The sequence below is a fragment of the Cohnella xylanilytica genome (assembly GCF_014212175.1).
Classification (GTDB): domain Bacteria; phylum Bacillota; class Bacilli; order Paenibacillales; family Paenibacillaceae; genus Cohnella; species Cohnella xylanilytica.
Window position 1 is genome coordinate 1 of sequence record NZ_JACJVR010000039.1, and the last position, 46624, is coordinate 46624.

The 46624-nt window shown below is 62.8% G+C and carries 38 protein-coding genes, 1 pseudogene, 1 riboswitch and 1 other annotated feature; of the genes and pseudogenes, 25 read left to right on the forward strand and 14 right to left on the reverse strand.

Annotated elements, in window-relative coordinates; all coding sequences use genetic code 11:
* The first annotated feature begins 166 nt into the window (after positions 1 to 166).
* Together H7B90_RS10350 and H7B90_RS10355 are read left to right on the forward strand one after the other, a co-directional pair.
* Positions 167 to 721: a TetR/AcrR family transcriptional regulator gene (locus tag H7B90_RS10350; protein WP_260410927.1), complete on the forward strand. Its 555-nt coding sequence runs from the start codon at positions 167 to 169 to the stop codon at positions 719 to 721.
* 162 nt (positions 722 to 883) lie between these two features.
* Complete coding sequence (locus tag H7B90_RS10355; protein ID WP_185135793.1) at positions 884 to 2098, forward strand: MFS transporter; 1215 nt, start codon at positions 884 to 886, stop codon at positions 2096 to 2098.
* A gap of 94 nt (positions 2099 to 2192) precedes the next feature.
* Here H7B90_RS10355 and H7B90_RS10360 read toward each other — a convergent pair whose 3' ends face one another.
* Positions 2193 to 3821, reverse strand: a complete 1629-nt coding sequence (locus H7B90_RS10360; protein ID WP_185135794.1) for an alpha/beta fold hydrolase — start codon at positions 3819 to 3821, stop codon at positions 2193 to 2195.
* Positions 3822 to 4040: 219 nt separating this feature from the next.
* Here H7B90_RS10360 and H7B90_RS10365 point away from each other — a divergent pair, with 219 nt between their 5' ends.
* Both H7B90_RS10365 and gdhA read left to right on the forward strand, forming a co-directional pair.
* Positions 4041 to 5027 (forward strand): diaminopimelate dehydrogenase, encoded by a 987-nt coding sequence (locus H7B90_RS10365; RefSeq protein WP_185135795.1) that lies wholly within the window; start codon positions 4041 to 4043, stop codon positions 5025 to 5027.
* Between the two features lie 208 nt (positions 5028 to 5235).
* Entirely contained in the window at positions 5236 to 6612 is a 1377-nt protein-coding gene (gene gdhA / locus H7B90_RS10370) for an NADP-specific glutamate dehydrogenase (protein ID WP_185135796.1), read from the forward strand.
* 24 nt (positions 6613 to 6636) lie between these two features.
* Here the strand turns inward: gdhA and H7B90_RS10375 are convergent, their stop codons facing one another.
* From H7B90_RS10375 to H7B90_RS10395, 5 genes are all read right to left on the reverse strand, one after another.
* The gene (locus tag H7B90_RS10375; RefSeq protein ID WP_185135797.1) at positions 6637 to 7968 is read right to left on the reverse strand and encodes an EAL domain-containing protein; all 1332 of its coding nucleotides are present in this window, start codon (positions 7966 to 7968) and stop codon (positions 6637 to 6639) included.
* A 142-nt stretch (positions 7969 to 8110) separates the two neighbouring features.
* Positions 8111 to 8551: a hypothetical protein gene (locus H7B90_RS10380; protein ID WP_185135798.1), complete on the reverse strand. Its 441-nt coding sequence runs from the start codon at positions 8549 to 8551 to the stop codon at positions 8111 to 8113.
* A gap of 121 nt (positions 8552 to 8672) precedes the next feature.
* Entirely contained in the window at positions 8673 to 9635 is a 963-nt protein-coding gene (locus H7B90_RS10385; protein WP_185135799.1) for a 2,3-diaminopropionate biosynthesis protein SbnB, read from the reverse strand.
* The gene (gene sbnA, locus H7B90_RS10390; RefSeq protein WP_185135800.1) at positions 9632 to 10609 is read right to left on the reverse strand and encodes a 2,3-diaminopropionate biosynthesis protein SbnA; all 978 of its coding nucleotides are present in this window, start codon (positions 10607 to 10609) and stop codon (positions 9632 to 9634) included. Before sbnA ends, H7B90_RS10385 begins: the two co-directional genes overlap by 4 nt.
* 10 nt (positions 10610 to 10619) lie before the next feature.
* Positions 10620 to 11846: an AMP-binding protein gene (locus H7B90_RS10395; protein WP_260410921.1), complete on the reverse strand. Its 1227-nt coding sequence runs from the start codon at positions 11844 to 11846 to the stop codon at positions 10620 to 10622.
* A gap of 195 nt (positions 11847 to 12041) precedes the next feature.
* Between H7B90_RS10395 and H7B90_RS10400 the strand changes: the two genes are divergently transcribed.
* Both H7B90_RS10400 and H7B90_RS10405 read left to right on the forward strand, forming a co-directional pair.
* On the forward strand, positions 12042 to 12797 hold the full coding sequence (locus tag H7B90_RS10400) for a YheC/YheD family protein (protein ID WP_246578736.1): 756 nt from the start codon (positions 12042 to 12044) through the stop codon (positions 12795 to 12797).
* Between the two features lie 153 nt (positions 12798 to 12950).
* Positions 12951 to 13163 (forward strand): hypothetical protein, encoded by a 213-nt coding sequence (locus H7B90_RS10405; protein WP_185135802.1) that lies wholly within the window; start codon positions 12951 to 12953, stop codon positions 13161 to 13163.
* A gap of 135 nt (positions 13164 to 13298) precedes the next feature.
* Here H7B90_RS10405 and H7B90_RS10410 read toward each other — a convergent pair whose 3' ends face one another.
* A complete protein-coding gene (locus H7B90_RS10410) occupies positions 13299 to 13634 on the reverse strand; it encodes a hypothetical protein (protein ID WP_260410923.1) in 336 nt (111 codons plus the stop codon).
* Positions 13635 to 13821: 187 nt separating this feature from the next.
* Between H7B90_RS10410 and H7B90_RS10415 the strand changes: the two genes are divergently transcribed.
* From H7B90_RS10415 to H7B90_RS32865, 5 genes are all read left to right on the forward strand, one after another.
* On the forward strand, positions 13822 to 14691 hold the full coding sequence (locus H7B90_RS10415) for an ABC transporter ATP-binding protein (protein WP_185135804.1): 870 nt from the start codon (positions 13822 to 13824) through the stop codon (positions 14689 to 14691).
* A 239-nt stretch (positions 14692 to 14930) separates the two neighbouring features.
* On the forward strand, positions 14931 to 15899 hold the full coding sequence (locus H7B90_RS10420) for an AAA family ATPase (RefSeq protein WP_185135827.1): 969 nt from the start codon (positions 14931 to 14933) through the stop codon (positions 15897 to 15899).
* A gap of 4 nt (positions 15900 to 15903) precedes the next feature.
* Positions 15904 to 16998 carry a DUF58 domain-containing protein gene (locus H7B90_RS10425; protein WP_185135805.1) on the forward strand — a complete coding sequence of 365 codons (1095 nt, stop codon included), beginning with the start codon at positions 15904 to 15906 and terminating at the stop codon, positions 16996 to 16998.
* Positions 16995 to 18320, forward strand: coding sequence for a hypothetical protein (locus H7B90_RS10430; protein WP_185135806.1), 1326 nt, complete (start codon positions 16995 to 16997; stop codon positions 18318 to 18320). Before H7B90_RS10425 ends, H7B90_RS10430 begins: the two co-directional genes overlap by 4 nt.
* 214 nt (positions 18321 to 18534) lie before the next feature.
* Positions 18535 to 18660 carry a hypothetical protein gene (locus H7B90_RS32865; protein WP_260410926.1) on the forward strand — a complete coding sequence of 42 codons (126 nt, stop codon included), beginning with the start codon at positions 18535 to 18537 and terminating at the stop codon, positions 18658 to 18660.
* Between the two features lie 52 nt (positions 18661 to 18712).
* Here the strand turns inward: H7B90_RS32865 and H7B90_RS10435 are convergent, their stop codons facing one another.
* The gene (locus H7B90_RS10435) at positions 18713 to 19561 is read right to left on the reverse strand and encodes an AraC family transcriptional regulator (protein WP_185135807.1); all 849 of its coding nucleotides are present in this window, start codon (positions 19559 to 19561) and stop codon (positions 18713 to 18715) included.
* 127 nt (positions 19562 to 19688) lie between these two features.
* On the opposite strand from H7B90_RS10435, the gene H7B90_RS10440 reads away from it, so the two are divergent.
* Both H7B90_RS10440 and uxaC read left to right on the forward strand, forming a co-directional pair.
* Positions 19689 to 20978, forward strand: a complete 1290-nt coding sequence (locus H7B90_RS10440; protein ID WP_185135808.1) for a Gfo/Idh/MocA family oxidoreductase — start codon at positions 19689 to 19691, stop codon at positions 20976 to 20978.
* 144 nt (positions 20979 to 21122) lie between these two features.
* Complete coding sequence (gene uxaC / locus H7B90_RS10445; RefSeq protein WP_185135809.1) at positions 21123 to 22541, forward strand: glucuronate isomerase; 1419 nt, start codon at positions 21123 to 21125, stop codon at positions 22539 to 22541.
* 197 nt (positions 22542 to 22738) lie between these two features.
* On the opposite strand, the gene H7B90_RS10450 is transcribed toward uxaC, so the two are convergent.
* The 4 genes from H7B90_RS10450 to H7B90_RS10465 all read right to left on the reverse strand — a co-directional run bounded on the left by H7B90_RS10450 (position 22739) and on the right by H7B90_RS10465 (position 27198).
* Positions 22739 to 23074: a hypothetical protein gene (locus H7B90_RS10450; protein ID WP_185135810.1), complete on the reverse strand. Its 336-nt coding sequence runs from the start codon at positions 23072 to 23074 to the stop codon at positions 22739 to 22741.
* 472 nt (positions 23075 to 23546) lie between these two features.
* A complete protein-coding gene (locus H7B90_RS10455) occupies positions 23547 to 24026 on the reverse strand; it encodes a C40 family peptidase (protein ID WP_185135811.1) in 480 nt (159 codons plus the stop codon).
* A 4-nt stretch (positions 24027 to 24030) separates the two neighbouring features.
* A riboswitch (cyclic di-AMP (ydaO/yuaA leader) is annotated at positions 24031 to 24174 on the reverse strand.
* Between the two features lie 200 nt (positions 24175 to 24374).
* The gene (locus tag H7B90_RS10460) at positions 24375 to 25139 is read right to left on the reverse strand and encodes a hypothetical protein (RefSeq protein WP_185135812.1); all 765 of its coding nucleotides are present in this window, start codon (positions 25137 to 25139) and stop codon (positions 24375 to 24377) included.
* Positions 25140 to 25203: 64 nt separating this feature from the next.
* Positions 25204 to 27198, reverse strand: coding sequence for a M1 family metallopeptidase (locus tag H7B90_RS10465; RefSeq protein ID WP_185135813.1), 1995 nt, complete (start codon positions 27196 to 27198; stop codon positions 25204 to 25206).
* A 188-nt stretch (positions 27199 to 27386) separates the two neighbouring features.
* On the opposite strand from H7B90_RS10465, the gene H7B90_RS10470 reads away from it, so the two are divergent.
* A complete protein-coding gene (locus H7B90_RS10470; RefSeq protein WP_185135814.1) occupies positions 27387 to 27896 on the forward strand; it encodes a YwhD family protein in 510 nt (169 codons plus the stop codon).
* 89 nt (positions 27897 to 27985) lie between these two features.
* On the opposite strand, the gene H7B90_RS10475 is transcribed toward H7B90_RS10470, so the two are convergent.
* Entirely contained in the window at positions 27986 to 30034 is a 2049-nt protein-coding gene (locus tag H7B90_RS10475) for a transglycosylase domain-containing protein (protein WP_376701725.1), read from the reverse strand.
* Positions 30035 to 30610: 576 nt separating this feature from the next.
* Here H7B90_RS10475 and speE point away from each other — a divergent pair.
* From speE to argS, 5 genes are all read left to right on the forward strand, one after another.
* A complete protein-coding gene (speE, locus tag H7B90_RS10480) occupies positions 30611 to 31438 on the forward strand; it encodes a polyamine aminopropyltransferase (RefSeq protein WP_185135828.1) in 828 nt (275 codons plus the stop codon).
* A gap of 127 nt (positions 31439 to 31565) precedes the next feature.
* Positions 31566 to 32435, forward strand: coding sequence for an agmatinase (gene speB, locus H7B90_RS10485; protein WP_185135816.1), 870 nt, complete (start codon positions 31566 to 31568; stop codon positions 32433 to 32435).
* Positions 32436 to 32715: 280 nt separating this feature from the next.
* Complete coding sequence (locus H7B90_RS10490; RefSeq protein WP_185135817.1) at positions 32716 to 34941, forward strand: methyl-accepting chemotaxis protein; 2226 nt, start codon at positions 32716 to 32718, stop codon at positions 34939 to 34941.
* Between the two features lie 320 nt (positions 34942 to 35261).
* Positions 35262 to 35499 (forward strand) — a binding site (T-box leader).
* Between the two features lie 69 nt (positions 35500 to 35568).
* The gene (locus tag H7B90_RS10495; protein WP_185135818.1) at positions 35569 to 36003 is read left to right on the forward strand and encodes a YwiB family protein; all 435 of its coding nucleotides are present in this window, start codon (positions 35569 to 35571) and stop codon (positions 36001 to 36003) included.
* Positions 36000 to 37679 (forward strand): arginine--tRNA ligase, encoded by a 1680-nt coding sequence (gene argS / locus H7B90_RS10500; protein WP_185135819.1) that lies wholly within the window; start codon positions 36000 to 36002, stop codon positions 37677 to 37679. Before H7B90_RS10495 ends, argS begins: the two co-directional genes overlap by 4 nt.
* Positions 37680 to 37709: 30 nt before the next feature.
* On the opposite strand, the gene H7B90_RS10505 is transcribed toward argS, so the two are convergent.
* Complete coding sequence (locus H7B90_RS10505; RefSeq protein ID WP_185135820.1) at positions 37710 to 38855, reverse strand: S8 family peptidase; 1146 nt, start codon at positions 38853 to 38855, stop codon at positions 37710 to 37712.
* 410 nt (positions 38856 to 39265) lie between these two features.
* Between H7B90_RS10505 and rpoE the strand changes: the two genes are divergently transcribed.
* The 6 genes and pseudogenes from rpoE to rho form a co-directional block, all read left to right on the forward strand.
* Positions 39266 to 39853 (forward strand): DNA-directed RNA polymerase subunit delta, encoded by a 588-nt coding sequence (gene rpoE / locus H7B90_RS10510; protein ID WP_185135821.1) that lies wholly within the window; start codon positions 39266 to 39268, stop codon positions 39851 to 39853.
* Positions 39854 to 40135: 282 nt separating this feature from the next.
* Positions 40136 to 41749 (forward strand): CTP synthase, encoded by a 1614-nt coding sequence (pyrG, locus tag H7B90_RS10515; protein ID WP_185135822.1) that lies wholly within the window; start codon positions 40136 to 40138, stop codon positions 41747 to 41749.
* Positions 41750 to 41880: 131 nt separating this feature from the next.
* The gene (locus H7B90_RS10520) at positions 41881 to 42279 is read left to right on the forward strand and encodes a response regulator (RefSeq protein ID WP_185135823.1); all 399 of its coding nucleotides are present in this window, start codon (positions 41881 to 41883) and stop codon (positions 42277 to 42279) included.
* A 131-nt stretch (positions 42280 to 42410) separates the two neighbouring features.
* The gene (fba, locus tag H7B90_RS10525; protein ID WP_185135824.1) at positions 42411 to 43265 is read left to right on the forward strand and encodes a class II fructose-1,6-bisphosphate aldolase; all 855 of its coding nucleotides are present in this window, start codon (positions 42411 to 42413) and stop codon (positions 43263 to 43265) included.
* 177 nt (positions 43266 to 43442) lie between these two features.
* Positions 43443 to 44693, forward strand: coding sequence for a UDP-N-acetylglucosamine 1-carboxyvinyltransferase (murA, locus tag H7B90_RS10530; protein ID WP_185135825.1), 1251 nt, complete (start codon positions 43443 to 43445; stop codon positions 44691 to 44693).
* A 61-nt stretch (positions 44694 to 44754) separates the two neighbouring features.
* A pseudogene (gene rho / locus H7B90_RS10535) lies at positions 44755 to 46077 on the forward strand (transcription termination factor Rho); the annotation flags it as partial.
* Positions 46078 to 46624 lie beyond the last annotated feature (547 nt).

Genomic DNA, 46624 nt, shown 5'->3' on the forward strand with positions numbered 1-46624 from the left:
CATTATCACAGCACAACGACAACTCAGCCGGAAGAACGTTGCCATCCCCGCGGCTATCGGCTATACTGCATTTATAGACCGGATAGTCGGTTTATAAACGGAGGAAGGAGGGAGACCCCTGGCCCGACCTGCAGGACAAGGCGAGCACACCAAGAAGCGGATCGCGCTGCGGGCAAAGGCGCTCTTCGAGCAGAAGGGCTATTCCGCCGCCACAATGGACGAGATCCGCGAGGCTGCTGGCGCCAGCAAAGGCAGTATCTATTATCATTTCAAGAGCAAGGAAGAGCTCTTCCTGTACATCCTGGAGCTGACAATGCTGGAGTGGATGAACAAGTGGGCCGCGATCTCCGCTCCTCTGCGCACGGCGACCGACAAGCTGTACGCGCTTGCCGAGCACTTTGCCTCCGACTTCCAGAACCCGCTTATGAAGGCGGCAGAGGAGTTCAGCGGCAGCGAGACCGCCGATCCGGCCGTGCTAGCGCGCTTAATGGAGATTACCCGCGCCCATTATCCGATCTTCCGGCAGCTGCTCGAGGACGGGATGGAGAGCGGCGAGTTCGAGCGCATGGACGTTGACGAGCTCCTGTACGTCGTGCTCGGTCTGATGGGCGGCCTCGGCGTCGCTTATTACGAGCTCGGAGCCGAGCGCATCGGGCCGCTCTACCGCAGGTCCATCGATATTTTGCTTCGCGGCATCCGCAGCTCCGGCGCAGACGGCTGACATAGGTTTTCCGGTTTGTCCGACGAGCTCCGGGGCGGCGGTTGGGATGTGAGCCGCTCCGGACGATTCGTCGGCGCCGTATGCGATTTGGACAATTGCCGTTTTTTTTGCCCCATTAATGGACTGACTGGTCGGATTATTAATGACGGAGGCGTTGGAGCTATGAAGGATTTATGGAAAAACAAAGTGTTCGTACTGGTGGCTTCGGCCGATCTGATCCAGCAAATCGGAATCTGGGTGCGGAACATGGCCTTGCTGTTCTATGTGATCGAGCAGACGAACAACGACCCCGTGGCGGTATCGCTGCTGACCGTGTTCGAATACGCGCCGATCTTCGTCTTCTCTCTTGTCGGGGGCACGCTTGCGGACAGGTGGAATCCGAAGCGGACGATGATCGCCGGCGACGCTCTCAGCGCCGTCTCCATCGGGGCGATCCTCGTGTTGGTCATGGCCGGCTGGTGGCAAGCCGTCTTCGCGGCGACGGCCGTGTCGGCCATCGTCACCCAATTCTCCCAGCCTTCGTCCGCCGTCATGTTCAAGCGTCACGTGCCCGAAGAGCTGATTCCGGCAGCGACCGGCGTCACCCAAAGCCTAATGGCCCTCTTCACCATCGCCGGCCCGGTGCTCGGCACCGTCGTCTATTCGTGGGCCGGCGTCGAGAGCTCCCTCGCGATGCTGGTCGCCCTGTTCGCCTTGTCCGCGTCGCTGCAGCTGGCACTGCCGACCTACAAGAGAGAGCCCCGGATCGCCGGAGGCTCCGTCTGGAGAGAGATGCTGTCCGGGTGGGCCTACATGCGCAGCCAGCGGAACCTGATGCTAATCACGCTCTCCTTCGCCCTGATCGGACTCGGAGCCGGCCTCATCCAACCGCTCGACGTGTTCCTCGTCACGGAACGGCTTCACCTGGACAAAGAGGATCTGCAATGGTTCTACTCGCTGGGGGGAATCGGGATGCTGATCGGCGGGGCCGCGGCGGCGACGCTCGGCCGCAAGGCGAATCCGCGGCTCGTCGTCACGGTCGGCTTCGCCATCCTGGCGCTGTCGGTCGCGGTCGAGGCGTTGTCGGTCTGGACGGGGCTGACCGCCTCCATGCGGTTCCTGGTCGGCGCGACGATGGCCTTCCTGCAGGTCGTCCTGGGCGCGGCGCTCGTCTCGATGGTCGAGGAAGCTTACATTGGCCGAGTCAACGGCACCGCGACTCCCATCATGATGGCCGCCATGCTCATCGGAACCGCCGCATCCGGCTTCCTGATGAAGACGATCACGCTCGTGCCAACCTATCTGCTCGCCGCGGCGATCGTCTTCCTGTCGGTGCCGCTCGCCCTGCGGCTCCGCTTCCCCGCCCGGAAGGGGGAGGCAACGGACTCGGCCGGCTGATTAGCCGCAACAAGAAGCGGTAAGAGAGGGGAGGGGCGGTATGCGAAAAAAGGCCGCTCGAGAGAGCGGCCCTGCCCGATTGATCCATTTATCCTTAAGGAAGCTTCTTCACCCAAGCCGCGATGTCGTTCACGATGGCTTCGGCGACGTTGGCCGGCTGGCCGTACTCGGAGCCGGTGGAGACGCCGTCGTACTCGGCGAGCAGATGGGTGACCTTCGGGTACGACTTGTACTCTACGTCGGTCCGGTCTTTCAGCCCGCTTTTCCAACCGTCGAACTGATCGACCGGCACCTGCCAATCGTTCTCCCCTTGCAGCACCAGCATCGGGCCGCTCTGCTTCTTCGCCAGCTCGACCGGCACGTAGTCGCGCTGCTCGTACCACCAGTAAGGCGAGCCGAGCGGGAAGTTCTCCGGCAGCCGGTCGACCGAATACCGGGGATCGTTCACCATGTCGGCGACGGCCTTCACCTGGGCGGCGTTCTGCTCGTACGGCGCGGTGTCCGCTCCGAGGCCCTTCAGGCGCTTGATCAGCTCCTGCTGCTGCTCGACGAGAATGTCCGCGAACTTGCCGCTCGGGCCGGACAGCAGAATCGTGCCCTTGATGGCGCGTTCCTTGTCCGCGTCCACGATCAGAGGCATCGCGAAGCCGCCTTGGCTGTGGCCGGCGACGAAGATGCGGGAAGCGTCGACGTCCTTCCGTCCCTTCAGGAAGCGAACGGCGGCCAGCGCGTCGTCGACGGTCTCTCTCTTCAGCGTGAGCTTCGGATCGGCCGCGATCTTGAACGTGTGCTCGTACGTCACCTTGTCGTAGCGCAGCACGGCGATGCCTTGGGCGGCGAGGCCGACGGCCAGGTCGCGGAACGACTTCGAGCCGCCGATCGCTTCGTCGCGGTTGTTCGTTCCCGAACCGTGAACGAGCACGACGACGGGGAACGGGCCTTCGCCAGCCGCCGTCGGCACGGTCAAGGCGCCCGGCAGAGCGAAGGTTCCCTCGCCGATCGTCACCTCTTCCTCCTTGTAGGCGGAGGGATTGTCGTATTTCGGAGCTTGGTAAGCCGAAGGAGCGGCCGATTCGATGTAGAAGTCGTCGACTTCGCCCTTCTTGTTCAGCCTTACCGTGTAAGCGAGTGCGGCCTTGTCCGTCTGGTACGTAAACGTGACGTTATCGTGCACCGAGTTGGCCGACTCCGTCTTCGCGAGCTGCTTCGCGACCGCCCCGTAGATTTGCGCGTAGGCTGCCCACAGACCGCCCAGCTGAGCCTCCGTCACGGCCTGCTTGAACTCGGGGCTCGCGTATCGAAGCGCCTCGGCTCCGTTCCCTTGGCTCAGCGCCCGAATGAACAGCTCCGCGGGATCCGTCGTCTCCTCCGGCGTCAAGACCTCCGAACCCAACAGCTTGTTCAATAGCTCGGCCGAGAAAAGCGCCCGGTTCTGGACGATCCGAAGCGGCTCTTCCAGCGGGACCGCAAGGCCGTTCAGCGTCGCCGTCGGCTCGCCGATCTTGAACACGAGCGCGATGCCGTTCTTGGTAACGGACACGGTCCGGCCGGCCGGATCCCAGCGGACTTCCGCGCCCAGCTTGGCGGCCGTCTCCCGGATCGGGGCGAGATCGCCGGATCCGGACGCCGACGTGCCGGCTGCGCCGGCGATTCCGGGCAGCGCCAGAGTCAAGGCGAGCGCCGCGGCGGCCGCCTTCGGAAGGATTCTATCTCGTGGATTCATAGAGAGAATAAGGCACCTCTTTTCTAGGGGGAATAAGATTACTATAACAGGTTCTTCCTATCGGACCAACCAAATGGAGGAAGATTTGGCGCTTGCAAGGAGGTTGTTTATAGCATTTAGACAAAAATTTAGACTATTCGCGGGCATTCTATGTCGAATATCGATATACTTGAGGTTGCGAGTCTTCATGCTAGCGATAGTCCAAAGGAGGAACCTTCAGTGAGTCAAACGATTAAAGTAGGCATCGTCGGATACGGCAACCTGGGCAGAGGGGTCGAGCTGGCCATTCGCCAGAATCCCGATCTGGAGCTTGTCGCCATCTTCACCCGCCGGGAGCCCGGGAATCTGAACTCCGCCCAAGGCGGCGCGAAGTTCGAGCATATCTCGGCCGCCGAGCAGTACAAAGGCAAGATCGACGTCATGATCCTGTGCGGGGGCTCGGCGACCGACCTTCCGGAGCAGACGCCGGCCATCGCCAGCATGTTCAATACGGTGGACAGCTTCGACACCCATGCGAAGATTCCGGAGTTCTACGAAGCCGTCGACGCCGCCGCCAAGCGGAGCGGCACGCTCAGCGTCATCTCCACCGGCTGGGATCCGGGCCTGTTCTCCCTGAACCGTCTTCTCGCGGAAGCGATCCTGCCGGAAGGCAAGGATTATACGTTCTGGGGCAAAGGGGTCAGCCAAGGCCATTCCGACGCCATCCGCCGGGTGCCGGGCGTGAAGGCCGGCGTCCAGTACACGGTGCCGGTCCAATCCGTCATCGATCGCATCCGGTCGGGCGAGACGCCGGAGCTCGCGACGCGCGAGAAGCATCTGCGCCAGTGCTTCGTCGTGGCCGAGGAAGGCGCCGACCAAGAGCGCATTCGCGCGGAGATCGTCGGCATGCCGAACTACTTCGCCGATTACGACACGACGGTGACGTTCATCACCGAAGAGGAGCTTCGGGCCGAGCATGCGGGCATGCCTCACGGCGGCTTCGTCATCCGCAGCGGCGTAACGGGCGCGGGCACGAAGCAGATCGTCGAGTTCGGCCTGAAGCTGGAGAGCAATCCCGAGTTCACGGCCAGCGTCCTGGTCGCCTACGCCCGCGCGGCTCACCGCTTGAGCGAGCAAGGCCAGTCGGGCGCCCGCACGGTATTCGACATCCCGCTCGGGCTTCTCTCCCCGAAGTCGGCGGACGAGCTTCGCCGCGATTTGCTGTAATAATCGGCTCGGCGCCCCAAGACCATCCTTCGGGATGGTCTTTTTGCCATTCTTGGAAGCGCTTCTTCGCCCCGCGAATGCCGCGTTATCGGATGCGAAAAAAATTTTTATTGGCATGTTACCCTAGTTTTCGGTAGTATTTAGGGATATAAGTGCAAGGAATCATCCGATTAGTGCAAATATTTTTGTCGAGGAGTGTTAAAAAGCAGTGAAAACCGTCACGCTTGAGCAACAACGGGTAACGGGCCGCCAATACGTACAATCCGTGTACGAGACCGTTATCCGCCGCAACCCCCACGAGAGCGAGTTCCATCAAGCCGTCAAAGAGATTCTGGATTCCCTCTCCCCCGTCTTCGACCAACACCCCGAATACATCGAACAGGGCATCCTGGAGCGGCTCGTGGAGCCGGAGAGAATCGTCACCTTCCGCGTTCCGTGGGTCGACGACCAAGACCGCGTGCACGTCAACCGCGGCTTCCGGGTCCAGTTCAACAGCGCGCTCGGGCCGTATAAGGGCGGTCTTCGCTTCCATCCGTCCGTGAACGCCAGCATTATCAAGTTCCTCGGCTTCGAGCAGATTCTGAAGAACGCCTTGACCGGACAGCCGATCGGCGGCGGCAAGGGCGGCTCGGACTTCGATCCGAAGGGCAAGTCGGACCGCGAGATCATGAACTTCACCCAGAGCTTCATGACGGAGCTGTACCGGCACATCGGCCCGGATATCGACGTTCCGGCCGGAGACATCGGCGTCGGAGCGCGGGAGATCGGCTACATGTTCGGGCAGTACAAGAGGATTCGCGGCGCGAACGAGACCGGCGTGCTGACCGGGAAGGGAATCGGCTACGGGGGAAGCCTCGGGCGCAAGGAGGCGACCGGCTACGGCTGCGTCTACTTCGTCGAGGAGATGCTTAAATCCAAGGGCTGGGCGTTCAAGGACGCGACCGTGGTCGTATCCGGTTCGGGCAACGTCGCGATCTACGCGATCGAGAAGGCCCAGCAGCTAGGGGCGAAGGTCGTCGCCTGCAGCGACTCGAACGGCTATATTTTCGATCCGGAAGGCATCAAGCTGGAGACGGTCAAGCAGTTGAAGGAGAAGGAACGGAAAAGAATCAGCGAATACGCGTCGCTTCACCCGAGCGCGCAATACGTGGAAGGCTGCGACGGCATCTGGTCGATTCCTTGCGACATCGCGCTTCCGTGCGCCACGCAGAACGAGATCGACGAGGCGTCGGCGAAGCTGCTCATCGCGAACGGAGTGAAGGCGATCGGCGAAGGAGCCAACATGCCTTCGACGCTGGAGGCGATCGAGGCGTTCCTCGGCGCCGGCGTCCTGTTCGGGCCGGCGAAGGCCGCCAACGCGGGCGGCGTGGCCGTATCCGCGCTGGAGATGGCCCAGAACAACATGAGGCTGTCCTGGAGCTTCGAGGAAGTGGACGCCAAGCTGCACGCGATCATGCGCGACATCTACGAGAGCAGCGTCCGCGCCGCGAAGACGTACGGCGAGGAAGGCAACCTGGTGACGGGCGCCAACATCGCGGGCTTCCTGCGGGTCGCCGAAGCGATGATGGCGCAGGGCGTCGTCTAAGGATCGGTCGGCCCAAGGCCGGGCTCACCCCTCGTTATCCACGATGTCGAGGAACAGGACGAGCTCGCTGCCGACGGGGATGGACACCGTCCGAATCCAGGCGTGCGAGTCCAAGTCCTTGTACTTGGGCGAGATCTGCGACTCGGCGCGGTCGGCCCGCAGCAGGTGGGGGATGAAGTAAGGGCGCCAGCTCCAGTCGGAGCCGCGGTATTCCTTCTCCGTTCGCCAGCCGCCATCGGCATCCCGCACGTGATTCGAAGACAGCTGGATGCCGTTCTCCCGACACAGGAAGACGCGCCGGCATTCGGCGTCCAAGGACGGAAGCCAGCCGGCGAGAATCCCGTCCGCCCGTTCCGCGAGTCCGGCGAGACCGGCAGGATCGCGCTCGCCGCTATTGTCGGCTGCTGCTCCTCCGGCCGCCGCCATTCCGGCGGCTTCACCGAGAGAACGCTCTCCGGCGGCGGCCGCTCTCAGCTTGTCCTCGATTCCGCTCGCCTTCGTCGATTCGACGAGGCGGCGGCTTCTCTCGCGCCAATGCCGTTCCGCGGCTTCGAGCCGCCGGCGGTGCTCGGCGAGCGCTTCTTCGATCAGGGGCGAGAAGTCGTCCTCCGGGCGGAACTCCGGTTCCGCGGGCGCGAACAGATAGCCCTGCACGTACCGCGCGCCGATCTGGATCGCGCGGAGCAGATCCTCCCGCGTCTCGACGCCCTCCACGAGCAGCGAGGCGCCGATCTGCTCGGCCAGCGTCGAGAAGGAGCGCAGAACGCCGAGATACCCGCTGTGGCTCGCGCTTCGCTTCATCAGATGAATATCGACCTTGAGCAGGTTCGGCTGAAGCTGGGCGATCCGGTCGAAGTTGCTGAACCCCGAGCCGACGTCGTCGATGGCGATGCGGCAGCCTTGGGCTCGGTAGACGTCGATCACCTCGCTCAGCTCCGCCGTCGGACCCCGGAATTCCTCCTCCGTGATCTCGATGCAGATCCGGCTCGGGTCGAGCCCATATCGATTCAACAGCCGGAGAGTGTGCAGCTCTCCGGTCTCTTTGTGATGCCGATAGATCCAGGAAGGCTTCAGGTTGAGGAACAGCCCGGGCGGGTCGGCCATGGCCGACGTCTTGGCCAGCGCCTTCTCCCGCAGCAGGCGGTCGACGCGAAGCTGCTCCTCGGCCGGAACGCGGGGATCCGCGAAGAACGGGCCGAGGCTGCGGACGGAGGACCCTTCCCGCCGGCGGCCCAGCACTTCGTAGCCGACGATGCGGCGCGTGTCCAGCGCGAGAATCGGTTGATAGAAGGCCGCGAGCCGCTCGTCCGGATGCAGGGAGGGCAGGGCCTGGAGCTCGGTAAGGTCGTTCTTCATCGCCGTCCTCCTAGCGTTACGGAGGTGTTATGAAACTTCACACCGCCGAGTTTGATTTGATTGTATAGGAAGACGAACGGAAAGAATAGACTTTTTTCGACAACTTCTACGCGGTTCACGGGGGACGCTCAGGTCCGCGGCCTTACGACGCCGTCGGCGGCGCGGGCACCGGAACGCCGGCGCCCGGGGCGGGCTCGGAAGAAGCCGCCGGCCGTTCCCGTTCCCGCTCGTCTTCGGCCCCGCCTTCCGCCGCCTCGTTCGAAGCCCCGGGCCGGGAGAGATCGGAGTAGACGCTGCTCAGCCCTTGCGAGACGAATAAGGCGATCGCGAGATAGACGCCGTATGTAAGCAAATCGACCGTGCCGGCAATGAGCCACAGCGTCGTGCCCGCTCCTTCATCGATGCTGCGCCGAACGGCGCCGTTCAGGGCCCTGGACGCCAGAACGCCGACGAAGAGCGGAACGACGAGCAGGCGGATCCGCCGTCCCTGCGTTCTCGCGGAGACGGAATCGTTGGAGAAGCTTCCCGCGATAAGGCTGTATGTCGAAGGGATGCCGTACAAGTTGTACAAGGGCACGATCATTCGTATTTTCGCCATTAATCCGCGCGAGAACGAGAACGAGAACGACCCCGGCCTCGGGAAGGCCGGGGTCGTTCGGCTTCGCTTCAACGAGGATATGACCCGCCGCCAAGCCGGTCCGTCCTTACAGGTGAATCCCGATGCCCATGGCCAGCGCCTTGTTCCGATAATAAGACGCCGCCGCGATGTCGAAGGCCGCCATGCCCATCGGATTGAAGAAGACCGGTTCGTCCGGGGGGAGGCGATCCAGCCCGTTCGACGCGAGAACCTCCTTCAGCGAGACGGAGCGCTCCCGCGTCCATCCGTGATGGAGATGGAGGCGCTCGATGACAGTGTTCTCGCGGCACACCTCCGTCCAGTCGTCCACGACGGCCGCGGTCAGATGCTTGACGCAATCCTCGACGTAATCGCGGAGAGAGACGTTCAGCAGCAGCGTGCCGGGCCGCGGCGGCAGGTCGATATACCCGTCGCCGACGGTCGTGCAGGTGAGGAAGACGTCGGACTCGGCATACGCCTCCCGCCAGCCGGAGACGATCTTCGTTCTATCGCGGAGGCCGTCTTCTATCGCGCTCTCCTCCACGCCGCGAAGGTCGCAGAGCCGGACTTGGTCCAGCCGGTCGCCGAACAAGGAGGCCAGCATCGACAAGTGCGTCCGGCCGATCGGGCCGAATCCGACGATCCCGGCGGAGAACGAAGCCGCGCCGCGCCGCTTCAGCCAGGCGTCCAGCATGACCGCGCTGACCGCCGCCGTCCGGAGCGCGCTGATGAGGGCGCCCTTAATGAAGGCGATCGGCTCGCCGGTCGCGGGATCGTTCAGCACCAGGGCGCTGTGCGCGCGGGGCAGTCCCCGCCCGAGATTGCCCGGATAGCTGGCGATCCACTTGATGCCGCAGGCTTCCACGTCCCCGCCGACGAACGCGGGCATGGCGATGATCCGGTTGGCCGGATCGCGGAACCGCAAGTACGGCTTCAGCGGCTGCGCGATCTCCTCCGTGCCGTGCAGCAGCGCCGTCTTGCGGATCGTCTCGGCGAGCTCCGGCCAGTCCAGTCCCATCTGCCGGATATGGCCGTCGTCCAGGTAGATCACAGCCGGCTCGCCTCCTCCGGCGAGACGCCCAAGGCGTCCGCCACCCATTCGTCGTCGTAGACGGTGTCGCCGTACCGGTCGCCGCGGTCGACGAGGATGGCGGCGCAGACCGCTCCATCCTCGATCTCCGCGTGCAGCCGCCGGATCGCGGCCAGCACTCCGCCCGAGGAGGCGCCCGCCAGAATCGCCTCCGTCCGGAGCAGCTCCCGGCAGACGCGCACGCAGTCCAGATCGCCCACGCGGACGACCCGGTCGGCGAGCTCCGGCTTGCTAAGGGGCGGAGAGACGGCCGCCCCAAGTCCCGGCAGCCTCCGCTTGGCGGTCTCGCCCCCGGCGAAGATCACGCTGCCCTTCGCGTCCACCGCGACGACCCGGGTGGACGAGCCGTCGGCGCGAATGCGCTCCGCGCACCCTCTCAACGTTCCGAACGTGCTGACGCCGACGAACAAATAATCGACGCGGCCGAGAGACCGGGCAATCTCCGGCCAGGTCGTGTGATAGTGGGACAGGTAGTTGTCCGGGTTGGCGTATTGGTTCGGCCAATAGCTGTCCGGAATCTCTTGCAGCAGCTCGCGGACCCGCCGGATGCGGGCGGGCAAGTACTCGCCCGTCTCGGGATCCGGCTTGTCGATCCACTCGATCCGGGCTCCGAGGCCGCGAAGGAGCCGGGCGTTCGCGGGGGTCGTGCGCGCGTCCAGCACGCAGACGAACCCGATGCCCAGATACCGGCAGATCTGCGCCAGGCTGATGGCCAGATTGCCCGAGCTCGATTCGACGACCGTCGTACCGGGACCGATCTCCCCTCGCTCGATCGCCTTGCGGATCATGCGCAGGGCGGGCCGATCCTTGGCGCTTCCTCCCGGATTCATCATCTCCAGCTTGGCGTAAACCTTGTAAGGCGCATCCGCGAACATTCGCTTCAGCGGCACGAGCGGCGTATCCCCGATCGTCCGCAGCACGCCGTCCATCTCCATTATCCGCACCTCATTCGGTATAGATCTTCTTGTGCTTGACCGCGTTCGCCGCGCGGGGAGAAGCTTCGTCCGCCCGAACGACCTTGAGCTCGTCGAGCAGCCGGTTGCGGATCATCTGTCCGATCTCGGGAATCCGATCCATCAGATCGTTCTCGATGGCGGCCAGGCGTTCCGGCGTCGCCGCTTCTCCGCCCACGTGGACGCGAAGCTTGTTGTCCGTCACTTGAACGCGCACGATCGCTTGCCCGATATGCCGGAACACGACGTCCTCGATGTCGTAGACGCTGATTTTCTCGCCGTGCTTCAGCTCCGGGCCGAGCCGGCGGACGAGGGCCTGGAAGCTCATGCGCGGCTCTCCGTCGACCTCGATCGGACGCAGATCGCGCACGACGTCGTAGGTGACGTAACGGAGCGAGGGGAACAGGTCTCTGGCCGTCGACGTGAGCACGAGGACGGACTCGTCGTCCGCCAGCCCGTCCGACCCCGGAATCGCGGGGACGTTCCGCAGGCCTTCGGCCTCGATGCCTTCGGCGAACAGATAGCGCCCGTGCTCGTGCGAGAAGTACGCGATCGTGCCGATCTCGATCGACCCGTACGTGTCCATGACGTCGGCCGGCCCGATGCCGAGCCGTTCCGCGGCTCTCTCGATCCAGGCGGGAGGCGCGGCCTCTCCGACGAGAATGACTTTGCGGATGCGGTACCGCTTCGGATCGTCCGCCGCCTGCAGCAGACTGTCCAGAATGGAAGGCATCGTGTACAGCACGTCCGGCCTCACGGCATCCAGCCGTTCGAGGTGCCGCTCCACCGGCAGCCGGAACGAGATCGATTCGGCCTGCAGGCCGATCCGCAGGAAGACGTCCGTCGCGGTGTTCGCGGCATGGCCGGTCCCCATGTCGGACAGGGCGGTTCTCGCGCCCGATCCCTGGAGGAAGCGGCCGAAAATCTTGCTCTTGATCTCCGCATACAAGCGTTCGTCCTCGTCGGAGTAATAGATCGTCTTGCGCAGGCCCGAGCTCGTCCCCGACGTCCGGTACACGTGAAGGTCCTGCCGCTTGCCGAGAGGCTGGTGCGGGGAGTAATAGTGCTTCTCCAGCACGTCCGACGTGACGAGCGGCAGGCTGTCCAGATCGAGCGCTTGCCTGACGGCCGATTCGCTCATCGGGCCCAGCCGGCCGTACCAGGGGAACAGGGCGAGCGTCTGCTCGATTTTCTTCGTTAGCCAGGAAGTCGTCTTCATCCATGCCCTCCGCTATGTTGAGGATTCGGTTCGGTGATTCTTCATTCTATTAAGCCTAATCCGCAAGGGTTCGGGCGCGGCGGAAGGCGCACGCCCTAGCAGGCGGCGGGATTCGCCATATCGTAAGGTAGAATGCCGGAAGTGAACTAACGAATTCGACGGAGGGGATGCGGATTGGGGAATCGGGTTCCGCTCGTGAGCAAATGGAGCAAGACGCAGATTTTGCGCCGCTCTAAAGCGTTGGCGCGCCATCTGCCGGAGACGAGGCTCATGAACGCGAGAACATTGAAGGGGATGCTGGACCGCTACGGGCTCGCTTACGTGAAGCCGGTCGTCGGTTCGCTCGGCAGAGGCGTCATCAAAGTGGAGAAGAGGGGCCGCGGCTACCGGGTTCACGCCGGCACGTCGCGCGTGAGGTTCGACTCTTACGCGAAGGCCTACAGGTGGATCTTGGCTCACAAAAGAAAGAGAACGTACCTGGCGCAAAGGGGGATCCGGGTTCTTCGGCGGGGAGGGCGCCCGGTCGACTTCCGGGTCATGATCCAGCGCCGGCCCGACCGGAAGTGGGAAGTGACGGGAACGCTGGCCCGGGTGGCCCATCCCCTTAAGGCGGTGACGAACGGCAGCCAGGGCGGCACGATCTATTCCGCGTCGGGGCTGCTTCGGGCCAAGGTCGGGAAGCGGGGGGCGAAGCGGCTCGTCCGGCGCTTCCACCGGCTGGCCCGGCTGACCGCGGCCCGCTTGAACCGGGTGAGCGGATTGAACGAGCTCGGCCTCGACGTCGCCGTCGACGGCAAGCTGAGAACGTGGATACTGGAAGTGAATTCGAGGCCGGACGCCAAGCCGTTCAAGCTGCTGCGGAATCGGTCGATGCTAAGGCGGATCGTGCGGCTCGGCCGGTTGTACGGAAGGAAGTACGACCTTCGGGTGACGAAGGCGAAGCGGGGCTGAAGGGATAAATCCAGGCGGAAAAATAAGAATTAAAACTATATTTATACCACAAACGATTTTCCAAAATCAAGAGAAATATGCAAATAAGCCTTGAATTCGTTCAAGGCTTATTGTATTGTTGGACATGGACAAGCCTATAAGGAGGTGAATCCGATGGAGAAGACGTGCATGCAGATGATGATGACGATGTGCATGGAAGAGATGATGGTCAAGATGAAGGGCATGAAGAGGATGATGGAACTCATGTCCGAGAAGAACATGATGGACGGCATGGACATGGATATGATGATGTCCAAGATGCAGGAATGCGACGAGATGACGACGATGATGATGGGCATGATGCGCGAGATGAAGACGGCTAAGTAATTCGGTTCCGTGAATCTGGCCATTCAGGGAACCCCGACCCGGCAGAGCGGACCGCCGCATGCCGTTATACGCGCCGAACCGAACGCTGGGCAAAGCAGACCGCTGCATGCCGGCTTTTTTTATTATAAGGACGGATTACGGGCGATGAGCCCGGATCTCGTTGGCGACGATCACCCTCTGCCTCTTCAGCTCCCATACCTTCTCCCGAAGCCGCTCGCCGTCGACCGCGTCCCGATTGTCCCTTAGCTGCTCGTACAGCTCGATCATCTTCCGGTTGATCGCGTCGAATCGCAGCCAGAGCCCGCGCAGGACGAGATGTTCCGACAGCTCGCGGATATGCGCTTCCTTCGAGCCTAGCGTACGGACGATCTCCTGCTGCCATTCGGCGTCGCCGATCCGCACGGCATAGTTGTACAAGTCCAAATAATCGTTCACCCACTGCTCGGCCGCCTGCCGGTTCGCATTCGTCATCATCCGCATCTCCATTCCCGGGAAGTCCGCTTCGGTTGTTATACCTAGTATTATACTCGGGATTATAAGGATCGCAAGAGGCAAATTCCCGTTCCGCATTTCCGGTTGACAACGACGATGAGAACAATTATCATTCAATACAGAGAGTGTGAGAATGATTTTCAATTGCGGAGCGAGGAGAGATTCCATGTCGCGGTTAAACACGAATCGGTTGGCTCTTGCCTATGGCAGCCGTCGCATAGTAGAAGAGTTGAACTTATCGGTGCCGGACGGGAAGATCACCGCTCTGGTCGGTTCCAACGGATCGGGCAAGTCGACCATCCTGAAGGCGATGGCCCGCATTCTGAGCCCGCTGAGCGGCGGCGTCTACCTGGACGGCAAGGAGATCCATCGGCAGCCGACCAAGGAAGTGGCGAAGCAGCTGGCGATTCTGCCGCAGAATCCGACTTCCCCGGAAGGCCTGACGGTACAGGAGCTCGTCTCCTTCGGGCGTTATCCCCACCAGAAGGGCTTCGGAAGCTTGAAGGCCGAAGACCACCGGATGGTGGAATGGGCCTTGGAAGCGACGGGCATGTACGGGTTCGCCGACCGTCCCGTCGATCAGCTCTCCGGCGGGCAGCGTCAACGCGCGTGGATCGCGATGGCACTGGCCCAAGGAACGGAAGTGCTGCTGCTCGACGAACCGACGACCTTCCTCGACATGGCGCATCAGATCGAAGTCATGATGCTGCTCGAGAAGCTGAACCGGGATCAGCGCCGTACGATTATCATGGTCGTGCACGACCTGAACCATGCGGCCCGCTACGCCCAGCATCTCGTCGCCTTGAAGAAGGGAACCGTTCTGTACGAGGGAGACCCGACGGAAGTCATGACGCCCGAGATGCTCAGAGTCGTGTTCGGCATCGACGCCGACGTCATTCCCGACCCGCGCACGGGAACGCCGATGTGCTTGCCTTACGGATTGGCGGCGGACGCGTCGACGACGGAATCCGGGAATCTGCCGGCCGGCCAAGAGAATGCCGAGCGAGCTCCCGAGCCGGCGTATGCCGCGGGATAATTATAAGCGAACATCCGCCCCTGTCGTCCGCCTATGCGGAGACGGGGGCTTTTGCAGTTTGTCAGGCGGACAGTCTCTCTGTAAAATAGAGGGAATAGGAGGTTCGCCTTCGAATGGAAGCGCTTCACCGAATTCGTCCGAATTCGTCCCTTGAAGAATTCGTGGACGATTCCGATTTTCCCGCGTTCGTTGTCCGGTTCCGCCGCCCTTATCCTATCGAAAATCTGGAGGCCATCCGCATGATTCCGCATACCGAAGAGATCCGGGCGCAAGCCGCCGCCATCTCGGACCAGATCGCCGCCGCCGTCGTCGGCAAGAGGGACGTCGTGGAGCATCTGCTCATCGTCCTTCTCGCCTCGGGGCATCTCATTCTCGAAGACGTGCCCGGAACGGGCAAGACGCTGCTCGCCAAGTCGCTCGCCCGAACGCTGCGCTGCGACTTCAAGCGAATCCAATTCACCGCGGACCTGCTCCCCTCCGACATAACGGGGATCAACTTCTACAACCAGCGGGAGGGGCGCTTCGAGCTGCGGCAAGGCCCTGTCTTCACCCATATCCTGCTCGCCGACGAGCTGAACCGGGCCACTCCCCGGACGCAGTCCAGCCTGCTGGAATGCATGGAGGAGCGGCAGGTGACGATCGACGGGGAGACGTACCCGCTCGCCTCTCCCTTCCTCGTGATCGCCACCCAGAATCCGATCGAGAGCCACGGCACGTTCCCGCTGCCCGACGCGCAGCTGGACCGGTTCATGATGCGCATCCGGATGGGGTACCCGACGGAAGAGGAGGAGACGGAGATCTTACGGCGCTTCTCCGCCCGGGATCCGCTTCCCGACTTGCGGCCGGTGCTGGACCGGGAGAAGCTGGCGGAGCTGCAGCGGCTCGTCCCCCAAGTGAAGATCGGCGACGATCTGCTGCGCTACCTGCTGGGGATCGTCTCGGCGACGCGCGAGCACCCCGAGATCGGCAGCGGCGTCAGCCCGCGCGGAAGCCTGCAGCTCGCGAAGGCGGCGCAAGCCCGCGCCCTTCTCCGGGGCCGGGACTTCGTGCTGCCGGACGACGTCAAGGCTCTCGCCGTCCCGGTCTTCGCCCACCGTATCCAGCTGCGGGACCCGTTCGAAGCGGAACGGGGGAAGGCCGATCGGCTGCTGCGGAGCATCCTCGAGAACGTGCCAGTGCCGACCGAGCCGGCGCTGGAACGGGGCTGAGCCGATGGCCGTCGTCTGGCTGCTGACGGTGTTCGCCGCCGTGTATCTGGTCCAGCGGGGCGCATTCCGGCTGTGGGGCGCGAAGGGCATCCGGTACGAGAGATCCTTCAGCGCTCCCTACGCCTTCGCGGGCCAACGCGTGACCTTGAACGAGACGCTGACGAACGGCAAGCCGCTTCCGCTGCCTTGGATCCGGATCGAGACGATGATGCCGTCGATGCTCCGGTTCGGCAGCCCGGGCTCGGAGATGGCGGTCAGCTCGGGCCAGCTGCTGCAGAACCATGCCAGCCTGTTCAGCCTGCCGCCCTTCACGAAGGTGCGCCGCAAGCACGAGGTGCTGTGCGCCCATCGGGGCGTGTTCCGCCTCTCGAGCCTGACCTGCACGTTCGGCGACCTGCTCGGCACGCCCGCGGGCACGCTGGCGCTGACGGCCGACTGCGAGATCGCCGTGCTGCCCGCGATCCGGGAGGCCGCCCGGCTTCCCGTCTCCGTCCGCCAGTTCATGCAGAGCTCGCTCGGCCATCCCGAAGCGTTCCGGGAGGACCACTACCAGATAGCCGGAATCCGCGCCTACCGGAGCGGGGACTCCATGAAGCAGGTCAATTGGAGCGCGACCGCGAAGACGGGGCAACTGCTCGTGAACAAGCGCGAGAGCATGGTCGACAACGACGCGATCGTGCTGCTGAACGCGGAGCTGTTGGACGCGGCCGAGAACCGCCGCGTTCCGCCGGAAGCGTTCGAGGAAGCGGTCAGCTTCGCGGCCTCGGTCATCCATCACCTGATGAACAGCGGCGGCAAGGCCGGGCTCGTCTTCAACGGCCAGGCGGGGGAGAGGCGGGACGTTCCCCTTCGCGTCGAGCCGCGGGCGGGCCGGGAGCATCTCTTCGCCCTGCTGCGCCTCATGGCGGAGTTCGAGCCCGTCGTCCGCCGCGAGCTGGCCTACGTGCTGGAGGAGCTGGCCGCGTCGGGATTGCGGAACGCCAACGTGCTGCTCATCTCGGCGTTCCTCACTCCCAAGCAGCGAATGCTGGTCGACCGCCTTCGGCAGTCGGGGAACCGGGTGGAGACGCTGCTGCTGTACCGGGAGGCGATCGCATGAAGAAGGGAAGGGTCCGGTTCGGCACTCCGAGCTTGTATCGGGCTATCCTGCAGCTGCTGGCCTGGCTCCCGGTGTCTCTGGGCGTGGCCGAAGCGGTCTCGCTGGACTGGACGTACGGCTGGCTGGCCGTCCTGCTCGGAGCCGCTCTTCTCGGAGCGGCGACGACGGCGGGGCGCTTCCTCTCGCCGTGGATCGTCTACGGTCTGCTCGTGGCGACTGTCGTCGGCGCCGCCATCTACCTGAACGGCAGCCTGCTGCTCCCCGCACTCTACCTGGGCGTCGTCGCCTGGAGAAGCGGCCGCCCGCTGGGCCTGACCGCGATCGGCATGGCCGGCGTCGCGACGAACGGGGTCGCGCTCGTCGCGGTGCATTGGGCGGCCGCGCTGTCGCCCTACCGGCCGCTGTTCATCGGCGCCGGCATCGCCTGGTTCGTGCTCTCCGTCTATGCCGGGCATTCGCGGCTTCTGGATTCCGCCTCCCTGCATAACGGGATCGTCACGAGAATCGTGACCCGGTCGACCCGCGCCTATGCGACCGTTCTGATCGCCGCCGTGCTGGCCGTCTTCCTGGCGACAAGCGACTTCCACCTGTGGAGGGCGATCGTCGACTTCCTGAGCTCGCATGCGCCCAAGGGGAGGCCCCCGGTCCCGGAACCGCCGCCCGAGGCGCCGCCCGCGCTTCCCGATTGGATGGACCAAGCCGGCGGCTCTTCGCCCGGACGGTGGGCGAAGATTCTCAATACGGTCTTCTACGTCATCGCGGGGATTGTGGCCGCCGTCCTGGCTTGGCTGCTCGTTAGACGCTTCCTGCTCAATCTGGAATGGGTCCGGCAGCTGTCCGGCCGAATCCGCGCCTTCCTCGCCCGGCTGTTCGCCAGGCCGGCGCCGGCCGAAGCTCCCGCGTACGCCGACGAGCGCGAGAGCCTGCTCGACATCGGCAAGGCGCTTCGCCAAGCGGCCGCCCGGTGGCGGGGCCGCCCGAAGCGAGAGCCGCTCTCCCGCGAGGAGTGGGAGCGGCTGGACGGCGCCGGGCGGGTGCGCCGCCTCTACGAGGAGGCCGTGGCGTCCGGCATCGAGGACGGGTACGGGTTCCGGCCGTCCGATACGCCGGACGAGACGCTCGAGAAGCTCGCGAAGTGGAGAGAGGCCCATCCCGGGAGGAAGGCCGCCGGCCCCGCCGCCGCGGCTTGGCTCGGCCGAGTCCGCGAGGCTCTCGGCGCCTTGTACGGCAAGGCGAGATACGGGCCGCGAGAGGCGATCGGGAGCGAGCGGGAGATCGCCGAGCTGGCGAATGATTATCCGTGGAAGAAGACGGGTAAGTAATCCCTGAGCGCTTTTCAAGCCTCCGTCAGCCAGCATCGATTCGGTCGCCATCGGGCATAGGCCGAGTCATGCCCGTCCCGGATGGTCCCATGACTATCGTCCTTCTGGGCCCTAACGGTCATATGACGAAAACAATGACAGGACTCACTACTCAATCTTCCAGTTCTATGGCACTTTAGGTATATATCCTAAGTTCCGTAAGGGGATGGTTCGAGTGCCTCATTATTATTTCCACGAGATATGGACTCCGCTCAAGCTGGTAGGCATCCAGTTCTACCGGGACGACGAAGGCGAAGTCTGGTTCAAGGTCAAGTCGCGCCCGAGAAGGCGCCTGCGATAGGCGCCCCGGCTCGGCTGTCCGCCGGAGAGTCCGCGCCCTGCCGCGGCGACCCTTACCCGCTTCCCTTGCGGTATTCGCGAGGCGATTGGCGGGTTATTTTTTTGAACGTCTTGCCGAAGTGGGAGAAATTGTCGAAGCCGGTGGCGGACGCGATGTCCGCGATCGGGCGGTCGGTGTCCCGCAGCAGCGCCTGCGCTTCCTTGACTCGGGTCAGGACGAGGTAGTCGGAGAACGCGAAGCCGGTCACTTCCTTGAACGTCCGGCTCAGATGATGCCGGCTGACGTAGAAGCGGTCGGCCAGCTCGCCGAGCTTCAGCGGCGTATGGTAGTTCGCGTTGATATAGCGGACGACCTCGGAGATCTTCGCCTCCTTGGGAGACAGGTTCTCGTAGGCGGGCAGGGGGGCCTGCTCGCGGACATGGCGCGCCGCGAGAAGAAGGAGATCGGCGACGGCCGCCGGAGGGACGAGCTCGTAGCCGGGCGGCTTGGTCCCGATCTCTTCGGCCATGCGGCGGACGAGCCGGTCGACCGCGCGCTGCTCCTCGCGGGGCAGCCGGATGACCGGACCGCTCTGCCGGAACGGCTCCAGCAGAAGCTCGGCGTGAGCCCCGCCCCGCTGCCGGACGAAGTCGTCGCCGAAGTGGACGATGAACCGCTCGTGGGATGCGCTCTCTCCCTGCATCGTCTTGTGGAGCACGTTTTTCCCCAAGAACACGAGATCGCCCTGCTCCACCCGGTACGTCCGGTCCTGCACGAAGTAGATCCGGCTGCCCGAGAGCAGGTAGTAGATCTCATAGAAGGAATGGAAGTGGTCGACGGTCATCGTGTACGGACGCGTACGCTTGACGTATTCCACGTACAAATCGCGAGCGCTTCCATAGCTTCGGCTCTCCAGCTCCATGTCGGCTTCCTCCTGCGCAACATATGCGGCATTTGCGGGAATTCCCGCATCATTTGAGCAGAATTATAGCATTTCGATGCGGTAAAATGAACTCATAACCCGCAATGCAGGAGAGGAGCAAATCGGCATGTCGAAGAAGAGATACGTATTGGTCGGTTCGGGGGGACGGGCGGAATTTTTCTACGGGGCGATCGCGTCCGACTATCGCGACACCTCGGAGCTGCTGGCGTTCTGCGATATCAACCAGACCCGCATGGACTACGCGAACAAGCGTCTCGTCGAGAAGTACGACTATCCCGCCGTACGCACCTATAAAACCGAAGAGTTCGACCGCATGATCGAGGAAGAGAAGCCGGACGCCGTTATCGTCACCAGCGTCGACCGCACCCACCACGTCTACATCATCCGCGCGATGGAGCTGGGCTGCGACGTCGTCACCGAGAAGCCGATGACGGTCGACGAGAAGAAGTGCCAGGAGATACTCGACGCCGTCGAGCGCACAGGACGGAACGTGCGCGTCACGTTCAACTACCGCTACGCGCCGCACCATACGAAGGCGCGGGAGCTGATCGCGTCCGGCACGATCGGCAAGGTGACCGCCGTCCACTTCGAATGGCTGCTGAACACGCAGCACGGCGCCGACTACTTCCGCCGGTGGCATCGGGACAAGCGCAACAGCGGCGGCCTGCTCGTCCATAAGTCGACGCACCACTTCGACCTCGTCAACTTCTGGATCGCGTCGCAGCCGGAGACGGTGTTCGCGTTCGGCGACCTGCTCTTCTACGGCCGGGAGAACGCGGAGCAGCGGGGCGTGACGAAGTTCTACGAGCGGGCGACCGGCAATCCGCTGGCGAAGGACGACCCGTTCGCGCTGCATCTCGATTCCAACGAGCACCTGAAGGCGATGTACCTGGACGCGGAGCACGAGGACGGCTATCGCCGCGACCAGAGCGTGTTCGGCGACGGCATCAGCATCGAGGACACGATGGGCGTTATCGTCCGCTACCGCAACCAGGCGATCCTGACGTATTCGCTGACCGCCTATGCGCCTTGGGAGGGCTACCGGATCGCGTTCACCGGCACGAAGGGCCGGATCGAGATGGAGATCGTCGAGCAGAGCTACGTCAACTCCGGCGGGGAGAAGGCGGACGAAGGGGCGCTGCAGAGCAAGAAGATTCTCGTGCGGCCGATGTTCGGCGCTCCTTACGAGGTGGAAGTGGAAGAAGGAGTCGGCGGCCACGGCGGCGGCGACCCGGTGCTCTTGAACGATCTGTTCGGCACGCCGGTGCCCGACAAGTGGAACCGGGCGGCGAACCACGTCGACGGCGCGCGCTCGATTCTGACGGGCATCGCGGCGAACCGCTCGATCCGCACCGGCCAGGCGGTGCAGGTCGAGGAGCTGGTGCGGTTCCGTTAAGTCGGTACCGGGGCTGGGCTGCGAGGGGCGAACAAGCGGAAAAAACCGTCTTGTTGGAGCCCGAGGCCAGGCTAGGCGAGTATCGATTGCACGATGAGGGCGATCCGTCGATCGCCGGGCGGGAGAGACGAAGGAGGAGCGGGCATGAAGCCATTTATGGACGAGAACTTCCTGCTGTCGAACAAGACGGCGGAGCGGTTGTACCACGAGTACGCGGCGAACGAGCCGATCATCGACTATCACTGCCATCTGAGTCCCCAAGAGATCTGGGAGAACCGCTCCTACGACAATCTGACCCAGGTATGGCTCTACGGGGACCATTACAAATGGCGGGCGATGCGGGCGAACGGGGTCGAAGAGCGGCTGGTGACGGGCGGCGAAGGAGTAGGAGATTACGAACGGTTCGCCGCCTTCGCGGCCGCGGTGCCGAAGACGATCGGGAACCCTCTGTACCATTGGTCGCATCTGGAGCTGCGCCGCTACTTCGGCGTAAACGAGATTCTGAACGAAGCGAACGCGCCCGTCATCTGGGAGAAGGTCAACGCGAAGCTCCGGCAGCCGGAAGGCTTCCGCGTCCGCGACCTGATCGTGAAGTCGAACGTGGAGGTCATCTGCACGACCGACGACCCGGCCGATACGCTGGAGTATCACCTGAAGATCAAGCAGCTGGAAGATTTCAAAGTCCAGGTGCTGCCGTCGTACCGTCCGGACAAGGCGCTCGAGATTAACCGGGCGACGTTCCTGCCGTGGATCGGGCGGCTCGAGCAGGCGGTCGGACGCAAGGTCGCCGATTACGAGGGGTTGCTGTCGGCGCTCGAGGAGCGGGCGGAGTTCTTCCACGAGACGGGATGCCGGGTGTCGGACCATGCGCTCGACGTGATGGGCTACGCGGACGCGACCCGGGAAGAGGCGGCGGCGATTTTCGCCAAGGCTCTGGCAGGGAACGCGGTGACGGACGAAGAGGAGCGGAAGTACAAGACGCACACGCTGCTGTTCCTCGGCCGGATCTACTCGCGGCTGGGCTGGTCGATGCAGCTTCACATCAACGCGGCCCGCAACAACAATTCCCGGATGTTCGACCGGCTCGGCCCGGACACGGGCTACGATTCGATCGGCGACAGCGCGGTCGGCGGCCCCCTCGTCCGTCTGCTGGACGCATGGGAGAAGGACGGCGAGCTTCCCCGCACGATCGTCTATTCGCTCAATCCGACCCATCTGTACGTGCTGGGCTCGGCGATCGGCAGCTTCCAAGGCGGAGGCATCCCGGGGAAAATGCAGCTAGGCTCCGCGTGGTGGTTCAACGACACGCGGGACGGCATGCTGGAGCAGCTGCGCGCTCTCGCGAACCTCGGGCTTCTCGGCCGGTTCGTCGGCATGCTGACGGACTCGCGCAGCTTCCTGTCGTATACGCGGCACGAGTATTTCCGCCGGATCCTGTGCAACCTCATCGGGGAGTGGGCGGAGAACGGAGAGGTTCCCGGCGACATGGAGCTGCTCGGCGGTCTCGTGAAGGATATTTGCTACGGCAACGCGAAGCGGTATTTCGGATTCGACGCGCAATAGCGCCGTAAGAACAGAGGGGCCGTCCCGAAAGTCATCCGCGATGACTTAGGTACGGCCCTTCGTTCTATGGATCTCCGCATCGGCGAGCGAGCGCACCAATGCCGAAAAATTCGGCATTCAGAGCAGCCGCGCTGGCGGGAGNNATTCGGCATTCAGGGCAGCCGAGCCGGCCAAAGTACCTCTTTTTCTCCCATCCTCTATCGATTCGGTCCGTCCGCGTCTTCGTTTTCGTCAGCCGTCCCGCGGACGGCCCCGGTCTCGGTGTCGAACTCCCGCCAATTGTCCCGGATACGGCCCGTGGCGCCCTTCATCGAATCGCCGAATTCGGCGTAGAGCAGATAGACGACTCCGACGGCAAGCGACAGGATGCTTAAGACGAGAGGACCGGGTCCGACGGCGTTCAGCAGGTCCCGGAACAGGTAGCCGCCCCAGCTCTGGGCGTTCGAGCCGTAAATCGCCGCGCTCAAATATCGGATGCCGTACAAGAATGCGGCAATGCCGATGAAGACGATTCCCGCCGTTCTTCGCTGCATGTCGGTTCCTCCTCGCGATGGGAATAAAAAAACTACCATTGGCGCACAAACATACAGGATACGCGATCCCTGCTCGGGTTCCTATCTTGGCATAGATCCGATCGGGAAAAAACTCCGTGGGTAACGACCGGGGTCCGACGGACACCCATTTCGCTAACGCTGAAGGCTCAGCCGCAGGCAGACGGATAAATTTGTGTGATTTTTCGATTAGCATCATCGAAATCAGCCATGCAGATGAGCTTTTGTACGATTTTTCATACACCAATCGAGCAAGGCGCCTTTTCAAAGAAGAATTTGTATGGTTTTTCATACAACATTCAGGTAAGGTGCCGCTTCAGCGAAGAAATTGTATGTTTTTTCGTACACCTCAAGCCCAAGCACCTTCTCGAGGCAGACGGGTCCAAATCAAAATCGAATTGGACATAAAAAACCGGGAGCCCGCGAATCCGCGGGCTCCCGGTCCGTGGCGCTCTTACGCCGCTTGCTCGGCGTCTACGGCCACCTTCTGGTACGTATCGGAGTCCATCACGCGACGGGCGCCGATGTAACGCTTCGCCCAGTACTTCTCGTCGAGGTCCGAGATCGTAACTCCCTTGGAAGTCGACGAATGGGCGAACTTGTTGTTCCCGACGTAGATGCCTACGTGCGAGACGCCGTTGCCGGTTGTGTTGAAGAACACGAGATCCCCGGCTCTGAGATCTTCACTTGCTACCTTGTCTCCGAGTTCATACTGTTCCTTCGACGAACGAGACAGCTTCAATCCGAGCTGCTTGAATACGTAGGACGTGAATCCCGAGCAATCGAAGCCGCTGGTGGTCGTGCCGCCGTATTCGTAGTCGATTCCGATCAGTTTGTCTACGGTGCTGTCCAGCTTGGAATCGGCGAACGCGCTGCCAACCTGGAAACCCAGCAGTAAGGCAAGGCCGAACAGTATTGCGGAAAACTTGCGCAAAGCCGGTGACTCCTTCCAATGCCTACGAGGTTAGCTGGAGGGTTCGGTTGAAGGTTCCCTATGACCCCTGCGCGAGGCGAGATCAATTCACCCGGTAAAGACTGGTTCCCCCGTTCCCCTGTGCGCGGGGATTCGGCAGTTTTTGCACTTCGCTTTTACGTATTCTTTTTTTGGGCCGGATTTCCTGCTCCTTTCAGATTAGAATTCCTTAATATTCCGCTCATCCGACAAGGAAGCGCGACGGAACGCGCTTTATCGGGCCGGATGACGGAACGAGCATCGCCCGGCCGGCGTCCTCGGACAGACGCCGGCCGGGCGATGCGACGATGATGGCTGCCTTCAGGCCGATCAGGCAGCCGACTCCGGCTTCCACAGCTCGAATTGCGAGGCCGCCGTCCATAACGAGACGAGCGATCTCACCAGTTGGAACGCTTGATGCAGAACGACGGCGGCGAAGCCGGTCCAGAGCAAGCTTGCCGTCGTCACGACGAGGGAAGCGGCGAACCCGACGCCGATTATCGTCAAGGTGACGGCGAGCAGCGGCAGAGCTCGGCGGCATGCGCGGAGCAGCCCGCCGGGGATGCTGTGACCCGCTGCCGCGCTGAATTGCATGAATTGGAACAGCAGATGAACGGCGAAGCTCCAGGCGATCCAGCCGAGCGCGTAGGGGAGCAGGCCAAGGGCCCAGTCCGGCAACGACGGCTCGGCGGAGAAGCGGGCTCTCGCGAGAGGCACGAGCCATGCCGCCGGAAGCAGCGCGGCCGCGTTCTCCAGCCAATACAACGCGGTCACGGGCTTCCAGGCCCGGCGCATTCCCGCGAGCACCCGGGTTCCTTGCGATTCGTCCGAATGACGGAACGAATAGAAGAGTCCGGCGTTCAGCAGAGGGGTCAGCAGCATGCGGATAAGGAACATGCCGGCCAACATCCACAGAACTTCATCCGAGATATCCGTCTTGAGAAGGCGGAATTGCGCTTCGATGAGGAACAGCTGGACGGCGTCCGAGTTCGGATGGTTGTCGGGATAGCGGGACAGTACCGGAGAGACGAAGGAGTCGATGAACCGGTACAGGAAGAATCCCCACAGCAGCCGGTACAGGAAAAGCACGACCAAAACATATTTATGCCGCCGAGTCATGTCCCATCCCTTGCTTAACGTATTACGCACCATTCCCACCTCACCATGCCAATATGCCAAGCATGCCGTCGATGATCTTCGACAGGCCGATGTTCAAGCGAGTGCGCGCCTTCTCGGGAACCTCCGCCTTCAAGTAGTTGTTGTATCTCAGGTTGTCGAGGATGACGGAGTTGGAAGGATCGATGGCGGCGAAGCTCAGCGGCCGGGCGTGGTTCAGCTTCACCTGCACGTGGTTCTGCACCCCGTCCCACGTCTTGCGCAGCGTCGAGCCGTCGGCGAATTGGAACATGACGGTGACCGGCTGCGGACTGCCTCCGTTGCGGCGAAGCAGGACCGTCGTCCGGTAGCCCCCTTCTTCGGCGGGCTCGGAGCGGATCGACTCGACGGCGAAGTCCGCCATCTGCCCATGGTATACATAGGCTTGGAAAAAATCGTTCCACTTGGCCTTGGTCACGTTCTCGGCCACCTTCTGGAAGTCCGCGGTCGAGGGGTGCTTGAACCGGTACTTCTGGAAGTAGGAGCGCATGATCTTGTTCATCGTCTTCTCGCCGAGCTGCTTCTCCATCGCCTTCAGAACGAGCTTGCCGCGCATGTAGACGTTCTCGGCATAGCGGTCGGAGCTGCTGTACCGCCACGAATCGAGCTTAAGCGGCTCCGGGTGCGTCATGTAGCTCGCTTCGACGGTCGGGTTCGGAGCCACGCCGTAGATGGAGGCCATCAGCTTGTCTTCGGTATACGACGTGAAGCCCTCGTCCAGCCAGGCCTCCTCGAATTCGTTCGACGCGACGATGCCGTACCAATACTGATGCGCGATCTCGTGGACGACGGTTCTCTCCAGGTCGTAGCCGGGACTGCCGCTCTTGGCCGCTCCGGCCGTGATGAGCGTCGGGTATTCCATTCCCCCGGCCCCGTTCGCGTCGGCGGGGGGCACGATGATCGACAAGGTGGAGTAGGGATAATCCCCGTACCATTCGCCCAGCTTGGCCAGCGCGGACTTGGCGGCATGCATGTAGCGGTCGGCCAGATCCTTGTGGAGAGGGTCGATGTACAGCTTGATCCGCACTCCCGGCACGCCGACGGAGGAGAAGGAATCCTCGACGAAGTGGAACGAAGGGGAGGCCGCCCAGCCGAAGTCGTGCACGTCGTCGGCGTAGAATTGATAGATTTTGCGACCGTCCTTGATCGCCGCGGGCCGGGTCTGGAAGCCGGTGGCCGCTACCTTGGTCTTCTCCGGGACGTCGATCCGGACGCTGTAGATGCCGAAGTCGGAATAGAATTCGGAGTTGCCGTGGTACTGATGGGTGTTCCAGCCCTCCGAAGCGCGGCCTCTCGTGCCGGCCGGCTCGTAGACCGCGATCTTCGGGAACCATTGGCCCGCCATCACGAAGTCTCCCGCCTTGCCCATGCGGGCGAACACTTGCGGCAGCTGGACCTTGAACTCCATGAGCAGCGTCGTCTTCTCTCCGGGCCCGACCGGCTCGGGCAGGCGGAAGGTCGCGAGCGTCCGGTCGGAGGCGTTGCCGTCGTCGGGCTGGGTGTAGTGGAGCCGGGGCAGCAGCGTCTCGCCCTGCTCGGTAGTCAGCGCCGTCAGCGTCATCGAGCCGTAGCTGCCGGGCTTCATGCGGTCCCCGCGCAGCTGCCCGCCGGATTCCTTCAGGAACGTGCTGCCGGGCGAGAACGCGTTCGGGTACAAGTGCAGGTAAATCTCGGACACCGGCTTCCGGCCGGGATTCCTCCAGGTGACGGTCTGCCGGCCGGTCAGCGTGCCGTCGTCTCCGAGAACGACGGAGATATGGTACTCCGTCACCCGATTGCTGAGGACGGCCGGCTTGGGCGCGATCGGCACGTCGGCTCCGGATTCCGAGGCCTGGGCGGCCGAAGCGTCTCCCGGTTCGGGACTGGCCTGGAGCTCGGCGGAAGCCGGCACGGCGTACTGGTCCAGCCAGGCGTCGGCGAACCCGAACCGGACCGAGACCGCGAGCAGGACGGCGGACAGCGCCAGGACGAGTATGCGGAACAAGCGGCGATGGGGCATACGATTAACCCTCCCGTTGACAAGCATCTAGGGGATGTATATGTCGCATGTCCCAGGATTATATCTGGGGGAGCAGCCAAGCCCTCGGCGGATTTGGAGCAAGCCCCCGGAGGCTTGCTCCGTCCATCGCTTTTCCGCGCGTTTTTCGCTAAAATGGGGGTATGTAGAGGGATGGAGGTCTCGAGCGTATGGACAACGAACAACAACAGCCCGCGCCGGAGAAGAAGAAGCTGGCGCTCAACGTCGTTAGCGATAAGAAGCACAAGGGCTTCGGAGCGGGGAGCATCGACCTGAGCCAAGTCGCTTGCGTGATCATCGACCAAGGCGAAGCGTATATCGACGTCGGGGCGATGCACGCGAAGAGCAAGGTGGAGAGAGGGATCAAGTTCTCGCCGAACAAGGAAGACGTGCCGAACGGCCGTCCCGCCTGGGTCGTCTGGGTGGCGGTGGATCGGAACGAGAACGGCAGCTATTACGCGGGGGCGACTTCCTGCGAGATGCTGATCGACTCGGAGGCCCGCCGGGGATGGAAGATTCTCGCGGACCACGTCAACCGGCTCGACGCGTCTATCAAGCGCAAGTTCATTCTCGACAATATCGGGCCGGAGGAGAAGGCGGCTCTGAGCAAGCTTCTTCAAGAGCACAACCCGGAGTGGTGGAACAACTCGCCGGAGGAATTGAAGGAACTGCTGGCTTAATCGCCGGCGGACAGCACACAAGCTCCCTCGTCGCTTGAGAAGCGTCGGGGGAGCTTGTTTGTTGATTATATAAGTGGGGCGCTGCGGGACTACAGCTTCCACCAATGGCGCACCTTGCGCCACCACGACGCGGGGCCTCGGCCGGTCTCCTCGCTTGCGCGGGCTTCGCCGTGCAGGTAGCATGTCTGCGTCGGCTCGGTGCCGGCGAGGAACGACTCCAACACTTTGCCGGGGCAGTTCTCGGACGCCAGCTGGCCCGTGGCCGGGTCGATATAGACTCGGACGACGCCCTCCGGCACGGGAAAAGCATGGGCGGGCTCCGAGGCGAGCGCGTTCTCCGCGAACTGCGCGAAGATCGGCGCGGCGCGATGGGCTTCGCCGGAGGTGATGGCGCGCCCGCGGTCGTAGCCGACCCAGACGGACGCGACGAGATCCGGCGTGTAGCCGACGAACCAGGCGTCGGACGTCGTCGTCCCGCTCTTGCCCGCGACGGGCCGCTTCAGCATGCGGGAGACGCGGTGCGCCGTGCCTCCCGAGTCGAAGACGCTCTGCATCAGGTCGCTGAGCACGTAGGAGAGGGCGGGGGACAGCACTTGCTCCTTCCGCGGACGGGCTTCGTAGAGCACGCGGCCGTCGCGGTCGAGAATGCGCTGGATGGCGACGGGCTCCGTCCGGGCGCCGCCCGCGGCGAAGGCCGAGTAGGCCGATGCCATCTCGAACGGGCTGACCGGGAACGTCCCCAAGGCCAGCGAGGGCACGGCGTCCAGCTTCGACGTGATGCCCAGCTTGCGGGCCATGGAGATGACCTCCTCCGGCCCGACCTGCATAATCGTATTGACCGCGTAGATGTTGTCGGAGGACTTGATCGCCTGGCGAAGCCCGATATCGCCGTTGAAGTAGCGGCCGTTGAAGTTGCTCGGGCGGTACACGTGGCGGTTGTCGTCATAGTAGAACACGGTCGGGGCGCTGCGGAAGCGGGTCGCCGGGGTGAGCGTCCGCGCGTCCAGTGCCGCGGCGTAGACGAACGGCTTGAACGAGGAGCCCGGCTGGCGCGTGGTGGCGAATACGCGGTTGAACTGGTTTTTCCCATAGTCCCGTCCCCCGACCATCGCCTTGATCTGCCCGCTGCGCGGATCGATGGCCACGAGCGCCGCCTGCAGCTCGCCGTCCTTGGGCATCTGGCTCGCGACCGCCTCTTCCGCCGCCTTCTGCATGCGGCCGTCCAGCGTCGTCACGATCTGCAGCCCGCCCTCGTTCAGCAGCCGTTCGTCCAGCTGAATGCGCTCGGCGGCCAGCTTCCGGACGTAATCGACGAAGTAGGGGGCGACCTGCCCCTTGTCCTTGGGCAGCGGCTTCACGTCCAGCTTCTCGCGGGCCGCTTCCGCCGCCTGCCTCCGCGAGATGAAGCGGGTGTCGGCCATCGCCTGCAGCACGGTGCTCTGCCGGGCTTCGGCCTGCTCGCGGTGCAGGTGCGGCGAATAGTAGCGGGGCCCCTTCGGGATGCCGGCGAGCATCGCGCTCTCCGCCAGCGTCAGCTCCTTGGCCGGCTTGCCGAAGTAGAGGCGGGCGGCCGCTTCGGCGCCGTAGACGCCGTGGCCGTAGTAGATCTGATTGAGATACATCTCGAGAATCTCGTCTTTGGAATAATTCTGCTCCAGCTTGGCGGCGTACCAGGCCTCCATCGCCTTGCGCTTCCACGTCCGCTCGTGGGACAGGTACAGGTTGCGCGCGAGCTGCTGCGTCAGCGTGCTGGCCCCCTGCTCCTTCGACAGGTGGCGCACGTCCACCCACGCGGCGCGGAGCAGCCCGCGGACGTCGAGGCCGGCGTGCTCGTAGAAGCGCCGGTCCTCCGCGGCGAGCGTCGCCTTGACGAGCCAAGGGGAGATGTCGCGCAGGGCGACGGTCCGGCGGTTGACGCCGCCTTGAAGCGAGGCGAGCACGTTGCCGCCGGAGTCGAGAATTTGCGTCGATTGGGGGAAGGCGGCGGGAGGAAGAGGGACGTAGAGCACGAGCGCCGCGACGGCCCCGACCAGCAGCGCGGCCGCTGCGAGGGCGGCCAAGGCGATGAGACGGAGCCTCTTCCAGAGACGGCCGCGCCTTCTCTCCGGCGAGGCGGAAGTTGTCATTTCCCGGGACATGATGTCGCCTTGCAAGGCGGGCTGCTCCTGCGTCGGCCATTGATTGTCGAGTTCGCCGTTCATGACGCCTGTCCTCCTCTCGCCGCTTGCCGCGGGTTCATTGTATGTTGGATGCAGTACCGATTTGGGGTTCGCGGGAGTCGAACGGCGGCCAGGCTGCATAGGGTTGCAGGGTGTAAGCCGAAAAAAATCGGCTTAGGACCGGCCATGCCCCCGGCGGATGGCCTGTTCGCGGCCGAATCGCAGGCCGTCTACCGAACCGGCGGAGACTTTGCCGGCCTCCCCTTATTATGGAAAGAGGGGCGCCCGATTATTCCCTCCGGCCGTCCCCCGCGTCCGCGCAAATTTTGTTCGGCGGCTTTTTGTCCGCGATTTCATATAATACGACTTATTTGGTACAATAGGCTGGGGCCGCGGAAGGGAACGAGAAGGGCCGGATCGGCCGGGGTCAGCTTGCTTGCCGCGCGGTTCGAAGAGAGGGGCTTCGGCCCGTCTCGAGATCATGCGGTCCATTCCTCCGCCCGTCGGGGGCGGATTAAATCTACGCGGGAAAGAAGGGTTTAACTCATGTCCTCGATGGAACTGTGGTATACCGAGAAGCAAACCGAGAGCTTCGGCATTACGGCCAAAGTCAAGCAGACCTACGTGCACGAGCAGACGGACTTCCAGGAGCTCGCGATGATCGAGACGGAAGAGTGGGGCAACATGCTCGTGCTGGACGGCATGGTCATGACGACCGTCAGGGACGAGTTCGTCTACCACGAGATGGTGGCGCACCCGGCGCTGTTCACGCACCCGAATCCGGAGAACGTGCTGGTCGTCGGCGGCGGAGACGGCGGCGTCATTCGCGAGGTGCTCAAGCACCCGAAGGTCAAGAAGGCCGTTCTGGTCGATATCGACGGCAAGGTCATCGAATATTCGAAGCGATATTTGCCCTCCATCGCCGGCAAGCTGGACGATCCGCGCGTCTCGGTCCAAGTCGACGACGGCTTCAAGCATATTCACGATCATAAGAATACATACGACGTCATCCTCGCGGACACGACGGAACCGGTCGGGCCGGCGGTGCAGCTGTTCACGCGCGGCTTCTACCAGGGAATCTTCGAGTCGCTGAAGGAGGACGGCCTGTTCGTCGCCCAGACGGACAATCCATGGTTCAAGGCGGATCTGATCCGGAGCGTCAACCGCGACGTGAAGGAAGTGTTCCCGATCGTGCGCGTGTACGTCGCGAACATTCCGACTTACCCGAGCGGCCTGTGGACGTTCACGATGGGCAGCAAGAAGCACGATCCGCTGAACGTGAAGCCGGAGGACATCCCCGAGCTCGACACGAAGTACTATACTCCGCGCCTTCACCAGGCGGCGTTCGTCCTGCCCAAGTTCGTCGAAGATCTGACCAAGTAAGATCGAAGCGACGCCCAGGCAACGCCGAAGCGACCGAAGGGACCGAAGCAACGCCTGGCAGCGCCGAAGCAAGTCCGAATTCAAACGAAGCCCAAGCAGAAAACCACCCGAGAAGGAGTCCGTATTCATGCGCCTCGATCAGAAATATTCCGGCAACGTCTTCATCCTCAGCTCCGACGATTACGCTTCCTCCAAAGCCGTCATCTACGGAATGCCGATGGATTACACCGTCTCCTTCCGTCCGGGCTCCCGGTTCGGCCCCGGCCGCATCCGCGAAGCGTCGGTCGGCCTGGAGGAATACAGCCCGTACCTCGACCGCAGCCTCGAAGAGCTCGCCTACTTCGACGCGGGCGATCTGCTGCTGCCGTTCGGCAACCCGGCCCGCAGCCTCGACATCATCGGCGAATACGTGCGCAGCGTGCTGGCCGACGGCAAGTTCCCGTTCGGCCTCGGCGGCGAGCATCTCGTCACCTGGCCGGTGCTGCAGGAGGTCCATAAGAAATATCCGGACCTCGCGATCATCCACATCGACGCCCACGCCGACCTGCGCGAGAGCTACGAGGGCGAGCCGCTGTCCCACTCGACCCCGATCCGCAAGGCCGCGAACCTGATCGGCGGCAAGAACATTTACCAATTCGGCATCCGTTCCGGCAGCCGCGAGGAGTGGGCGTACGCGCGGGAGAACATTAACTTCTACCCGTTCGAAGTCGCCGAGCCGATGCGGAAGGCGCTGCCCGAGCTGGCCGGCCGTCCCGTCTACGTCACGATCGACATCGACGTGCTCGATCCTTCCGCCGCTCCGGGCACCGGAACCGCGGAAGCGGGAGGCATCACGTCGAAGGAGCTGCTCGAAGCGGTGCACCTGATCGCCCGCTCGGGAGCGAACGTCGTCGGAGCGGACGTCGTCGAAGTGGCGCCGATCTACGATCCGACGGAGCAGACGCCGATCACGGCTTCCAAGCTGATCCGCGAGATGCTGCTCGGCTTCGTCAAGTAATCGTCTTCCTTAAACGACAAGACCCGCGTTGCGCTTCCGCGTTTTCGCGGGTCTTTTTTTTGCCTTTTAAGCCGGCGTATAGGTGAATAATCATGACGCGAATGTTCGGTTTTCGCTCGATAAAATGTCCGAATAGTAGAAAAATGAAGGGGGATAGGGTCGAAATGCTAACGTTCCGAGAAAAAAGTTCCATTTTTCCCGGAAAAATAAGCCCAAAATACTAGTCGTTATGATACAATAGCTGACAAAATAAGACGTTGGTTGGGCTGGGGGGACCTCTATGTTCGATTGGTTGGGTTGGAAGAAGGGATTGCCGCTGTGGTGGTCGTACCGATTGAACAGACGGACGAAGAAGGACGTCGAGGATATTTTCGAGGGGATCGCGGAGACGCGGATGCAGATTCTCGCGGATTGGACGAAGGAATATTGGCGCCACCTGGATCGCCTGCTCGAGCAGCTTCAATCGACGGGGACCGTCATGCGGCTTGACCGATCGGACGACAAGGACGTCCGGGACCGCTTGTTCGGAGCGGCTTACGCGAGAGCATCGGACCTTACGGAGCTGTTCGTTCTGAATGCGGACGGAGAAGTCGTCTATTCGACCCACATGCCCCACCAAGGCAAAGTCTACGGGGCGGATTCGATTCTCGCGTCCGGCTTGGGCTGCAGCCGGGGCGACGGAGGGCAGCCGCGCAAATGCCTGTTCGGTCCCTACGCCGATCCGTTGACTCTCGAGATCGGGCCTCGGTCTTCCCTTTTTCACGATAAAATGACGCTCCTCTTCCTGAATCCGATTCTGGACGCGTCCGGCGCCTTCATGGGACTGCTATGCGGGAGGGTCCCGAACGACGTCATCGGGGACCTCATCCAGCGGGAATCCGGGCACGTCTATCCCGACTCCGGCGACAACTACCTGTTCATGGCGAAGCCGGAGCTGAACGCGCATATCGCGCCCGGCACCGCGCTGTCCCGCAGCCGGTTCGAGGACCGCACGTTCACGCACGGGGAGAATCTGAAGGACGGCGTCACGACGGATTGGGGCATCGTCTCCGTCAAGGAGCACACCGAGCTGGAGCTCATGTTCACCGACCCGGCGACCGGACGGCTGCACCCCGGCGTCGCGAATACGATCCGGAACGGAAGCAACCTGTTCGTCGAGTTCCCGGGCTATTCCGACTATCGCCGCATTCCCGTTATCGGCAAGGGGGTCACGTTCCGGCTCCCGCATTGCCCGGACGTCTGGGGGATGATGTGCGAAGGCGACTTGGAGGAGGTGTACCGGATCCGCAGCGTGTCGCTGCGCCAAGCGCGCCCGCAGACGCTGCTGCTGACGGCGTTCGGGATTCTGTCGGCGGCCCTCGTCTACTTCGTGGCGAAGAGCGCTTCCCCCGCGTTGACGGCGGCGCTCGCCTTGGCCTTCAACCTCGCCTGCGCGGCCGTGTCGATCGGCATGCTCCGGACGCGAAGCGACAGGAAGGTCGCCCAGCCCCTTCGGAAAATCAATCGCTTCATCCGGATCAACGCGGAAGGCAAAGGCGATCTCACGCAGCGGATCGACGTGGAGGAGTTCGACAACGACGAGACGCGCGAATTGGCCAAGTGGATCAACAACATGATCGACTCGCTCGAAGGCATCATGATGCGGGTGAAGCTCGCCTCGATGGACGTGTCCTCCAGCCAGAAGCAGCTGAACGAATCGACCGCGACGACGGCGGAATCGACCGAACGGGCGAGCGGCCGGATACACGATATGATCCGCAGCATCCGCAGGCAGCTCAAGGACATCGACGAAGCGAAGGTCGCCGCGGAAGAGATGCGCAAGACGCTGCTCGTGCTGGAGGAGAAGGCGTCCGGGCAGATCGCGATCGCGCAAGGGGAGGTCGAGCGGATCGGGGACAAGATGTCCCATATCTCCGAGAGAGTCGCGCGGACGAACGAATCGATCCGCGTGTTCATGGATACGGCGAACGAGATCCGCGGCGTCCTCCGCGTGATCGAGGAGATCTCGGCGCAGACGAACTTGCTGGCGCTCAACGCTTCCATCGAAGCGGCGAGGGTCGGCGAACACGGCAGGGGCTTCGCGGTCGTCGCCTCGGAAATCCGCAAGCTGGCCGACATGACGCGAAGCTCGACGGAAGAAGTGCACGGGATCGTCGAGAACATATACGGGCACGCCCAGGAGGCTTACGCCTCGATGGAAGAGGGCACGCGTGTCGTCGCGGAAGGCACGGAGCTCGTCGCGGCCGCTTCGGAGACGCTGGCGGAAGCCAAGGCGGAGGACTCGCTCAAGACGCAGGTCGTCGACGAGGTCGTCGAGCTGATGGAGAAGATCGCGGCGGTCAGCATGGAGAACCGGTCCATCTCGGCCGAAGTCGAGGGCAAGATGCAGGAGCTCATGGCCGACATTATGGGGGTTCGCCATACGTCCCATACGGTGGACGGCATCACTTCGTTCCTGAAGCAGCTGGTCGGCCAGTTCCGGCTGACGGAGACGCGGATGCGGTAGAGAGGTTTTATAGGGCAAGGGATGACCCGCCTTTGGGCGGGTTATTTCATTCTGCGACGATCGGGAGAGTTCGGGAATTCATGTTGCACTCCTCCCATGCAGAGCAAGTGCAAGAATGGAAAACGGTTGTGCAGCAAAGCCTACAAAAAAATTCAACAACATAAACGTCGGGGCTCTTAGCCTTGAACAGGCCGGTGCATTCGATAATGATTAAAATCATGATACATCTACCGGAACTTTATCGATCAGGCCCGGCGTCGCCTGGGCGAATCCCGGCTTTTCTTTTTGAAGCGCGTGGCCTATAATGGTTGATAACATACCTAACGACGATGAACGGGAGAGTACCTCGACGCACAGCCTGCAGCAGCGAGCCGGGACGGTGGAAGCCGGCGCAGGGGCGGGAGGGAAGCGCACCCGGGAGTCGGTTCCCTGAACGGTCAGACGAAGTAGGGGGACCCGGCGGCTGCCGTTATCCGATCGAGAGAATTCTGCCGGTGCGCCCCAGGCTTCCGCGCGGAATTTAGAAGAGTGGTACCGCGGACAACATCCGTCTCTTTCGGGAGACGGATTTTTTGCGTTCGCGGACGGCGGGGCGCGGCATGGGATAGGAAGGGGGGGGCGGGGCTCGTGGGCGAATCGGAACCGAGGCGAGTCCGCATCGAGCTGCACAGCAAGCAGGATGGCGGAAGCGGCGTTCTCGCGTACAAGGGCATGCTGTACCCCAGGAAGAACGCGATCTACATTAAATACGCCGAAGAAGACGAGGGGCGGGGGCGCTGCTCGGTGACGTTCAAGTGGGACTCCGAAGGATTGACGCTGCTCCGCCACGGGGAAGTCCAGGGCGAGCAGAGCTTCAGGCCCGGCCGAAGAACGACGGGCTGGCACTCGACGGCGGCGGGCAGACTCTGGCTGGAGACCGAGACCTCCGCGCTGAAGTGGAACGGCGACGCTTCCGGGCGTCTGCCCTTCGAGATCGAATGGCAATACGAATTATGGGTGAACGAACAAAGCGCGGACCGCTTCGATCTGAAGCTGCGCGTATGGGAGGATAAAGAAGAATGAGCACGTATGCGTTGGAGAGATTGTACGGGCAAGTGAAGGCGGCGATCGCGGAAGCGGCCGTGGCCGCGGGTCTGGCGGAGGAGAGCCAGCTGCCCGAATTCGTCCTGGAGGTGCCGAAGGACAAGGCGCACGGGGACTTGGCGACGAACGCGGCGATGCAGCTGACGAAGATCGCGCGCAAGAACCCCCGCCAGATCGCGGAAGCGATTCTCGCGAACCTGAACAAGGAGAAGGCGTCGATCCTCTCCGCGGAGATCGCGGGGCCGGGCTTCATCAACTTCCGCCTGGACAAAAGCTACCTGTATTCCGTCATCGGGGAAGTGCTCGAGAGGGGCGCCGATTACGGACGGGTGAACGCGGGCCAAGGGAGCAAGGTGCAGGTCGAATTCGTCAGCGCGAATCCGACGGGCAGCCTTCACCTCGGGCACGCGAGAGGCGCCGCCGTCGGCGACGCGCTGTGCAGCCTGCTCGACTTCGCCGGCTACGACGTGACCCGCGAATATTACATCAACGACGCCGGCAAGCAGGTCGCCAACCTGGCCGCGTCCATCGAAGCCCGGTACCGCCAGGCGCTCGGCCAATCGGCGGAGATGCCGGAGGACGGCTACTACGGAGAGGACATCGTCGGCTTCGCCAAGGAGCTGGCGGAGAAGGAAGGAGACCGGCTGCTGTCTCTGTCCGACGAGGAGAGATTCCAGTTTTTCCGCGGGTACGGGCTGGAGCGGGAGCTGGACAAAATCAAAAGGGACCTCGGACGCTTCGGCGTCGAGTTCGACGTCTGGTTCAGCGAGACCTCGCTGTACGAGAACAAACGCGTCGAAGCCGCGCTCGACGCGCTGCGGGCGCAGGGCCACGTCTACGAGCAGGACGGGGCCGTATGGCTGAACACGACCGCGTTCGGAGACGACAAAGACCGCGTTCTCGTCAAGAACGACGGCAGCTACACGTATCTGACACCGGACATCGCCTATCATATGGATAAGTACGGCCGCGGCTTCGACAAGATGATCAACATCTGGGGCGCCGACCACCACGGGTACATCCCCCGGATGAAGGCCGCCATGTCCGCGCTCGGCAACGACGCGGAGAAGCTGACCGTGCTGATCGCGCAGATGGTCAGCCTGTTCCAGAACGGCGAGAAGGTGAAGATGTCCAAGCGGACGGGCAAGGCGATCACGGTCGAGGACCTGATGGACGAAGTCGGCGTCGACGCCATTCGCTACTTCTTCACGATGCGCAGCATGGACTCGCATCTGGACTTCGACATGGATCTCGCGGTCTCGACGTCCAACGAGAATCCCGTCTATTACGTGCAGTACGCCTATGCGCGGATCTGCAGCATCTTCCGTCAGGCCGAGGAGCAGGGCATCGCGCTGGCGCCCGTCGCCGAAGCGCCTCTCGCGAAGCTGACGGCCGAGCACGAGCTCGACCTGCTGCGCAAGATGGGCGAGCTTCCGGAGACGATCGCCGTCGCGGCCGCTTCGTACGCGCCTCACCAGATGATCCGCTACGTCTACGAGCTGGCGGCTCTGTTCCACAGCTACTACCGCGCCGAACGCGTCATCACCGAGGACGCGGAGCAGAGCCAGGCGCGTCTGCAGCTGCTGGCAGCCCTCCGCATCGTGCTTGGAAGCTGCCTCAAGCTCGTCGGCGTCTCCGCCCCGGAGAAGATGTAAGAGCTTCGGGCCGGCGAGGCCCGTCGTCGCTTATAGCTTGTCGGCGGCTTGCAGCATCCTTCTGACGTCAAGCTCCCCGGTCGTCCGGGGAGCTTTGGCGTTCTTAAGCGGCCTCCAGGAGCGCTTGATGACGGACTTGACCTGGTCGGGAGTGAGGCCCGGCTTCAAGCCGAGCAGCAAGGCGACCGCTCCGGTCACGTGGGAGGTCGCCATCGACGTGCCGCTCATCGTCTTGCGGTTGTTCCGGGGCCAGCAGGAGGAGACTCTCTCGCCGGGGGCGTAGATGTCGATGCCGCCGCACCGGTTCGTGAACGAGGCGATCTTCCCCTGGCGATTGGTCGCGCCGACGGCGATCGTCTGCGAATAGCGGGCCGGGTAGTCGATCTCCCCGCGCTTGCCGTCGTTGCCGGAGGAGGCGACGATGAGGACGCCGGACTGATAGGCGTTGTTCACGGCGCTGAGCAGCGACTTGCTGCGGTTGCTCATGCCGAAGCTCATGTTGACGACGTCCATCCGGTTGCGGACGCACCAGTCGATGCCGAGAATGATGTCGGACACGTAAGCCGTTCCGTTATAATCGAAGGCCTTGATCGGGTAGATCGAAGCGCGCGGGGCGACCCCGATCATGCCTTCCAGCCGATTGGCGGCCGCGATCGTGCCGGTGATGTGCGTGCCGTGGCCGTTGTCGTCCTGCGGCAGCATCGTCCGCTGCAGCAGGTTGATGCCGCGCTGGAGCGAGTGGCGCAGGTCCGGGTGCTCGAAGTCGACGCCGGTGTCGATGACGCCGACCTTCACCTTGTACCCCGTCGTCCGGCTCCAGGCTTCGGGCGCGCGGATGCGCCGGACTCCCCAAGGGATGCCCTGCTCCGTCGCGGAGCGAACCGCGGTCCTCTTCGGGACGGCGTGCATGCTGACGAGGGAATCCTCTTCCCACGCGATGGAGCTTCCGAAGGGAAGCGGCGGTTCTCCCGCCGGCACCGGACACGAATAGGCGCGAATGATGCCCAGCCGCCGGACGCCCCTCAGCGACCGGTTCCGCGGGCGCTCGGCCTGCAGCGCCTTCAGGAACAGCTTGTCGTCGTCCGGGTTCAGGAAGCGGATAATTCTTCGGCGGGCCCTGTTCTCCGAGGAGGATAGGGAAGCTTTGAGCCAATCCAGAAAGCCGCTGGTGTCCAACGCGCGATCCCTCCCGGCGGATGTGCTTCCCTATCTTATGAGGGAGCCCTTCCAAGCGCATGGGAAAGAGGCCTTTTTTGCGCGCAAATGGGCGTCGTCCGGTGTCAAATCGCAAGCGGGTTCATAGGATGAAGGGAGAGTTTCCCGGCGAGACTCTTACCCGCGCCGGCGGCTTCGCCCGCGGAGCGGCCGGAGGGATACAGTCGAAAAGCGAAGGCGAGTCCTTGGACGCGTCTTCGCTTTTTCGCGCTGCCGGAGCCTCGCGGGGAAGGAGGCTGCCGCTCGTTCGGGGACTCTCCGTTCGGGGGAGGGGCGGAAGCTTGCATTTTTATAGAAAATGCGGTTAACTAAAGGTTGACACAGAAGCGGACAGTTGCGACGTTTAACATAAAGAGAGGATGAGCAGTAGCGTGAGCGCGGAATACGTCCTGAAATTCGACGCCGAGAAAATCCGGGAAATGCCGATGGTCGACCTTGCCTTCGAGGTGCTCAAAGCGGCCAACACCCCATTCTATTATCGCGATCTGATGATGGAGATCGCCAAGATCCGCGGCTTCTCGGAAGAGCAGATCAACGAAGTGATCGCCCAGCTCTATACCGAGATCAACATCGACGGCCGCTTCGCCTGTGTGGGCAGCAACGTCTGGGGGCTTAAGCGCTGGTATCCGGTCGAGAAGTCGGACGACGCGGTGGCCGGCGGCGGCAAGCGTCCCCGCATCATCAACGACGACGACGATCTCGACGACGACGACCTGTACGGCGAGGAAGAAGAAGAGACCTTCGCGGCCGACGAGGAAGGCTTCGATCTGTTCGACGAGGAGCGCGAGGAGCTGTTCGACGAAGGCGAAGAAGCCGCCGAGGTCGACGAAGAGGTCGTTCTCGACGAAGACGAGGATACGGGCCTGGACGAGGAGCTCGCCGACGAGGAAGCGGAAGAAGCCGAGGAAGAGGAAGACGATTTCGACGACGTCGACGACGATGACGACGACGACAAATAGTAGCGCCCGCTAGTCTTGACACCTTACCTGCGAGACGGTAAACTTAGGCTTGGGCTTTTGAAGCATGCTTTTCCATAGGGTAATTGATAAAAAGTGCCCCCATTTATTGGGTGTCACTTTTTTGTTTTGTAAGCATCCGTTCGACGAGCCGGAATCGCATCGGTCGCATCGGGATAAGAACTTCCGCCCGGCGCCGGGAAGGGGATCGTTCTGCTTGATATGGGACGAATGCGGGCACGATAAAGATAATGCCGCAGGCATGGGGTGGGAGGTTTCGTACAGTTGACCAAATACATTTTCGTAACGGGCGGGGTCGTCTCTTCGCTTGGCAAGGGGATTACCGCCGCGTCGCTCGGCCGGCTGCTGAAGAATCGCGGGCTTAAGGTGACGATTCAGAAGTTCGACCCATATATCAACGTCGACCCGGGCACGATGAGTCCTTATCAGCACGGCGAGGTGTTCGTCACCGACGACGGAGCGGAGACGGACCTGGACCTCGGCCACTACGAGCGGTTCATCGACATTAACCTGTCGAAGAACAGCAACGTGACGACGGGCAAGATTTACTCCACGGTCATCAGCAAGGAACGCCGCGGCGAGTATCTGGGCGGCACCGTCCAGGTCATTCCGCACATCACGAACGAGATCAAGGACCGCGTCTTCCGCGCCGGACGCGAGACCGGCTCCGACGTCGTCATCACGGAGATCGGAGGCACGGTGGGCGACATCGAGAGCTTGCCGTTCCTCGAGGCGATCCGCCAGATCAAGAGCGACATCGGCCGCGACAACGTCATGTACATCCACGTGACGCTGATTCCGTACATCAAGGCGGCCGGGGAAGTGAAGACGAAGCCGACCCAGCACAGCGTCAAGGAACTGCGCAGCATCGGCATCCAGCCGAACGTCATCGTCTGCCGCACGGAGTATCCGCTGGCGGAAGACATGAAGCGCAAGATCGCCCTGTTCTGCGACATCGACGCGAACGCGGTCGTGGAATGCCGCGACGCTTCCACACTGTACGAAGTGCCGCTGATGCTCCGCGAGCAAGGGCTCGACGACTACGTCGTCAAGCACCTGGGCTTGACCCAAGCCGCTCCGGCGCCGGACATGGTGGAATGGGAAGCTCTCGTCAAGCGCGTGAAGTCGCTCAGCAAGACGACGGAGATCGCGATCGTGGGCAAGTACGTCGCCCTTCACGACGCCTACCTGAGCATCGTCGAATCGCTCGGCCATGCCGGCATCGACTCCGACGCCGAAGTGAACGTCCGTTGGGTGAACGCCGAAGAGGTCACTCCGCAGAACGTGGAGGAGATGCTCGGCGGGGTGGACGGCATTCTCGTTCCCGGAGGCTTCGGCGACCGGGGCATCGAGGGCAAGATCACGGCGATCCGCTATGCCCGCGAGCAGCGCATTCCGTTCTTCGGCATCTGCCTCGGCATGCAGGTGGCGGTTATCGAGTACGCCCGCAGCATGGCCGGACTCGACGGGGCGAACAGCTCCGAGATCCATCCGGCGACCCCGTATCCGGTCATCGACCTGCTGCCGGAACAGAAGGATATCGAGGACCTGGGCGGAACGATGCGCCTCGGCCTGTATCCGTGCAAGCTCGTTCCGGGCAGCCTGGCCGCGCAATGCTACGGGGACGAGCTGGTGTACGAGCGCCATCGCCACCGCTACGAATTCAACAACGAATTCCGCGAGCGCATCGAATCCGCGGGACTTCGGATTTCCGGCACGTCGCCGGACGGCCGTCTGGTCGAGATGATCGAGCTTCCGGACCATCCTTGGTTCCTGGCCGTTCAATTCCATCCGGAATTCACGTCCCGCCCGAACCGTCCGCAGCCGCTGTTCCGCGAGTTCGTCCGGGCCTCGCTCGCTCGCGCGGAATCCCGATAATCGTCCGAGCCTATGGCGTCCCGGTGAATACCGGGACGTTTTTCACATTTTTCCATGGGAAATGAAGGATTTCCCGGTTCCGATCTCGAATACGGGGTAGACACGGTTTGGAGAAACGGAGGAAATAGGCGATGGGAAGGAAAAAACTGCTAATCGTTGACGACCAGATCGGCATCCGGATTTTGCTGCTGGAAGTATTCGCTACCGAAGGCTATGAGACTTTCCAAGCGGCCAACGGCCGCGCCGCCTTGGAGATCGTACGCAACCATGCGCCGGATTTGGTGCTCCTCGACATGAAGATACCGGGGATGGACGGGCTCGAAATATTAAAGAAGATTAAGGAAATGAACCGGGACATCAAAGTCATCATGATGACCGCTTACGGCGAGCTCGACATGATCAAGGAAGCGACCGATCTGGGCGCCCTGATGCACTTCACGAAGCCGTTCGATATCGACGAGATGCGGATCGCCGTCAACATGCAGCTGGGGGAAGACGGGCCGCCCTCCCGATTCGCGTCCGGGTCCTGAGGAACGGGCGGCTTCGCCCTGCCTTCCGGGACCGCGCGGGTTTACAATGAAAAGTCATTTTGTGTTATAATAGCGCAGTATGCAAGTCGCGTGCGAGCGCGACTTATTTGAAGCGCAGGAGGAGTTGCATTATGCCACTCGTATCAATGAATGAGTTCTTGCCCAAAGCGAAGGCGAACAAGTTCGCGGTCGGTCAGTTCAACATGAACAACCTCGAATTCGCCCAAGCGATCACCGATGCCGCGATTGAAGAGAAGTCCCCGTTCATCTTCGGCGTCAGCGAAGGCGCCCTGAAGTACATGGGGATCGAATACACGGTAGCGATCGCGGAAGCGGCAGCGAAGAAGTCCGGCTTGCCGATCGCTCTGCACCTCGACCACGGCTCCAACTTCGACATCGCGATGAAGTGTATCCGCGCCGGATTCTCTTCCGTTATGTTCGACGGCTCCCACCATCCGTTCGAAGAGAACATCGCCCTGACGAAGGAGATCGTCAAGGCCGCTCATGCGATGGGCGTATCCGTCGAAGGCGAGCTCGGCACGATCGGCGGCGTCGAGGACGACCTGAGCGTGGACGAAGAGAACGCTCAACTGGCCAAGCCGGAAGAAGCGATCCGCTTCTACGAAGAGACGGGCGTCGACGCGCTGGCGATCGCGGTCGGCACGGCTCACGGCATGTACAAGGGCGAAGTGAAGATCCACTATGACATCATCAAGGCGGTCGTCGCGAAGATTCCGGTTCCGATCGTTCTGCACGGCGGCTCCGGCGTACCGGACGACATGATCCGCGAAGCGATCCAAGCCGGCGTCGGCAAGATCAACGTCAACACCGAGAACCAAGTCGCATGCACCGCCGTTATTCGCGATGTCCTCGGCAAGGACGCGAATATCATCGACCCCCGCAAGTACCTGACTCCTGCCCGCACGGCCATGAAGCAAGTCGTACAAGAGAAGATTCGCCTGTTCGGCAGCAGCAACCAAGCCTAATCCCTGCGGATTAATCCTTTAGCGAAGGAAGGCGTCCGCTCGCCGGACATGCCTTCGAAGCAGCGATGCCTTCTAATATGGGAAAACGTCTTAAGGCGTTTTCCCTTTCCTTCATTTGTATCGGCGTGACCTCCGTCTCCCGGTGCATGAGCAGCAGACTAGGAGGACCATGCATTCATGGATAAACTGATGATACGCGGAGGCCGTCCGCTCCGAGGAACGGTTGGCATCAGCGGCGCCAAGAACAGCGCGATCGCGCTTCTGCCCGCGGCCATATTGGCCGAATCGGAAGTGCGACTGGATAATCTCCCCCACCTGAGCGACGTAGCGATCTACACGGAATTGCTCGAAGAACTAGGCGGCAAGGTCACCTGGACCGCCGATACGATGACGATCGACCCCTCCCGAATGATCTCCAAGCCGATGCCCAACGGACGCGTGAAAATGCTAAGAGCTTCCTATTACCTGATGGGGGCGCTTCTCGGGCGCTTCGGCGAAGCGACGATCGGCATGCCGGGAGGCTGCAACTTCGAACCCCGTCCCATCGACCAGCACATCAAGGGCTTTGAAGCGTTGGGGGCGGTCGTAACCAACGAACATGGAGCTATCCGCATAAGGGCTAAGCAACTGCGCGGGGCTAAAATATATTTGGACGTCGTCAGCGTCGGCGCTACCATCAACATCATGCTGGCGGCCGCGCGGGCCAAAGGATCGACCGTCATCGAGAACGCGGCCAAGGAGCCGGAGATCATCGACGTGGCCACCTTGCTGAACGCCATGGGCGCGAAGATCAAAGGAGCGGGCACGGAGACGATCCGCATCGAAGGCGTCGACAGCATGCACGGCTGCCGGCATTCCATCATTCCGGACCGGATTCAGGCCGGAACTTATATGATCGCGGCGGCGGCCACGCGCGGCGACGTCCTCATCGATAATATCATTCCGAAGCATCTGGAAGCACTGACGGCGAAGCTGCAAGAGATGGGGGTTCATGTTTACGAGATGGACGAAGCGATCCGCGTCGTCGGCCAGCCCGCGTACGAGGCGGTCGACGTCAAGGCCTTGGTCTACCCGGGCTTCGCGACGGACCTGCAATCGCCGATGACCAGCTTGCTCACGCAAGCCCAGGGCGTCAGCATCCTGTCCGACTTCGTCTACAGCAACCGCTTCAAGCACGTTCCGGAGCTGACGCGCATGGGCGCCCAGATCCGGGTGGAAGGAAGGTCCGCCATCATCGAAGGCGGACGGCTCAACGCCGCCAAGGTCCGGGCCGCCGATCTGCGCGCGGGAGCCGCTCTGGCCGTCGCCGCGCTGACGGTCGAGGACGGCATTACCGAGATCACGGGCGTGGAGTACATCGACCGCGGCTATGAACGCCTGGTCGAGCATCTCAGCAATCTCGGCGCCGAGGTATGGCGCGAAGGGTGATCCGGCATACGGGATCGCCCCCTATTCGGACGATAAAGTGGGGATTGTATTGACAGATCTCATGATGGCGGATCTGGAAGGGTTGACGCTGAACGAGCTGACGAGGCTAGCGAAGAACCACCAGATCGCCGCTTATAGCCAGATGAAGAAGAAGGAGCTCATCGTCGCGATCCTGCGCGCGCAGGCCGAGCGAAGCGGGCTCATGTTCATGGAGGGCGTGCTGGAGGTTCTGCCCGAAGGGTACGGCTTCCTGCGCCCGATCAACTACTTGCCGAGCGCGGAAGACATCTATATCTCGGCATCGCAGATTCGCAAGTTCGACCTGCGGACGGGGGATCTCGTCTCCGGCAAGTGCCGGGCGCCGAAGGAGAGCGAACGCTACTTCGGACTGCTGCAGGTGAACGCCGTCAACGGAGAATCGCCGGAGACCGCCGCCGAACGCCTTCATTTTCCCGCCCTAACCCCGCTCTTCCCGCAAGAGAAACTCGTTCTCGAGACGACTCCCACCCGACTATCGACCCGTATCATGGATTTGCTCGCTCCCGTCGGCCTTGGACAGCGCGGCCTCATCGTCGCTCCGCCGAAGGCGGGCAAGACGCTGCTGCTCAAGGAGATCGCGAACAGCATCTCCACGAACCGTCCGGACATCGATCTGTTCGTGCTGCTGATCGACGAACGGCCGGAGGAAGTGACGGACATGCAGCGGTCGGTCAAGGGGGAAGTGGTCGCCTCGACGTTCGACGAGGTGCCGGAGCATCACATCAAGGTGGCGGAGCTCGTTCTGGAGAGGGCGCTTCGCCTCGTAGAGCACAAGCGGGACGTCGTGATTCTGCTGGACAGCATCACCCGCCTCGCGCGCGCCTACAACCTGGTCATTCCGCCGTCCGGACGCACGCTGTCCGGGGGGATCGATCCGGCCGCGTTCCACCGGCCGAAGCGGTTCTTCGGGGCGGCGCGCAACGTGGAGGAGGGCGGAAGCCTGACGATTCTCGCCACGGCGCTGATCGAGACCGGGTCCCGTATGGACGACGTCATCTATGAAGAATTTAAAGGCACGGGCAACATGGAGCTGCACCTCGACCGCAAGCTCGCGGAACGGCGCATCTTCCCGGCGCTCGACATTCGCCGCTCGGGCACGCGCCGCGAAGAGATGCTGCTGACGAAGGAAGAGCTGGACAAGGTGTGGGCGATCCGCAAGGGAATGAACGATTCCATCGAGTTCGTCGACCAGTTCCTGCGCAAGCTGGGCAACACGAAGACGAACCAGGAGTTCCTGGAATCGCTCGACGGCGCTTCTTCCGGAAGCGGCGGCGGGAACGGCTCCTCGTCCGCGGGCGGATCGAACGCCGGCGGATCGGCCGGGGGCTCCTCCGCGAACCGTCCGGGGAACGGGAACGGCAACCGGCCGGGCTCTTATTCGAGCTCGAATCCGGGCATGTCCTCGAGGCCGGGCGGTACGGGCGTCATGCGCTCGGGCGGCGGGCCGCGCGCCGGCGGAGGCTACTCCGGCTCCTATAACGCCGGGGGCAACCGTTCGTCCGTCGTGACGGGCACGTATTCCACGCCTTCGAACGGCTACTCGCGGCCGACGTACCCGCAATCGGGAGGCGTTCCGAACGCGAACGGAACCGAAGGCGGCGCCGGCGCGGGTTCGAGCGGTTCTTCGGCGGGAACGGCCGGCTCGTCCTCGTCCTCGGCTTCGAGTTCGGCGGGCTCCGCGTCCGCCGCTCGTCCGCAGTCGTCTCCGCCGACCGTCTCTTCGGCGCCGTCCTCCGCGGCGGGCCGTCCTGCCTCGCCGGGTTCGACGCCTTCCGCGGCATCGGCCGCGAACGCGGCTCCTTCCGCAGCCGCGCCGGCTCCGTCGGCGAGCGCGACGCCGCCAGCCGCGAAGCCGGCCGGGGCATCGTCTTCGTCCGCGGCCGGCTTCGCGG

What these genes read in the sequence shown, in the direction of transcription:
- H7B90_RS10355 (WP_185135793.1), top strand. Translation starts at nt 884, where the DNA reads ATGAAGGATTTATGGAAAAACAAAGTGTTCGTACTGGTGGCTTCGGCC.
- H7B90_RS10360 (WP_185135794.1), bottom strand. Translation starts at nt 3,821, where the DNA reads ATGAATCCACGAGATAGAATCCTTCCGAAGGCGGCCGCCGCGGCGCTC.
- H7B90_RS10375 (WP_185135797.1), bottom strand. Translation starts at nt 7,968, where the DNA reads ATGAAGAACGACCTTACCGAGCTCCAGGCCCTGCCCTCCCTGCATCCG.
- H7B90_RS10380 (WP_185135798.1), bottom strand. Translation starts at nt 8,551, where the DNA reads ATGATCGTGCCCTTGTACAACTTGTACGGCATCCCTTCGACATACAGC.
- sbnA (WP_185135800.1), bottom strand. Translation starts at nt 10,609, where the DNA reads ATGGAGATGGACGGCGTGCTGCGGACGATCGGGGATACGCCGCTCGTG.
- H7B90_RS10395 (WP_260410921.1), bottom strand. Translation starts at nt 11,846, where the DNA reads ATGAAGACGACTTCCTGGCTAACGAAGAAAATCGAGCAGACGCTCGCC.
- H7B90_RS10405 (WP_185135802.1), top strand. Translation starts at nt 12,951, where the DNA reads ATGGAGAAGACGTGCATGCAGATGATGATGACGATGTGCATGGAAGAG.
- H7B90_RS10410 (WP_260410923.1), bottom strand. Translation starts at nt 13,634, where the DNA reads ATGACGAATGCGAACCGGCAGGCGGCCGAGCAGTGGGTGAACGATTAT.
- H7B90_RS10415 (WP_185135804.1), top strand. Translation starts at nt 13,822, where the DNA reads ATGTCGCGGTTAAACACGAATCGGTTGGCTCTTGCCTATGGCAGCCGT.
- H7B90_RS10420 (WP_185135827.1), top strand. Translation starts at nt 14,931, where the DNA reads ATGATTCCGCATACCGAAGAGATCCGGGCGCAAGCCGCCGCCATCTCG.
- H7B90_RS10425 (WP_185135805.1), top strand. Translation starts at nt 15,904, where the DNA reads ATGGCCGTCGTCTGGCTGCTGACGGTGTTCGCCGCCGTGTATCTGGTC.
- H7B90_RS10430 (WP_185135806.1), top strand. Translation starts at nt 16,995, where the DNA reads ATGAAGAAGGGAAGGGTCCGGTTCGGCACTCCGAGCTTGTATCGGGCT.
- H7B90_RS10435 (WP_185135807.1), bottom strand. Translation starts at nt 19,561, where the DNA reads ATGGAGCTGGAGAGCCGAAGCTATGGAAGCGCTCGCGATTTGTACGTG.
- H7B90_RS10440 (WP_185135808.1), top strand. Translation starts at nt 19,689, where the DNA reads ATGTCGAAGAAGAGATACGTATTGGTCGGTTCGGGGGGACGGGCGGAA.
- uxaC (WP_185135809.1), top strand. Translation starts at nt 21,123, where the DNA reads ATGAAGCCATTTATGGACGAGAACTTCCTGCTGTCGAACAAGACGGCG.
- H7B90_RS10450 (WP_185135810.1), bottom strand. Translation starts at nt 23,074, where the DNA reads ATGCAGCGAAGAACGGCGGGAATCGTCTTCATCGGCATTGCCGCATTC.
- H7B90_RS10465 (WP_185135813.1), bottom strand. Translation starts at nt 27,198, where the DNA reads ATGCCCCATCGCCGCTTGTTCCGCATACTCGTCCTGGCGCTGTCCGCC.
- H7B90_RS10470 (WP_185135814.1), top strand. Translation starts at nt 27,387, where the DNA reads ATGGACAACGAACAACAACAGCCCGCGCCGGAGAAGAAGAAGCTGGCG.
- H7B90_RS10475 (WP_376701725.1), bottom strand. Translation starts at nt 30,034, where the DNA reads ATGTCCCGGGAAATGACAACTTCCGCCTCGCCGGAGAGAAGGCGCGGC.
- speE (WP_185135828.1), top strand. Translation starts at nt 30,611, where the DNA reads ATGGAACTGTGGTATACCGAGAAGCAAACCGAGAGCTTCGGCATTACG.
- speB (WP_185135816.1), top strand. Translation starts at nt 31,566, where the DNA reads ATGCGCCTCGATCAGAAATATTCCGGCAACGTCTTCATCCTCAGCTCC.
- H7B90_RS10490 (WP_185135817.1), top strand. Translation starts at nt 32,716, where the DNA reads ATGTTCGATTGGTTGGGTTGGAAGAAGGGATTGCCGCTGTGGTGGTCG.
- argS (WP_185135819.1), top strand. Translation starts at nt 36,000, where the DNA reads ATGAGCACGTATGCGTTGGAGAGATTGTACGGGCAAGTGAAGGCGGCG.
- H7B90_RS10520 (WP_185135823.1), top strand. Translation starts at nt 41,881, where the DNA reads ATGGGAAGGAAAAAACTGCTAATCGTTGACGACCAGATCGGCATCCGG.
- fba (WP_185135824.1), top strand. Translation starts at nt 42,411, where the DNA reads ATGCCACTCGTATCAATGAATGAGTTCTTGCCCAAAGCGAAGGCGAAC.
- murA (WP_185135825.1), top strand. Translation starts at nt 43,443, where the DNA reads ATGGATAAACTGATGATACGCGGAGGCCGTCCGCTCCGAGGAACGGTT.